This window comes from Streptomyces beigongshangae, assembly GCF_019710745.1.
GTDB classification, from domain to species: Bacteria; Actinomycetota; Actinomycetes; order Streptomycetales; family Streptomycetaceae; genus Streptomyces; species Streptomyces beigongshangae.
Window position 1 is genome coordinate 1 of sequence record NZ_JAHKJW010000035.1, and the last position, 57,233, is coordinate 57,233.

Here is a 57,233-nt window from a genome sequence, read left to right on the forward strand (position 1 = left end):
GCCGCGCTCAGCAGGACGTGGCCGGGCGCGTTCGCCGCCGGGCGCGCGCCCGCCGCGGCCGGGGGCTCCGCGGCCGGGGGCTCCGCGGAGGCACCCGGGGCGTGGAGGGCCAGGGCGTTCATGGCCAGGGCGACGGCGACGGCGGCCACCGTCCCGTGGATGCGCTTGCTCACCGTGCGTCCTCCCGGAGCTCCTGGGGCGCCCCCAGGAGAGCACGCGGGCACGGCCGGCGGGGGGCGGTCGGGCGGTATGTCGCCCGACCGGGTCACCCGGCCGCCCACAGCCCCCGTACGTGCCCGAGGTGGCGCGTCATGACGGCGCGCACCGCCTCCTCGTCGCGGGCGGCGAGCGCGTCCAGGATCTCCAGGTGCTCCTCCGCCGATGCCTCCAGGCGGCCCGCCTCGACGAGGGCGTGCAGACCGTAGAGCCGGGAGCGCTTGCGGAGGTCGCCGACGACCTCGACCAGGTGTTCGTTGCCCGCCAGTGCGAGCAGACCGAGGTGGAAGCGGACGTCCGCCTCCACGTACGCGATGAGGTCGCCGGCCGCGGCGGCCGTGACGATCTCCCGCGCGACGGGGCGCAGGGCCTCCAGGTCGCCGGGGTCGGCGGTACCGGCGAGGCCCGCGGTGGTGGGGATCTCGATGAGCGAGCGGATGTGCGTGTACTCGTCGAGCTGCTTCTCGGAGACCGCGGTGACCCGGAAGCCCTTGTTGGGCACGGTGTCGACCAGGCCCTCCTTGACGAGGTCCAGCAGGGCCTCGCGGACCGGGGTGGCGGAGACGCCGAAGCGGGTGGCGAGGGCCGGCGCGGAGTGGACCTCGCCGGGCCGCAGTTCCCCCGCGACGAGCGCGGCCCGCAGGGCGTCCGCGACACGCTCGCGGTAGCTGGGCCTCTTGCCGCCGAGCGTGGGCAGGGCGGGGGCGCTGGGGCGCTGGGCGGCCATCGGTCGGTCTCCTCGGGACGGGCGGTGGAGGTCGTGCGGTTTCGGGAGCGGTGCGGTTTCAGAGGACGAAGCCCGCCGGGAACGGGTCGTCGGGGTCGAGCAGGTACTGGGCGGTGCCGGTCACCCAGGCCCGCCCGGTGAAGCTGGGCAGGACGGCCGGCGTCCCGGCCACCTCGGTGGTGCCGAGGAGGCGGCCGGTGAAGTGGGTGCCGATGAAGGACTCGTTCACGAACTCCGTGTCCAGGGGGAGTTCGCCGCGCGCGTGCAACTGTGCCATGCGGGCGCTGGTGCCCGTGCCGCAGGGCGAGCGGTCGAACCACCCCGGGTGGATGGCCATCGCGTGCCGCGAGTGCCGTGCCGTCGAGCCGGGGGCGGTCAGCTGCACGTGGTGGCAGCCGCTGATGGAGGGGTCCTCCGGGTGGACGGGCTCCTCCTGCGCGTTGACGGCGTCCATCAGGGACAGGCCGGCGGCGAGGATGTCGTCCTTGCGGGCCCGGTCGAAGGGCAGCCCGAACTGTTCGAGCGGCAGGATCGCGTAGAAGTTGCCGCCGTACGCGAGGTCGTAGGTCACCGTCCGGCCGTCGGCGAGCCGGATCTCGCGGTCGAGGGCGACGGCGAAGGACGGCACGTTCCTGAGCGTGACCGACCGGGCCGCCCCGTCCCTGACCTCGACCTCCGCGACGACGGGTCCGGCCGGGGTGTCGAGCCGGATGGTCGTCACCGGCTCCACGACCTCGACCATGCCGGTCTCCACCAGGACGGTCGCGACCCCGATGGTCCCGTGCCCGCACATCGGGAGGTAGCCCGACACCTCGATGTAGAGGACGCCGTAGTCGCAGTCGGGGCGGGTGGCGGGCTGGAGGACCGCGCCGCTCATCGCCGCGTGGCCGCGCGGCTCGTTCATCAGCAACTGCTTGATGTCGTCGCGGTGTTCACGGAAGTACAGCCGCCGCTCGTTCATGGTCGCGCCGGGGATCGTGCCGATACCTCCGGTGACCACCCGGGTCGGCATGCCCTCGGTGTGCGAGTCGACGGCGTGCAGGACGAGTCTGCTGCGCATGGTGCTGTCCCCTTCGGACGAGTTCAGCCGAGCCCGGCGGCGAGGGCCTTCTCCGTGGCGGCCCGGACGGCGGCCTCCTGGTCGGCCCGCAGCGGCGTGCGGGGCGGGCGCACCGGGCCGCCGTACCGGCCGGCGATGTCCATCGACAGCTTGATCGCCTGGACGAACTCCACCTGGGAGTCCCAGCGCAGCAGTGCGTGCAGTTGACGGTAGAGGGGCAGCGCGGTGCCGAGGTCGCCCCGCACGGCGGCGCGGTACAGCTCGACCGACGCGGCGGGCAGCGCGTTCGGGTAGCCGGCGACCCAGCCCCTGGCGCCCGCGACCGCCAGCTCCAGCAGGACGTCGTCGGCGCCGACCAGCAGGTCCAGTTCCGGGGCGAGTTCGGCGATGCGGTAGGCGCGGCGCACATCGCCGGAGAACTCCTTGACGCCGTGGACGTACCCCTCGCCGTGCAGCCTCGCGAGCAGTTCGGGCACCAGGTCGACCTTGGTGTCGATCGGGTTGTTGTACGCCACGACCGGCAGGCCCGCCTTCGCGACCTCGGCGTAGTGGGCGAGGACCGAGCGCTCGTCGGCCCGGTAGGCGTTCGGGGGCAGCAGCATCACGGAGGCGCAGCCGGCGTCGCGCGCCTGCTCGGCCCAGCGGCGGGCCTCGGCCGAGCCGTAGGCGGCGACGCCGGGCATGACGCGCGAGCCGCCGACCGCCGCCACGGCCGTCTCCACGACCCTGGCGCGCTCCTCGGGCGTCAGCACCTGGTACTCGCCGAGCGAGCCGTTCGGGACGACACCGTCGCAGCCCTGCGCGACGAGCCAGGCGCAGTGGTCGGCGTAGGCGTCGTAATCGACGGAGAGGTCGGCCTTGAGCGGGAGCGCGGTGGCGACGAGGACGCCGTGCCAGGGGCGGTTGCCGGTCATGAGGGTTCCATCCGATCCATGGGGTCCGTAGGGCGTACGTGTCGGGCGCGTGCGTGCGTGTCCGTGTGTGCGTGTCCGTGTGTGCGGGGCGGGTCAGGGGGAGGCGTCGGGTTCGCGGGCCAGCACGCCCAGGGGCACGGGACGGGCGAACGGCCGTCGTGCGGGCGTCGGCGGGCAGCCCGTGAGCCCCGCCACCGCCGGGCCGCACATCCGGCCCTGGCACCAGCCCATCCCGGCGCGGGTCAGCAGTTTCACGGTGCGTACGTCGCCGGCGCCGAGTCCGTCGACGGCCTCCCGGACGGCGGCGGCGGACACCTCCTCGCAGCGGCACACCTGGGTGTCGTCCCCGACCCGCTCGGTCCAGCGGGCGGGCGGCGCGCAGACGCGGTCGACGACCGCGAAGAACTCCCGCAGCCCGGCGCGTGCCCCGGCGGCCTCCGCGTACGAACCCGGCTCGGGTGCCCGCGAGTCCAGCCGTGCCGCGACGGACAGTCCCGCGATCCGCCCCTCGGCGAGCGAGAGCGCCGCGCCGCCGATCCCGGTGGTCTCGCCGGCGGCCCAGACCCCCGGGACGTCGGTGCGCTGCTCGTCGTCCACGGCGACGCCCGTCCCGTCGAGGCGGCAGCCGAGCGTCTCGGCGAGGTCGGTGTGCGGGAGCATGCCGTGCCCGACGGCGAGGCTGTCGCAGGGGATGCGCCGCTCGCTGCCGTCCCTGACCCGCCCGTCGGCGTCGAGCGCGGCCACGGTCACGGCGTCGAGCCGGCCGGTGCCGTGCGCCGCGACGACGGTGTGGCGGACGTGCACGCCGACCCGGTGCCGGGCCAGCCGTGCGGCGTAGCGCGCCCCTTCGGCGAGCTTGTCCGGGTGGGCGGCGAGGACCCGGGCGTGGCGTACGAAGGCCCTGGGGTCGGCGGACTCCACCAGGGCGGCCACCTTCGCCCCGGCGTCGGCCAGCCCGACGGCCACGGGCAGCAGGAGCGGCCCCGTCCCGGCGACCACGGCGGTACGCCCCGGCAGCACGAGTCCGCCCTTGAGCATGGCCTGCGCCCCGCCCGCGGTGACGACCCCGGGGAGGGTCCAGCCGGGGAAGGGCAGCACCTTCTCGTACCCGCCGGTCGCGAGGAGCACGGCGTCGGCACGGACCGCGACGGACTCCTCCTGGCCGGGCCCGAGCAGGGCGTGCGCGGTGAACGCGCCCCGCGCCCCCTCCACGCACCACACGTGGTGGTCGGCCAGGTGGGTGACCCGTCCTGCCGCGATGTGCGCCGCGAGGCCGTCGCGCAGCCGTTCCCAGGTGCGCCATCCGTGGTGCAGGGCCCGGGTGCGGCGGGCGCCCAGGCCGGCACCGGGCTGCCGGTGGAACTGCCCGCCCGCCTCCGGGGCGGCGTCCACGAGGGTCACCCGCACGCCGCGCGCGGCGGCGGCGAGGGTGGCGGCGAGCCCGGCGGGGCCCGCGCCGATCACCACGAGGCCGGGTCGTTCAGTCATCGTGTCCGGTCCCTTCCTGGGTGCGGATGACGTCACCGGGTTCCGCGCGCACCAGGCAGGCGCGCTGGTTGGGCCGCCCGTTGACGGTCAGCAGACAGTCGAAGCACACGCCGATGCCGCAGAAGACACCGCGCGGTTCGCCCCTGTCCCGGGTCGTGCGCCAGGACACCACACCCGCCGACCACAGGGCGGCGGCGATCGTCCGGCCGGGCAGGACGGTGATCTCCCGCCCGTCGAAGGTGACCGTGAAGGAGGGCTCCGGCCGGGCCCGGACGAGTCTGGCGGGGGTGCGCGGCCTCATGGGCCCTCCTCGGGGGACGTGTCGGGAAAGGCCGCAGACGTGCCGGGAAAGGCCGGCGACGTGTCGGGGAAGCGGTCCGGGCGGAACGGCGTGAGGTCCAGGTCCGGTGCCCGGTCCGTGAGCACCTGGGCGATCAGATGGCCGGTCCCCGTGGCGAGTCCGATCCCCGCGCCCTCGTGCCCGCACGCGTGGAAGAGGCCGGGCACGCGCGCGTCGGGCCCGACGGCGGGCAGGTGGTCGGGCAGGTACGGCCGGAAGCCCTGGTAGGCGCGCAGGGCCCGCACCCGCTCCAGGAAGGGGAACAGCAGGGTCGCCTCCGCCGCGAGCCGCCGGGTGACGGGCAGTGAGAAGGAACGGTCGAAGCCGATCCGTTCCCGGCTGGCCCCGATCAGTACCGGTCCCGCCGCCGTGCCCTCGACCACCGGGGAGGTCTGGAGGGCCGCCGAGTCGCTGGCCACGTCGGCCACGTAGTCCGCCGCGTACACCTTGTGGCGCACCCTGGGCGGCAGTGGCTCGGTGACCAGGACGAAGCCGCGCCGGGGCAGCACCGGCAGGGACACCCCGGCCAGCGCGGCGACCTCCCCGCCCCAGGTCCCGGCGGCGTTGACGACCGCGGGCGCGTGGATGTCGCCGTGCGGGGTACGGACACCGCGCACCGCCCCCGAGGCCGTGCGCAGCACCTGCGTGACCGGCCGGCCGGTCCGCAGGCGGGCACCTGCCGTGCGGGCGAGCCGGAGGAGACGGGCGGCCGCGAGGGCCGGCATCACCTGGGCGTCCTGCGGGTAGAGCACACCGCCGGCGAGCCCCGGCGCCAGGTACGGTTCGAGGTCGTGGAGCCGGTCGGGCGCGACGGGCACGGCCTCCACCCCGGCGGCGCGCTGCGCGGCGGCGAGCCCTTCGAGCGCCGTCAGCCCTTCGGAGGCGGAGGCGACGACGAGGCCGCCCTTGGCCTCGTACTCGACGGACTCCCCCACACCGGGCTCGGCGGCCAGGCCGGCCCACAGCCGGCCGGAGAGCAGCGCGAGTTCGAGTTCGGGGCCGGGTTCCTTGTCGGAGACGAGCAGGTTGCCCTCCCCGGCCCCGGTGGTGCCGCCGCCGACGGGTCCGCGGTCCACCACCACGGCACGCAGCCCGGCCCGGGTGGCGTACAGAGCGCAGGCCGCCCCCACCATCCCGGCCCCGACAACAACGACATCGCAGGTCAGCGCCTTACTCACGCCAGTACTATGTCACATACCCCCTCCTGGGTACAGGGGCCGCGGTCCCCCTGGAGCCCCGAAGGGGCGCGGGGAACTGCGCACCCGGCCCTCACCGACCCGCGCCCGCCCCTTCGCCCCCACCGCCCCGCACCCACTCCCTTCGCACCCCCTCACCCCCGCCGCACCACGACCCACCGCGAAGGCAGTTCGATCGCGGAACCGTCCGCACGGCACTCCGTGGTGACGAGCGGCAGCCCTCCTTCCGCCAGCACCACGAGCCCCGCGGCCCGCAGGTACCCGGGGACGGCGGCGTCGGCCACCTCCCCCGGCGCGATCCCGTGCCGGAAGACGGGCGCGAGCTTCGCCGGCGGCCCCCCGCGCTCCCGCGCGAGCCCCCGCAGCAGCGCCCCCGCCGCCTCGGACGGCTCGACGACGAACGCCCGCCCCCGGTCACCCACCAGCGTGGCGATCCCGTCGACGAGCGACTGCCGGTCGCCCTCCTCGCACTGGTGCAGGACCCCCCGCACATAGACGTTCGCGTCGCCCAGTTCGGCATGCAGCATCTCCGCCTCGGCCCGCTCCACCGCGTCGAACAGCCGGTAGGACGCCTGCCCCGCCGGATCCGCCAGCCGGGCGTGGTCCAGGGCGGCGGCCGACAGGTCGGCGCCGACCACCCGCGGGTACCGGTCGGCGAGGAACCGCGTCTGTGTGCCGTTGCCGCAGCCGAGGTCCACGAGGGGCAGCCCGGGCGCGGTCAGGTGCGGCTCGAACAGCGCGAGGTGGACCCGCGCGGTGACCGCGGGCGCGGCGTCCCAGAAAACGGCCCCCTGCCCGGCGGGAGCCTCGCGCCAGAAGCCCTCCCACGCCTCTCTGTACCGACTGGTCACACTCATACCGGCTCCCCAGGGTGCGGCAGCGGACCGTCGGCGGACCGCCGGAAAGTGACGGGCAGTCCGGTCTACCGCGCCCGGCGCGAAGCGACAAGGACACGGCGCGCACCTTCGCGCACCTTCATGGCACCCACGACACCCGTACGCCGCTGTGCGCCCCCGGCGCGGTGCCGTGCGCGAGGGGGCGGGCCCTCAGACCCGGCGCCGCGGCACGGTCAGCTCGCACCACACCGTCTTGCCGGAGGCGGTCCGGCTGGTCCCCCACTCGCGCGCCAGCGTGCTGACCACGCGCATCCCCCGCCCGGCCTCGTCGAGCGCTCCGGCGCTGAGCAGTGTCGGCAGGGTGTGGTCGTCGTCGTCCACCTCGCAGAGCAGGGTGTCGCCCCTGACCAGCCTGAGGCCGACCGGCCGGCCGCGGGAGTGCCGTACGGCGTTGGTGACGAGCTCGCTCACCAGCAGCTCGGTCGTCCCGCCCAGCGAGGCGAGACCCCATACATGGAGCTGTTCGCGGACCGCGGCGCGCGCCCTGCCGACCTCCCGCGGGTCGTGCCCGATCCGCCACTCGGCGACGTCCTCGGGCTCGATGCCGTTGAGCCGCGCCATCAGGAGCGCCACGTCGTCCTTGCGCCCGCCGCGGCCCGCCGCCGAGAAGGTCGCGGCGAGGGCGCGGATGATGGTGTCGCAGGCGTCGTCCATGGACGCGGCCGGATGGGCCGCGGACGCGCAGAGCGCGGCGAGCCCGACAGCGATGTCCTCGCCGCGCACCTCGACCAGGCCGTCGGTGCACATCACGAGCCGGTCGCCGGGCGCCACCCGCACCCGGACCGACTCGAAGGGCACTCCGCCGACACCGACGGGCGCGCCGGTCGGCAGGTCGAGGAGATCGCTGCGACCGTCCTCGGCGCGGACCAGCACGGGCGGGACGTGTCCCGCGTTGGCGATCTCCAGCTCACCCGCGATGGGGTCGTAGATCGCGTACAGACAGGTCGCGAGGTAGTGCTCACCGAGCCGCTGCGCCAGGTCGTCGAGGCTGCGCAGCAGCTGCGCGGGCGGCAGGTCGAGGGCCGCCATGGTCTGCACGGCGGTGCGCAGCTGCCCCATCATCGCGGCCGAGTTGAGACCGTGTCCCATCACGTCGCCGACGACGAGCGCCGTCCGCGAGCCGGGCAGTTTGACCGAGTCGAACCAGTCGCCGCCGACCCGCCCGAGCAGCGTGCCCGGCAGGTAGCGGGTGGCGATGTCGCAGCCGGACATCCGCGGGGCGATGTGCGGCAGCATGCTGTCCTGGAGGGTCTCGGCGACGCTCTCCTGGTACGTGTACATGCGGGCGTTGTCGAGCACGAGCCCGGCGCGCGCGGCGAGTTCGGCGCCGGTGACGCGGTCCATGTCGTTGAACTCGACGCGCTCCGGGTGGCGCAGCAGGATCATGAAGCCGAGGACGACGTTGCGGGCCTTGAGCGGTACGACCAGCATGGAGCGGCCGGTGATCAGGGGCCGGATGTCGCGCTTCTCGAACTGCGCGGCGATCATGTGCCCCAGCTGCTCGCTGATGCGGGGGACGAGGACGGGCTCCCCGCTGGTCATGCACTGGAAGAACGGGGTGTGCGCCGGGAACGGCATGGCCTCGCCGACCGGCACGACGTCGTCCCAGCGGCCCGGCTCGTCCGTGTGCTCCACCGCGACCCGGTGCCACAGGGTGGTCGTGTCGGGCACGCCCTCGGGGAAGCCCTCACCGGCGACGACCTGCTCGCGCAGATAGGTCCCGGCCACGTCGGTGAAGCGCGGGACGACGGCCCGGCTGACCTCGGCGACGGTGCGGGACAGGTCGAGCGAGGTGCCGATGCGGCCGCTGACCTCGTTCAGGAACTCCAGCCGCTCCCGGACGGCCGCGTACTCCAGGTCCTGGCCCTCGTCCCCGGCGTCCTGCGGGAGGGGCTCGCCCGACGCGGCGGCCGCGGCCGCCCGCTCCCGGCGCGCCTTGCGTTCGGTACGCCGGGGCACGCCCCAGTCGGGGGTGACGGGAACGCGGTCGTTCTGACTGAACTCCAGGACCGGATAGCCCAGTTCGAGCACCTGGTCGACGATGCGGGCGCTCTCGCCGACGCTCATGCTCGGCAGGATCTCGGGCAGTCCGCGCGCCAGTTCCTCGGCGCCGGGGAAGTCGGTGTGCAGGGCGAACCCGGGCGCGACGCGCTCCACGACCGGCCCCGCGCCGCCGTCCCCGTGGCGCAGCGCGCCCGCGTCGGCGGCGAGGACCAGCAGCCGTTCCGGGCCCGGCCTCACCAGGGGATAGGCCCACCACAGGACGTCGATCCGGTCGCCGCCGGCCGCCGTCAGCCGGGCGCGGCCCGCGGCCGGGTAGAACAGCCGTCCGTCGAGGGAGGATTCGAGGTCGGGTCCGAGCCCGTCGTACGCGGCGTACGCCCCGTAGGGCGCGTCCTCCCCGTCCTCGGGCAGGGCGCCGGAGACGGGCAGCAGGTCGACGACGGGACGGCCGACGGCCTCCTCCCGCGCGGTACCGAAGAGGCGGCGGGCGCCCCGGCTCCAGTGCGAGACCAGTCCCGCACGGTCCACCACGACCACGGCCAGCGGAATCCGTCCCGCCGCGGCCCCGTCACCGGTCCCGGAGCCGGTCGCGGGACCGGCCGGGGAGCCGGTCGCAGGGCCGTTCACAGAGCCGGGAGGCACGCCCTTCTCGCTGCCACGGTCCATGGCCCATGCCTCTCTCCCACGGTCCGCAAGATCTGCACCGCCACGACAACCACGGTACGGCTACGCCCGGTGGCCATGTGTGCCAATCGGTGAAATGGCCCCGGCGCACACCGGCGCCCCGACACCCCGTCAGGAACCGGGCCCCGGCGCGTCCCGAAGGGCCCGGGGCCGGCGCGTCCCGAAGGGCCCGGGGCCGGCGCGTCCCAAGGGCCCGGGGCCGCCCTCAGTCCTGGTGCCCCAGCCGCAGATCCCGTTCGGTCCGCCCGCCCCCGGCCACCCGCAGCACGGTGGCCACCGGCGGGTACCCCGCGGCGATCACCGTGTACTCCCCCGGGGACAGGTCGGCGAACCGGAACGCCCCGTCGCCGCCGGTGGTCAGCGTCCCCACCGTCCTGCCCGTCGCGTCGAGCAGCGTCACCCGCGCGTCCTCGACGGGCCGCCCCCCGCCGGCCCGTACGGTCCCCCGCAGCAGCGCCCCGCCCGTGAGCTCGACGTCCTGGCGGGTCTCCCGGGCGGCCCGCACACCGACGGGCAGGGCGGCCGGCCGGAAGTCCGGAGCGCTCGCGGCCAGCGTGTACTCCCCCGCCGTCAGCTCCGTGATGCCGTAGCCGCCCTCCGGTCCGCTGCGCGTGGCGGCGACCACCTCGCCGTGCGCGTCGGTGAGCGTGACGGTCGCGTGCCGCACCGGCACGCCGTCCGCCGTGACCACCTTCCCGGCCAGCCGTCCCGCCACGCCGAGCACCACGTCCAGCTCCACGGGCCGCTCGCCGACGGTGACGCCGGCCGCCTGCGGCTGGTGCCCGCCGGCCGCCGCGATCAGCACGTACGAACCCGGTGCGGGCGCCGGCAGCGCGTACCGGCCGTCCTCGACGCTCGCGCCCCGCCCGATCTGCCGCCCGGCGACGTCGACGAGGGTGAGGGCGGCGCGGGGCACGGCGGTGCCGTCGGGGTGCCGCACGGTGCCGTGGACGGTGACCCCGGCGGCGTACGGCGAGCGGGCGCCGGGGATCGAGGGGGCCCGCGTGCCGGCCGGGGCGGTGGGCGGGACGGTCTCCGGGGCCGCGGCGGGGGCGTCGTGGGGCGCCGGGGGTTTCTCCTTGAGGAAGCAGGCGACGAGCAGGCCCAGGACGAGCACCGGCACCAGGTACAGGAAGAGCCGCGGCATCGCGTCGGTGTACGCCGCGGCGTAGCCCTCGCGCAGCTCCGCGGGCAGCGCGTGGATCAGGCGCGGGGTCGCGGACCCGGGATCGGGCAGCCCGGTCCCGGCGGGCGGGCGCCCGGCGGGGGACCGGGCGAGCCGTTCGGCGAGGAGCGTGCCGAGGACCGCCACCGCGACGGCGCCGCCGAGCTGCCGGAAGCAGGTGTGGGCGCCGGTCGCGGCGGACAGGTCGCGCGGGTGCGCGGAGTTCTGCGCGGCGAGGACCAGTACCGGCATGACCAGGCCGATCCCGGCGCCGAGCACGGCCGTCCACACCCCGAAGTGCAGCCAGGGCGTGTCGGCTTCGAGCCGCGAGAGCAGCCACATTCCGGTGCCGGACAGCGCGCAGCCGAGCACCGGGTAGATCCGGTGGCGGCCGCCGCGGCCGATGAGGTGGCCCGCGACGACCGAGGCGCCGACGATCCCGCCCGTCATCGGGAGCATCAGCAGACCGGACCGGGTGGCGGTGGCGCCGGCGGCCAGCTGCAGATACGTGGGCAGCAGACAGGCCGCGCCGAAGAGACCGGCCCCGACGGCCACGCCCACGACGGCGGTGACGCCGAAGACCCCGTCACGGAAGAGCCGCAGGGGGACGAGGGGTTCGGCGGCACGGTGCTCGGCGAGGAGGAAGAGCACGGCCGAGACGGCGGCGCCCGCGGCGAGGCCGAGGACGACGTGCGAGTCCCACGCGTACTGTCCGCCCGCCCGGCCCGCCAGCAGGACAAGGCAGGTCGAGGCGGCGGTGAGCAGCAGGGTGCCGAGGACGTCGGGACGCGGCGCCGCCGCGGGCCTCGGCAGCCTGAGGGCGACGGCCACGACGGCCAGCGCGAGCAGGCCGAAGGGCACGTTGACGTAGAAGCACCAGCGCCAGGAGAGGTGGTCGGTGAACCAACCGCCGAGCAGCGGGCCCGCGACCGAGGCGAGGGCGAACGCGGCGCCGGTCAGTCCCATGGCGCGGCCCCGCCGGCGGAGCGGCACGATGTCCGCGAGGATCGCCTGCACTCCGCTCATGAGACCGGCGGCGCCCGCGCCCTGGAGGGCGCGGAAGGCGATCAGCTCGTCCATGGTGCGCGACCGGCCGGCCAGCGCGGAGCCGGCCACGAAGACGAGGACCGCGAACTGGAAGACGCCCTTGCGGCCGTAGCGGTCGCCCAGCCTGCCGCAGACGGGCAGTCCGACGGCCGAGGCGAGCAGGTACGCGGTGATCACCCAGGACATCCGGTCCGGGCCGCGCAGCTCCCCCGCGATCGTGGGGAGCGCGGTGGCGACGATCAGCTGCTCCAGCGCGGCGAGCGACAGCGCGAGCAGGAGCGCCCAGAACACCAGGCGCGCGCGGCGCGGGCTCAGGGCCCCCGGCCGCGAGCGCCCCGGTGGCTCCCGGGGCGTGTCCGGGGCCGGAGCCGGGACGTCCCGTCCGCCCTCCGCCAGAACCGTGCCGCCCACGTGCTGCTCCCCTCGTCGCGCCTGCGCGGCCCATTTCTCGCATTACGCGACATCTGGGAGCAAGCGCGACGAGTCGCCCGGAGGGGGCCCCGACCGGCATATCCGCCGGTCGGGGCCCTGCGGCGGGCGAGGGGGCCGGAGCGGGAACCACCCGAAACGGTGAGCGTGCGGGTCCGGCGGACCCGGGAACCGCCGGGAACCGCCGGGAGCAACTGCTACGGCTACTGCTTCTGCATCTCGGCGTCGANGGAACCGCCGGGAACCGCCGGGAGCAACTGCTACGGCTACTGCTTCTGCATCTCGGCGTCGAGGTTCGCCAGCACTCCGTCGTAGATGCGAGCGAGGCCCTTGGGGGCGAAGGTCTTCTCGAAGAAGCCGCCGATGCCGCCGGCGCCGTTCCAGACGGCGGTCACGACGACCCGCGCCCTGCCCTCACCGGCCGGGGTCACCCGCCAGGTGGTCACCATCGAGGAGTTGCGGTCCTTCTCCACGAGTTCGCCGTCGGTGGGCTCGCTCACCTCCAGCAGGCAGTCACGGATCCGCTTGCTGGTGGCCTGGAGCTTCCAGTGGACGAGGGTCCCCTCGCCGTCGCCGCCCTCGCGCACCTCGTACTCGCTGAAGTGCTCGGTGAGGAGCTTCGAACGCGTCCCGGTGTAGTCGGCCAGCGCGTCGAACACGTCGTCGGGCTTGCCCGTGACGACTCGTTCCGTGGTGGCCTCGACCTGCGCCATTGCGTTCCTCCAGCACTCGGGATCTCGGACGTCGGGGCTCAGCCAACCATCACGGCGCCGAGCCGCTCAAATCGGGGTCCCCGAGGGGGACGGCGACGGCCCGCGCAGCGTCGCGGGAGCCCCGGTCACCGCCGCGATCGAAAAGGGGTTCGCACGATCAAGGGAACATCTGTTCTATTCTGTGTTCAGTGCTATCGAGGAGGCGTCATGCGGTGGGAGAACCTCGCAACGGAGTCCGACGGGAACCCGCCCGCGGATCCGGCCCTCTTCGGCGCGGACACGGTGACCACCCGTACGTTCGAAGGACCTGAGTTCCGCGGGATCACCTTCCACGAGATCCGGGCCCGGTCGATCGTCAACCGCGTGCCGGGGGCCTCGCGGATGCCCTTCGAGTGGACGGTCAACCCCTACCGGGGCTGCACGCACGCGTGCGTGTACTTCACTGCCTGACTCTATTGAGCCCGGGAGGGCCGATGCTCAGCACTCCGAACGCGGACAAGGCATGGAAAGGCATGACGAGGTCCTTCCCCGTCCCGGAGGCGCCAGGCCGGTACGCCGCCCCGAGCAAGGCGGAGAGGGCGGCTTACGCAGTGCTGCTGCATGGACCGGCCGCGCGCTCAAGCGGCGCCGACGCGAGTGATTGGCTGCTGCTGCGCGACCGCACAGCGAAGCGCCCGTGACCAACGCACCAGCAGCAGCCACACTTCAGGAACGCGTCGGTCACCCAGGACGCCGTCGAGGCAGTCCTGACGGAGCGGGTGAACGCGCTGGACTCTCTGCGGCTGCCCGGCTCAGCCAGTGGCATCACCACGGTGGGCGTGACGCAATACAACGTGGCGCCCATCGACAGCTTCCTGCAGCAACTCCCCTCTTTGAACGGCAGCGTCAGCATGTCGACCAGCCCTGCGCCGAACGCCGGGCCGATCCCTCCGACAGAGTTGAGCCAAGGCCCAGGTCTCTGACCTGGGCCTTCTTCGCAGAGATTATGCTGTCTCAGCCCGCTGCCTCCGAGAGACGTGTCATGGCCGAGCGCGCCCTGACCTTCGGAATGAGCAACCACTGGCCGGCTGCGGCGCCGAGGCACAGGAAGACACAGACAGCCCAGAGTCCGGTGGCCCGCCATTGCAGTAACCACGTCCCCATGAGGGGGGCGGCAAGCGAAGCCGTGGACCAGGTCATGCCGTACAGCCCGTAGTACCGCCCGCGCAGCGGAACGGGTGCGAGGGAGGCGATGACGGCCTGGTTCACCGAGCTGACAGCCACCTCTCCCAGAGTCCACACGGCCACGGTGGCAGCGTATCCGGCCGGAGTGGAGACCAGCGCCGTGGCACCGTACCCGACCCCAAGGATGATGATGCCGCCGATGAGTACATGACTGTGGTCCAGTCCGGAGAGCAGCGGGCTTGCCACCGGCTGGACCAGGATGATGACAACAGCGTTGGTGGCCATCACATATCCGAAGGTCGAAGGGGCGATGCCGTCGAGCTTCATGGCCAGGGGAAGCGTCGACAGCCCCTGGCAGAAGACGATCCCGTAGGCGAACCAGGATCCGAGATAGGCCAGCATCAGCCGGTCTCTCGCCACATCCGCATAACTACCGGACCCGGCATCCGGGTCGGCCGCCCGGCTGGGACCCGCCGGCTTGCCCATGACCCACACCAGTAGGCCAGCGGCTACACAGGCGACGGAGTTGACCCAGAAGAGCACAGTGAAGCCGTGTCGGACGAGCGAGCCTCCGAAAACCATGGAGAACGCGTAGCCGAGGTTCACAGCCCAGTAGAGCAGGCCGAAGGCCTTCGGCCTGTCGGCCGGGGCGTAGCGGGCGGCGATCAGGGAGGCCGAAGCGGGCCTGTGCATCTCCGCCGCCAGACCAACCAGAAAGGCGAAGACTGCGATCAGGGCTACCTGGTCCACTGCTCCCAGGAAAAACAGGAACACGCCCGTTCCGCTCATCCCTAACGTCATCGTGGCCCGATAGCCGATGCGGTCCACCAGCAGACCGCCGCACAGTTGCGAGATGATCCCGCCGAAACCGGACATGGCAAGCACCACACCGACGACGGAGAACGAGATGTTCTGGTCCTGTGTGAGGTAGTAGCTCAGATAAGGGATCACCATGGATCCCAGCTGATTTGTCAGGGTGGCACCCCAGACCACCCAGAACTGACCTGTCAGGCCGCTGGTCCACTTCTGCCACACACTGCGGTCCCGGACGGACTGCGCGGTGGTTCCCCGGCCGTCCGGCGTAAGCTTTTTCTGCGGATTCGTCATGCGTCACGCTTCCTGCCGGACATCCCCTTCCGGCCTGTACCCTCCCGAAAACCGCCCCACCGGTGACACGGTGAGCGCCCGCGTCGTCGGCGGAATCAGTCGGGAACGTAGGTGAATGCCTTGTCCGAGGCCAGGAAATCTGCCAGGTCAAGGAGCTGCTCCGGGGACTCGGATGTCGCGATGAGGCGGGCCAGTTTGCCGCCCGACGTTCCTCGCACCCAGTCCGGGCGATCTCCTGCCTGGTAGAACAGCTCGGCCTCGACGACCCCGTCAAAGGCCAGCAACTCACCGACGGTCGGCACCTGCGCGAGAGTGACGTCTCTCGCAGGCGACTGCGGAACGTACTGGGCAGAGCTGCGCAGCCGGGGGCCCATAGGTGCGGTGGGGCGACCGGTGGCGACATTGGCCATCGCAGTCACGATGTCGTAGTCGAAACTGAGCCGAAGCATCTCGATGACGCCTCCGCCCAGCCGGCTGTTCACCTCGATGATCCGCGGTCCGGCTGCCGTGAGCATGACCTCTGTATGCACCATCGAGTTCATGATCCCCATGGCGCAGATGGCCTGCGTCGCGCACTCCAAGATCGATTCGATCCGGTGTCCGGGGAGGTTCGAGGGAAACACGTTGCCGTTCTCGCGGAAGGGTTCCGACAGCGGGAACTTGTCGGTCACGGCGCAATGAGTCACGGAACCGTTCTGCACCAGCGACTCGACGCTGACATAGGGCGCGTAACGGGGGTCGTCGTGCCACCGCTCGCCGATCAGCATCTCCTCCAGCACGAAGTGCACCAAGCCGTTCCCGCGCGGATCCGCCGTGTAGCGGGAAGTCGCCATGTCCCACAACCGGGTCAGGTCGACGTCCTCAGTGACGTGGTAGGTGGCCATGCTGCCGACGCCGGCTGACGGCTTGAGGACCGCGGGCAGGCCCACTTCGGCCACTGCCTCAACCAGATCGGACAGCGAGAGCACGGAAGCGAACCCCGGCACCGGGACTCCGGCCCTCGCCAATGCGATGCGCTGCTCCTCCTTGCTTCGCAGCGCGCGCAGCGATTCCGGCAAGTTCGCCGGCAGCCCCAGTTCGAGGGCCGCCGCATGGGTCTCTGTCACGACCAGTTCGCTGAACCCGAGGATCCCCTCCGGGTGCCACTTGCGAGAGAATTCCAGAACGGCACGCAAGGAATTGTCGCCACCCAGCAGGGGTGAATTGTCACAGAACCTGCCGAGCTCTTGTGCACGTAACGCGTCCTTCGCGTCATCCCCTGTCGGAGACCAAAGGACGTGCACCTCGAAATTTTCAGTCAGTTTCGGCAGGTACCACTTCGCCGGGGGCGGACCCGGACCATCAAGGAAGACGAGTCTGGGTAGATTTTCCTGATTGGCCACGCGTCACTCCTCCAAGACAGACAGGCGGTGTGGCTACCGGCGAGGAATCTACATTCGTCTGCACATGCAGTCAACATCCAAGTCACTTTTGTGACTGACCCTTCCCTGCAGGGAGGTCCAAAAAATCGGTACAAAGCATGGCAAAAGCTGACCCATGAGGGAGGTGGGGGATGATTATCCGCCTAGGTTGTCAACTATGAGTCAAATAAATGAGAGATGCATTGACTCTCTGCGCCGAAGCTATCTAGCTTGAGGTACACGGCTCCTGAGGTATTCCTCGAAATCCATCGATCCCGAGGTGTTTCGTGTCCTTGCACATCACACTCCTTGTTGGCGGTCGGAGCACCGAACATGACGCATCACTTCACGGCTACCACCATGTACTGCACGAATTACTCGAAGCGCCGGATCGTGTCGTGGTCGACTCCGTCTTCTATATCGACCGCACGGGCACGGCTCATTTCTTCGGCCACGGACCGTGGCCCGAAGACGAGAGGGAGCTCGGCGCAGGAGAGGTCTTGCCTTTGGGTGCGGCCATCGAACAGCTCAGGTCGGGCAGCTCGTTTGTCTTCTCCCTGTTGCACGGGAACGAGGGTGAGGACGGCGGCTGGCAGGGCCTGGCGGAAGTCTGCGGGATCCGGGGAAACTTCGGCCCTCCCCTCGCCTCCGCCCTGGGCATGAACAAGTACCTCCAGGCCAGCCTGGCGACCGCTCTGCTGCCCGGACTGCGCACTCCGCGCTCCGTCCTGGTCCGTACGGAGTCGTTCGACGCGCGCCTAGTCCTGCAGGAGATCGGTCCCGGCCCTCTCGTGGTCAAGCCCAACCGCATGGGCGCTTCGCTGCTCACGACGTGCCTGCGTGAGCCGAGCGAACAAGCGCTGGCGAAGGCAGTCGCGGAAGCCGCGCCGTATGACAACCAGGTCCTGGTGCAGGAATTCGTCAGCGGTCGCGAGTACTCCTCCAGTGTGTACCGGGAGAACGGACGTTTCGTCGACCTTCCGGTGGCGGAGGTGGTCACCCAGGGCTTCTTCGGTCACGACGAGAAGCACGTCAAGGGACGCGCGCGTATCGACCTGTGTGTCGAGGACCCCACCACCAAAGCCATCCGCGACTACGCGCATTCGGTGTTCGAAGCCACCGAGGTGGCAACCTTTGCCCGCTGCGACTTCCTGGTCAGGGACGGCGAGACGTACTTCCTCGAGATCAACACCCTGCCCGGCCTGATGTCCGGCAGCATCTTCCCGCGGGCGCTGGCAGCGGTCGGCCGCACCATCACCGACCTGGTCGTCGCGGCGTCCGGCGACTACGACTGCCGTCCCGCACGCGACAAGGTCAGGGAATACGACATCAGTCACTGACCGAGCGATCAAGCACGAGCGCAAGCATTCGGTCACGACCCCGACGGGACGGCAATGTCTGTACAGCAGAAAGAACGACTCAAGCCGCTTCGCACCCGCCTCATCCGGCTCCAACCGCACGGCTGGCGGAGCGTCCTCGTCAAGGACGAGACTCGCCAGATATCCGGGGCGTTCAAGTACCGGGGCAACGCCCACAAGGTGGCGGGATTGTCGGCCGGCAGCACACTCGCCACGGCCTCCACCGGGAACCATGCGTCCGGTCTGGCGGAAGCGGCCTCGGCCCGCGGCCTCTCCCTTCGGGTGTTCGTTCCCCGGACGACCCCCCTGGCCAAGCGGCAGAGGATCACCGGAGCCGGCGCTGAGGTCGTCCTGGTGGACGGCGGCTACGACGACTGCGAGGTCCTCGCGCGCAAGTACGCAGACGACAACGGTGCCGTCTTTGTCCACAGCTTCGACGATCCCGACATCATCGAGGGCCATCGAAGCCTTTACCGCGAGGTACGGGAGGACGCCGAACTGCCCGACGCCGCGTTCGTGCCGGTGGGCGGGGGAGGCTTGGTGGCAGCGGGCATCGCCGAATGGGGCAGGGCGGCCACCAGAATCGTAGGCGTCGAGTACCAGGGCGCACCGGCGATGCAGATGTCGCTGCGGGCCGGACGCCGAATCACGCTGGACTCCGCTCGCGGTCTGCCAGAAGGATTGCTGGTCCGGCGGATCGGCGCCCGGTCCTTCCAGACCTGCCGGGACTACGGCCTGGAGATACGCACCGTCAACGACGGGGAACTGCATCGGGCGATGCGCATCCTGTGGGCCGAAGCCGGCATCAGGGCCGAGGGGGCGGGGGCGGCGGCGTTCGCGGCCGCCTTGCAGGATCCCGATCCCTGCAAGGCGGCACTCTGCGTGGTCTCCGGCGGCAACATCGACGACCAGACCTGGAGCGACTGCATCCTCGGTTGAGCTGGGCGCGGCCCGCTGCGACACGCCGGGCAGGCCCGAGACACTGTGGATCCGGTCGTGGAACGTATGGGCCCATACATCCGGATGCGACGGGAGAACGGCCCTGGTCCGATTTTTCAGCGAAATGCCGGGCCTAGGTCGAACAAGAACCGAATGCACTTCGACATCACCTCTCCCGATCCCACCGCCGGGCAGCAACGGATCAAGATGCTCGGCGGTCGCAGACTGGATCAGTACGCCGGCGGCGGCTTCCTCGTGATGGCGGACCCCGAAGGCAACGAGTTCTGCGTCATCCTTGAGGTCCCCTTCGAGCTCGACGACGAGGGGCGCGCGAACTACCTCGGCTGACGGTCGAACTCGATGGCACAGGACACTTGCCGGTCGGGACCAGTCTGCAAGAGGCTGCCGAGCCGGGCCTGGCAGAAACTCTTCACCGGAGCCGGAGCCGGAGCCGGAGCCGGAACCAGGGGCCACCGCTTGTACGACTGGGCCCCGGCCGACATCGCCGACGACCGACCCGGCCACCACCAGTTGCTCGTACGCCGCAACCGGCGTACCCCGCTCCTCGAGAACCTGGTGGCCGTGGGCTGCCTCGGCTGCAGGACGGGTCACGGCTTCCGCGGCTACGCCCACCGCTGAGTGCCCCGCCACCGGTTTGGAGGAACAGCTCTGGCTGAGGCGAGGGACATCACCGAAGTCCCATTGCCGCGTTCACCGGCAGGAAGCAGACGATCCACGCCAGCGCCGTGCGTGGGATTCGGTCCGGGCCAGGACAGACGGGCTGTGGGTGAGGAACGACGTGGTGCACCGGACCGAGCGACACGGCCCGCACCTGCGGCACGCTCTTTGGGCCCAGCCGCTTGAGCAGCGGCACCCTGCCGTCAAGGTCCTGCCTGCTCGCCACGGTCACCAGGACCGGATCAGGCCGCTGAAACAGTCCATCACCAGGTCGCTTGAGGCTTCCCACCGCCGGCGCGGCCGTCGGTCCGGCGAAGGGCCTTCCCTGTCTCGTAGCCGGTCGTGGAGCCCGGCGAACCGGTGACATTCCCATTCCGGTGACGGCGCGTCGGGTTCTGCGGACCCGAGCACGAAAGGCGCGGAAGGTTTCCGGAGAACTCAGCAATAGGGCGCCTGGTTGGTGAGAGCGGTGGCCACGCGCGTCCACACGCCGAACAGTCGGTAGAGGCCGGGCAGGTGACCGCCGGCTTGGACCGTGCGGCTGTCGACCAAGGTGACGCCCGGTATGCCGAGCAGTGCAGAGGCGACCGACGCCGATTGCCAGCGGACGGTGAGAGTGGACGGGCCGGAGTGGGCGGTGGGGGCCCCGGCGTGCTGGGTGGTGAGGCTGCCGGCGACCGCTGTCTCGATGGCTTGGCGAGCTTCGGTGAGCGGGGGGAGCTCAGCAGCGAATCGGTCGTTTGCGTGCTTGACGGCGACACAGGTGACGGTGGCATCCCAGTCGTTCATCTCCGCGCAGGCAGTGTCGTCTCCCGACAGCATCACGACTCGGACTCCGATGGCCGCGGCAGTGGCGTGCGCGAATCCGATTTCGCCGACCGGCCGGTCTTCGAGCCACATGTCCTCGATCTCGTGTCCCATGAAGGTATGGCTCATGACGCCCAGAGTGCCGGCGCGGGAGTGGTAGCCGACACAGAGCACCGCGTCAAAGGTGGCATCGAGTCCTTCGAGCATGATCATGTTCTTGGGCTTGCCCCGGACCAGCCGGGCGGCCGGGTGCAGTAACTCGGGGAGCAGATTACGCATGGGCCCGTGCGCGTCGTTGACCGTGACCGTGGTGGCGCCAGCGGCGAGGGCGCCACGGACCGCCGCATTGACGTCCTCGGTCATCATGACCCGCCCGCGTTCGTAGTCCCTGCCGCCAGGCTGTACGTCGTCGGCATCGACGAGCCCGGTAATGCCCTCCATGTCAGCGCTGATGTAGATCCGCACCTTGTACGCTCCTCAATAGTTGATCCCCTTCGGGGCCGCTGGCCGTCTGGCGGCGTACCGCCGCTTCTGCGAAGCACACGAGATGGCTGCTTTCCACCGTTGGACGCGGTAAGTCGGCGACAGTTTTCCCACCACGGACTCCCTTGTCCGACGGCGCCGATCGCAAGGATGGAGCAGAAACGCATTGACCGACGAGCGAGTTGTCATCGTGACCGGCGGAGGTACGGGGATTGGGGAGGCCACCGCTCGGTTGATATGCGGGCAAGGCCATCACGTGGTCGTGTCCGGCCGACGGCCCGAGCCGTTGCGGCGCGTCGAACGGGAGGCCGGGGCGCTGGCGTATCCGGCCGACATCGGTGACCCGGATGCGGCTGGCGGTCTCGTCGAGGCCGCCCTGGCCGCGTACGGACGTCTCGACGGGCTGGTGCTCAACGCGGGTATCGGACGCGGCGGAAGCGTCGGGGACCTGTCGCTGGAGGACTGGGACGAGGTGATGCGCACGAATGTCACCGGTCCGCTGCTGCTTCTGCGTGCGGCTATCCCTCACCTGCTGGAATCCAAAGGGTCGATCGTCGCAGTCGCTTCTGTGTCGGCGCTTCTGAACGGAACGGGTAATGCCCCGTACGCCACGTCCAAGGCGGCTCTGCTCCAGCTATGCCGTTCCGTCGCTGTCGACTACGGGCGTCGGGGGCTTCGCGCCAACATCGTGTGCCCGAGCTGGGTGCGCAGCGAGATGGCCGACAGGCGCATGGCCCGGTTTGCCGAGGAAGCGGGTCTGCAAGGCGGCGTCGAGGCCGCCTACGACGAGGTGACCGTGCCGCTGCCCATGGGCCGGCCGGGTGAGCCACGTGAGATCGCGGAGACGGTCAGCTGGCTGCTGTCCCCGGCGTCGTCTTACGTCAACGGCGCTGTGCTCGCCGTCGACGGCGGGGCGACAGCCCTTGATCTCGGAACACTCGCGTTCGGCTTTCATGTCGAGCCACGCCGTGCCGGGCGCTCTGACGACACGCGCTGATGGGCCGGTGCATGGCATGCGATCACGTCGGCCATGGAGGGCCACATCCGAGCAATTCCCAACAGTGTCACCGAGCTGCAATGGACCATGCCCGGCAGTAGGCAGGGGTCGGACGGGGCTGCACCACCGAGTACAGCTCGCCGGGCCTGGCCGAGGGCGCCGGCGAGTGCGGCTGCCGCAAGCAGGTCGTCACGCACCCCTGCCAGCCGGGCGTGCTGGTGTGCCCTCTGGTAGGCATCGGGCCGGACGTAACGCTGCAGTTCCAGGAGCGCGTCATACGTCTCGATGGTCTGTCTGTGTGCCTGCAGTGCCAGCGGGGACCGCGGTCGCAGTACCTCCTGCAGCCGCGTCCGTTGCGGTCCGGCGAGGGTCACCTGGGGCACCGCGGTCACCAGATCGCGCCACAGCGGCCACAACTGCCAGGTGGTCCGCAACACGGTTGTGGAGCGCACGAAGGCCCTCGTGATGGGAGCCATGAGGGAAGCCGCCCGTAACAGGCCGTGGACGCCCATGATTACGGAGAGGTAGGGCTGCGCACGGAATGCGGGTACGCAGAGTTCCCAGAGGTAACCACACCAGAAGACGATGGCGAGGGAGCTCCCCGCCGCGAACAGCCGCAGCGACATCACAAGATCGCGGTCCCGCGTTCGCAGGCTGTTCCGCCAGCAGACCGCGAGTGCCACGGTGTCACCGGCCAGATGGGCGAAGATAAGGATCAGCCAGTAAAAGAACCCCTGATCCGCAGGTCCGAGGTCGGACGCCGTCTGTATGCTCAAGTTATCGACCACTTGTAGCAGGTCCAGGGCCAGCAGCGAGCCAATGGCCGCTGTCAGGCCGACCACCACCGAGAGGTACGCACGGCGCGTTCGGCTTGGATCGATCATGAACAGCAGAACCATGCCTGCGCTGAGGACACCGATGAGATTGCGGGCCAGACTGGCCTGGTGAATGCCGATGCCAAGGGCTTGCAGCCCCTTGAGAACACTGGGCTGGAACAAGGTGATGGCGATGGTCACAGCCAGAACCGTGAGCCACAGTCCCCGCTGATGAGGCTGACGCAGCGCGGGCACGGCGCTCAGGACGAGGGCGCACCACAGGACGAACACGCTGCAGAGGCCGACCTGCGCCGCCAACTCAGTCACGGTCATCGGCTGTCACCCCCAGGTAGGCGCTGAGTCGTCCCAGGCGGCCAGCCGACCGGCGGGGCTTCCCGGCGCTCTGTATCAGACTGGCGATCATCTCGGCTTCCTGCTCTTCCATGGTCGTGTAGCTGGTGCGGGCCATCAGCCGCTTGACCAGACGGGGCTGCAGATCGCCGAGCAGAGGACTGGCCGGTAAGCCGCCTGAATCCGGGCTGCCTCCGTGGTCGCACAGCACATGGGCGAGCTCGTGGAGAATGATGTGCTGCTGATGAAGGGGAGCGGTCCGGGCCTCGTAGAAGACGTAGTCCGCGTCGTCGGTGCCCAGCCACAGTCCGCAGGCTCCGGCAGTCGCCATGGGTTCGGGCAACTCCTTGAGAATGAGCGGGCGCCCCCTGAACTCCTCCACCCGCTCGCGAACCGCGTCAAGGGTGAGTGATCGATGGATCCCGAGGTCACGCAAGATCACCTTGCAGCGGCGTTGCAACTCGCTGTACTCGGTTCTTTCCCTCACCCAACGGTCCCTTTGCTTGCATCGACTGCGAGCGCCACGGCGCCCTCAGCCGTCCTTGTCGGCAGAACCTTCGGCAGCCTCTCCCGTGCCGGATTCGCCGGACATCGCGTTCACCACGGCGAGCAGGGCGTCCAGCCCGGCCTCCGACAGCCCGTCAGCACGGAAGGCCAGCTTGCGCACCTTGCTGTTTCCCAGAGCCACGGCGAACTCCATCTGGCGCCTGACCTGTTCAGAGACCTCCTCATCGGTGAAGTAGTCCGGAGTGACTCCGAAGTGCTCCGCCAGCACCCGGAGATGGTCGCGAGTCACGTTGTGCTTTCGGCCGGTCGCAAGTTCCCAGAGGTAGGTGGCCGAAAAGGCGCGCCCCGTACTCTCGTGTATCTCCGCGGCGATTTTGCTGTATGAAGGACGGTTACCTCGGTAGTAAGCGCTGATGATGTCCTCGAGCCGTCGAGCCAAGGACGACGGGCCAGTGCTGCCATTACCGGCACTGCTGCTCCGGGTCAAGTCTTCAACTCCAGGCGGGGATCCCTCGGGCGGATAGGGGCGTGATCCAACTTAGACTGCCGCCCGCTACCGCGACCATCCGTGTTCGACTGCACAGCTGTATTTGACTGAAAATCTCCACTGCTTTGACCAGGTTGTCCTCATATAGCAGACTTTTGGGCTACAAGGGTCGCGCCGGAGGCTCCAGCGGATCAGTTGACACCCTGTTATCCGCTGAGTACCGTCCGAGTGCTCGCTTGAAAGATCGACGATGGGTCGGCGCGGTAATCTCAGATGTTCCGCAATCGAGCGAAACGCGACAGGGGCACCGATCGAGGACATCCATTCTTCGTCGGCGTTTTTAAGGAGGAATTCTCTTGAGTCGGGCAACTGGTCACGGTTTTCGACCCCCGAGAATTGACAGAGGTCTCGACGAGAGAAAATTGGATGAGGTAGCTCAAATGGCAGGGGGCAGATTTTTCGATGTTGCCACTGTCCTCCATGCCTCTGCTGCAAGGTCCAAGTATCCGGAGCCATCAGCTTCTTCTGCGACGCTCTGCGCCAATAGAAGCCCCTGCTCGATCTGACCCATCCTTATCGTGACCTCGGCGCGCAGGAGTCGTGTACGCAGCCTGTCGTGGAAGGCCAGAAGCCCGGTGTCCTCTGCGGCCGCAGCCTTGGCCAGGGCCTCCGGCAACTTGCCCTCGGTCAAATCAACGCGTGCCGCCACGGCATTGAGCTCGGCATGGTGTATCGGCTGGCCTACGTAATGGAACGCGTCAGCCGCCTCCTTGAGCCATGTCCGAATGCTGGGGGAGACAAGTTCCGGGACACGCAGATGGAGGGAAACCGCAGCCACTCGCAATCGCGCCCAGTCGAGAAGGTCGTCTCGGCTTTCCATGGCGGCGAGAGCCCTGTCGATCAGTTCTTTTCCCTCCTGGAACATGCCCTGACGGATCCTGACGCTTGAACATGTCCAATAGGCGTGGGCCTGTAGCGAGGATGCGGCGGTTTCGGCCGCACGAAGTACATCGGGAATCCTTGCACTCGCCTGCGGCAGAAGGCCGGCTTCAGTCTCCGTGGTTACGAGAGCCAGCCAGGACTTCAGCATTAGAACGTCCGACCGAGAGTGGAGTCCAATGGCAACGGAATGCGCCTCCCTCGCAGCACCGAGAGCTCCACCGATGTTTCCGAGCGTGCGCTCCGTCTTCGACATTTCGATAAGCAGTCGCGAAAGCAGTGAAGGGCTTTCCCATTTTCTGGCCAGCGCCACCATCTGCTGCAGGTCCGCGCTTTGGGCAGCGTAGTCGTTCGTTCCTGAATGAGCGTGGAACCTGGCCCAAAGGGCTTGCCATGCCCACCCCTCGGGGAGTCGCTCCAGGAGGTTGGGGCCGTACGATTGCAGAAGGTCGATGACGGTTGGAAAGTCATGGTCTGCCAGTGCGGTGGAGACTTCCGCCATGGTCGCGTCGGTGTTGTCGGTGGAGAGCAGTTCCTCAAGGCTGACGCCGAGTTTACTAGCTACATGACGCACGGCTTCTTCCGAAGGTACCCGACTGCCACTTTCGATGCGTGAAATGTAGCTGGTAGAGATAGGCCCACCTGCCAGATCGGCTTGAGCCAGCCGGTTCCTGAGGCGAATATTTCTCAGCCTCTTCCCGAAGACAGGCTGCTTGATCTCCATAAAACGTCCTTCAATTCAGAGGAGAACCACGTGCTCCGCAGTGTTGACCGGCCGACCGCTCCATACATCGTCACCAAGACGCTGATTCTCGGTGACAGCACTTCTATTGAGGCAGGAAAGTTACATTCCACGCCAACGGAGATCGAGTGGCCGTAGCGTGATCCGCACATGCCGGTGATCTGTCCCATGCTCCCGGCAAGGCCGGGCGTGTCAAGAAGAAGGATCGTACGAGACAAGCGGGCGTCAAGTCCATGACGGAAGCAATATGACGCTCTGGTTTTACACGGTGATACTAGATGATTGTAGACTTATAATGATATACAGGATAAAAAGATGACGAATGCAGGGTGAGTAGGTCGCCGCTGCGTCGACCTGGATGGCGGACCGTGCTGTGACAGCGGGCTGCGGCTCGGACGCGAAGCGGTGGCGGGCCTTCGTCACGGGAGCGGTTGTCACGCTCTTGTCCCATGTGGTCAGCTCTGTGTGCGTGGCCCCCGGAACACTCTTTGCGCCTACGCATGGGTCTTTGATCCACACTGTCGGCATGCCTGAAAGGCTGCCGGGTGACACATGGAAAAGGAATATGGGGAACATTTCGATCAGGCATGAGGTGCCGTACCACTCCCAATGGGAATCGGCAGAGCTCGTCCCGGATCTGTTGGCCGGTCGCGTGAAGGCCGAGGACGACCCTTTTTGGTATCGTTCGGGAGCGTGCAGCGCCGAAGAATATGCTTTCTGGTCCTGGCGTATATGCGGGATGGCTTGCCTGAGCATGGCGCTGGAGTACTGGGGTCTGAAGGTGGCCGGCCTCGTGACGGTGGCCAAAGAGTTTCTGGATGCAGGCGCCTACGTGCGCCGTGCCGACGGAGTGGACGGCCTCATCTACGCCCCGTTCGCCAAGTACGCTGCCGAGCGTTATGGAGTCGAGGCCGAAGTCCGGACCGAGTTGGCCGCAGAGGACATTCCGAGCCTGCTGCGGGACGGGGCACTGGTCATGCTCTCCGTACATCCTTCGATCCGGGATCTGCCCACCACCTCCCCCGGTCGCGGCGGACACCTGGTACTCGCGATCGGCTGTTCGCCCGACCACCTCCAGGTCCACAACCCGTCGGGACTGCCCAGATCCTCTCAGCGCTTTGCCGAGGTGCCGTGGTCTGTGCTGCCAGAATTCTTTGCGCAACGGGGTGTCGTACTCAGACCCGGAGGCAGGTAGAGACTGTCCGCGCCGTCCTGGAAAAAGTGGCTCGTGAGCTTCCCGTGGGATGCGGAGTGTGTTGGCAGAGGGTCAGATGGGACTCATAAGAGGAACATCGACCATGGCTGCCGCGGTGTCCCAGATCGACCGGCTCCCCCACCGCCGCCACCTCACAGCCCAGCCATCTCTGGAGAGAATCCGGGGAGTATGGACGACACTGGGGAGCGTGTGGGGAGAACGGGCTGCATAGGGCGGGACGAACCTGAAAGGCGCTGAAACAGACATCGGCGCAGGCCAGAAGTACGAATAGCTACACAAGCACAGGTCAGCGCCCCGGAATAGACAACTTCAAGTACATCTCCCGCACCCGGCCACCCGCAAACAGGACTTTGAAACGGCCCTGCCTCATGCCTCCCGCCTCGGGCACGAGAAGATACCGAGGGACAAGCAGTACCTGCGTCTGCTGCTTCGCGCGCAGGAGCCACAGCTTTCTGGACCTCGACACCGGTCTCGGCTTCGACAGTCAGATCATGGTGAAGGTGAACGCCCCCGAACTGCGGCGGCAGCTCGGCTCGCGGCGCTGGTCCGGTGAGCACATCGCAATGGGTACAAACGTGGACTGCTACCAGCGCGCCGAGGGCCGCTACCGGCTGATGCCCGGTGTCGTCGCGGCGCCGCGCGACCACGCGAACCCCTTCTCGATCCTCACGAAGGGCACGCTCGTCCTGCGCGACCTGGACCTCCTGAAGCAGGCGGCGGCCGTCACCGAGGTCGGGATCTCCGTCTCCGTCGGCTTCACCGACCACGAGCTGTGGCGGACCGTGGAGCCGGGTACCCCCCACCGGTCGCGCCGCAACCCGCCCGGCCCACCCGGCTCACCCTCCTGTGACCGGAACTCCCGGCGCCCGGGGCGCTGTCGGTGCGGTGGTGCAGGATGGGGCCATGACCGGACCGATCCGTATTCCCGCCCCCGACGGGGTCGCCCCCGCCGCCGCGTACGCGCACGTGGTCACCGGCACGGGCCGCTTCGTGGCGGTCTCGGGCCAGCTGGCGCTCGACGAGGACGGCGGGCTCGTCGGCGAGGGGGACCCGGCCGCGCAGGCCCGTCAGGTCTTCGAGAACCTGCGGCGCTGCCTGGCGGCGGCCGGCGCCGGTTTCGACGACGTGATCAAGCTGACCTACTTCGTCACGGACATGGCCCACCTGCCGGCGATCCGCGCGGCGCGCGCCGGGCACATCCCCCAGGACCGCCTCCCCGCCGCCTCCGCCGTACAGGTCGCCGCCCTCGTCCGCCCGGAGTTCCTGATGGAGATAGAGGCGTTCGCGGTGGTGCCCGTGTGATCCGGAGCCCCACCGCGACGGCCCCGGCCGGGGCCGTCGCGGCGCGGTGGGTGCGGTCGACGAGGCGTTGCGGGAGGCGCCCCGTCGGCCGCTGGTACGGCAACGGTGCTTGTGCTGATTGCCGGGCAGTTCTCAGGGACCGTGTCGGCGCCGTTCGCAGTGGCTGCTGCGGGCCTGTTTCCGGCGTCGTCGGCGCCGAAGGTCCGCTCCGCGGACAGCCCACTTCCCCGTGCCGCGCCATCGGTTCAGTCCTTGTTCACCGCGCAACCATCAGCCGCTGCCATGTGTCTGACAGGTGAATTCACCCGGACTTCAACGATGACGCCTACCAGGATCTCGCCGTGGCGGCTGTCGATGCCACGGCGGGCTGTCACGCCCGGCCGGCCGCATCGCGGTCGTCTACGGGGTTCCAGAAATCTTGCACCGATCACTTGCATCAGGGAGAAGTCATGACTCACCGCACTCGTCTGACCGTCGCCGGCGCTCTTGCCACGGCACTGCTCTCGGCCACGCCCGCCGTCGCGGCCACGCCCGGCGCCGGGATGCCGTACACCTGGACCGTGGAGAAGGGGCATGCGCTCGCCTGCACGGGAGAGAGAGAAGGGGTGCGCGTGAGCATCGATCTTTACGAGAACTCCGCCTTCGGGACCCACGCCCAGGTGTTCGTCGAGACGGCGGAGACCGAGTACGTGCACGGCGGCGAGACGGCCGGCGGCCTGTTCGACGACGGCCGGATACGGCGTCGGCTGCTCGTCGCACCGCAGGAGCAGACGGAACAGGAACAGACGGCGAAGTCCTCACGGACGGTGCTCGTCAGCGGCTCCTACACCACCAGCGGGCCGCGCCGGTGGGTGCACGAGGTGTACGACGAGCCGTCGGGACAGGTCGTCTCGAAGGGATGGAACACGCCCCTGGCGGCCACCGTCACCGTGAATGCGCTCGGTCGGCGGGTTGCTCTGACGTGCGAGACCGCCTTCGCCTACGACCTGAGGGTCGGCCGCCCCGCCGACAGCGGGAACTGACCCCCCGGCAGGACCTCGCTCCCTGCTGGCGCGTACTCGGTCGCCGCCTGCCGAAATCAGACGCCTGATCACCCGGCTCACCGACCGCCGTCCCACCCCGGTCGACCACATCCCGCACTGGTCGACATGGCGCCGACGACGCCGGAAACAAGCCCGCATCAGCCACTGCGAACGACGCCGACACCGTCCCTGAGAACTGCCCGGCAATCAGCACAGGCACCGTTGCCGTACTAGCCCCGGCCCCGTGGCGTGCGCTGGGCCGGCAGCCGTTTCAGCGCGTCGGCGGCCGCGCGGGCCAGCTCCGGGTGGACCAGGGCCTCGTTCAGGACGGGCCGGGCCTTCTCGTCGCCCAGCGCTCCGAGCCCTTCCACGCAGGCCAGGGCGACCCGGCGGTACGGGTCGTGCGGGCGGAAGCGGCGGGCCAGTGTGGTGATCAGGGCCGGGACGGACTCCGGCGCGCGCAGTTCGACCAGCAGCCGCACCGGGTGGAGGGCGTAGGCGACGCGCAGTTCATTGGTGGCGAGGGCGGCCGCCGCCCGGGCGGTGCGCGGGTCGCCGAGCCGGGCGAGGGCGTACGCGGCGGACGCGCACCGCTGCGGGTCCCGGTGGTTGAGCAGCAGGACGAGCGCTTCGAAGGCCCGCCGGTCACCGGCGAGACCGAGCCGGAAGGCGGCCAGCTCCCGCGCCCAGAGCGGCTGCCGGGGAGCGACGAGCACGGCGGCCAGCTCGTCGAGGTCCCTGGTCGCGGCCAGCCGTTCGTACGGGAAGGAGGCGGCGGCGCCGGCCTCCTGCCGTAAGCGCCGGGTGAGCGTTCGCAACTCTTCGTCCATGACACAGAGACTATCGGTGACCTACGCCACAGGTACCGGTCCGGAACGCGGGCTGGTGCGCTCGTTACCCACCGGTTAAGCTCATTCGAGCGAGTTACCCACTCGTGGATTCGCCCGGGGCGGCCTGGTGACGCAGCCGCCGCGGGAACACCCTCGGGCCCCAGGGCCGTGAGGGAGCTGGTCGGTTCGGTACGTCAGGTACCGCAGTAGTACGACCCGGCTCCGGGACAGGGCCGGTCGGATTCCCCACCGCCTCGCGGGCCCGCGCTCCACGCCCGCGAACGGCACCGGGCACCCGCGCTCCGCGGCCCGGCCCGGTCCCTGCGCATCCTCGCGTCCGGCTTCCGCACCCCGTGCGCCCGTCGGCGCCTCCCGGTGCGTACCCCAGTCGTCACTCATCCCTGGAGTCCCGCGATGGCCACTCCCCCGTCCGACCCTTCCGTGTCCCCCTCCGCGTCCTCGTCCTCGTCCCCCTCCGCGTCCTCGGGGACACCCCTCAGGACCGTCGCCGTCGTCGGCCTCGGCACGATGGGCACCGGTATCGCCGAGATCCTCGTCCGGGCCGGCCGTGAGGTCGTCGGCATCGACATCAGCGCGGCCGCCGCGGCCCGCGCCACCGCCGCGCTCGGGTCCGCGACCGCCCGGGCCGTGCGGCGCGGGCGCCTCACGGGGCAGGAGCGCGACGACGCCCTCGCCCGCTTCCGCACGTTCACCGACCTGCGGGCGGCGGCCGACGCCGACCTGGTGATCGAGGTGGCTCCGGAGTCGTACGAGACCAAGCGCCGGATCTTCCGGGAGCTGGACGGCGTCGTGCGTCCGGAGACGATCCTGGCGACCGGCACGAACGCGCTGTCGGTCACCCGGCTGGCCGCCGACTCGGCACGCCCCGAACGCGTCCTCGGAATGCACTTCTTCAACCCGGCGCCCGCGATGCGGCTCGTCGAGGTGGTCTCGTCCGTGCTGACCGCCCCGGAGGCCGTCGCCGCCGTCACCGGCCTCGCCCTCGAACTCGGCAAGGAGCCCGTCGCGGTCGGCGACCGCCCCGGTTTCGTCGCCGACGGCCTGCTCTTCGGCTACCTCAACCAGGCCGCCGCGATGTACGAGGCGAAGTACGCCGGCCGTGAGGACATCGACGCGGCGATGAGGCTGGGCTGCGGTCTGCCGATGGGCCCACTGGCCCTGCTCGACCTGATCGGCGTCGACACCGCGCGTACGGTCCTGGAGGCGATGTACGCGGAGTCGCACGACCGCCTGCACGCGCCCGCGCCCGTCCTGAAGCAGCTCAGCGAGGCGGGGCTGACCGGCCGCAAGGCGGGCCGCGGCTTCTACACGTACGACGCGCCGGGCGGCGCGACCGTCGTCCCGGACGCGCTCACCCCGCCCGCGGCGGACTCCGGGGCGGCGGTCCGGCCCGTCCGCTCGGTGGGCGTCGCCGGGTCCGGGACGATGGCCTCCGGCATCGCCGAGGTCTTCGCGAAGGCCGGGTACGACGTCGTCCTCGCCGCACGCAGCGAGGAGAAGGCGCAGCGCGCCAGGGACCGGATCGGCAGGTCGCTGGCGCGCTCCGTGGACAAGGGGCGGACGACCGCCGAGGCGGCGGCCGCGGCACTGGAGCGGATCGTCCCGGCGGGGTCGTACGAGGCGTTCGCCGAGGTCGACCTGGCCCTGGAGGCAGTCGCCGAGGACCTGGAGATCAAGCGGCAGCTGTTCGCGGTGTTCGACAAGGTCTGCCGGCCGGGGGCGATCCTGGCCACCACGACCTCCTCGCTGCCGGTCGTGGCCTGCGCACGCGCCACCTCGCGGCCGCAGGACGTGATCGGGATGCACTTCTTCAACCCGGCCCCGGCGATGAAGCTCGTCGAGGTGGTGCGTACGGTCCTGACGGCGGACGACGTGCACGCCACGGTCCGCGGGCTGTGCGCGAAGATCCGCAAGCACCCGGTGGACTGCGGGGACCGGGCCGGGTTCATCGTGAACGCACTGTTGTTCCCGTACCTGAACAACGCGGTCAAGATGGTGGAGCAGCACTACGCGACGCCCGACGACATCGACACCGCGATGAAGCTCGGCGGCGGGTATCCCATGGGCCCGTTCGAGCTGCTCGACACGGTCGGCCTGGATGTCTCGCTGGCCATCGAGAGGGTGCTGCACCGTGAGTTCCGCGACCCGGGGCTCGCCCCGGCGCCCCTCCTGGAGCACCTGGTGGCCGCGGGCTGCCTCGGCCGCAAGACGGGCCGCGGTTTCCGTGAACACGCCCGCCGCTGAGCCGCACGGGACCGGGCGCGGTGCCGGAGGACGCCCCGCGGGCCGGCTGGGGCGGACTGCTCGAACCGGGATCCGGGTCCCGTCCGGGACGGAAAAGACCCGGTCATGAGCGCTCTGCCGCGTACATGCAGTACGTTCGGGGCATGTCCCGGTCCGCCAAGCCCTCCCGTACCCCAGCCGCCTCCTCCGACGCGCCGGAGAGCGCCCCGGGCGGCCGCGCGGCCGCCCAACGGCTCAAGATGCGCCGGGAACTGGCGGCCGCCGCGATGGAACTCTTCGCGACGAAGGGGTACGAGGCGACGACGGTCGACGAGATCGCGGCCGCCGCCGGGGTCGCCCGGCGCACCTTCTTCCGGCACTTCCGCTCCAAGGAAGAGGCGATCTTCCCGGACCACGACGACACCCTGATCCGCGCGGAGGCGGTGCTCGACGCCGCGCCGGCGCACGAGCACCCGCTGGACACGGTGTGCCGCGGGATCAAGGAAGTCATGAAGATGTACGCGGCCCGGCCGGAGATCTCGGTCTCGCGCTACAAGCTCACGCGCGAGGTGCCGACGCTGCGGGAGGCGGAGATCGCCTCCGTGGCCCGGTACGAGCGGCTGTTCACCCGCTATCTGCTGGGCCACTTCGACGAGCACGCCCATGACGACGACGCCAACGACGACCCGCTGCTCGCCGAGGTCGCCGCATCGGCCGTGGTCACCGCCCACAACCACGTACTGCGCAGATGGCTGCGGGCGGGCGGTCAGGGGGACGTCGAGTCGCAGCTGGACCACGCCTTCTCGATCGTCCGGAAGACGTTCGGCACCGGGATGGGCGCCGGGCGGGACACCCCACCGCACACGGCGCCCGTCCCGGCCGTCTCGGTGGACGGCGAGGTCCTCGTGACCGTCGCGCGGGTCGACGCCCCGCTGCACCAGGTGATGCGGACCATCGAGCAGGCACTGAAGGAACGGCACTGAAGGAACGGCACTGAGGGATCGCAGAAGGGGCACGCCCTGACGGGCGTGCCCCTTCTGCGATCCCGGGGTGGTCCCTTTTGCGGCCCCTTTCGATCGATCATCGCTCATCTGTCGTCGCCAGATGACAAGTGAGAGAAATTGTTGGCACTCGGTGCCTTGCTGGATGGCACCGCGTGTCATACGTTGAAGAGGTCCGGGCGGCCGGCGCACGGAGATCCTCCGTACGCCGGCTGTCCCCGCACACCACGGTCTGCGCGCCCGGACGCCTGCGTCACAGGCACCCCTCCGCGCCACAAAGCGCTGCCGAGCACCACCCCGCCGAACCGACGGCACCCCCTGTCAGCAGCCAGCAGCTACCCACCCCGACGTAACCCTCAGCGTCCCCGCGGACGCTCGTCGCCGGAGGCAACACCGTGAAGGACATCCTGGACGCGATCCAGTCGCAGACCGCCACGTCCGCCGACTTCGCCGCCCTGCCGCTCCCCGAGTCCTACCGCGCGATCACCGTGCACAAGGACGAGACGGAGATGTTCGCGGGGCTCCCCACCCGCGACAAGGACCCCCGCAAGTCGATCCACCTGGACGACGTGCCGGTGCCGGAACTAGGCCCCGGTGAGGCCCTGGTGGCCGTGATGGCCTCCTCGGTCAACTACAACTCGGTGTGGACCTCGATCTTCGAGCCCTTGTCCACCTTCGGGTTCCTGGAGCGCTACGGCAGGCTCAGCGAGCTGACCAGGCGCCACGACCTGCCGTACCACGTCATCGGTTCGGACCTCGCGGGCGTCGTGCTGCGCACCGGTCCGGGCGTGAACGCCTGGCACCCCGGCGACGAGGTCGTCGCGCACTGCCTGTCGGTCGAGCTGGAGTCGTCCGACGGCCACAACGACACGATGCTCGACCCCGAGCAGCGCATCTGGGGCTTCGAGACCAACTTCGGCGGGCTGGCGGAGATCGCGCTCGTCAAGTCCAACCAGCTGATGCCCAAACCCGGCCACCTGTCGTGGGAGGAGGCCGCCGCGCCCGGTCTGGTCAACTCCACCGCGTACCGGCAACTGGTCTCGCGCAACGGCGCCGGCATGAAACAGGGCGACAACGTCCTCGTCTGGGGCGCGAGCGGCGGACTCGGCTCGTACGCCACGCAGTTCGCGCTCGCCGGCGGCGCCCACCCCGTCTGTGTGGTGAGCAGCCCGCAGAAGGCGGACATCTGCCGGGCGATGGGCGCCGAGGCGATCATCGACCGCACCGCGGAGGACTACCGGTTCTGGAAGGACGAGCACACGCAGGACCCCAAGGAGTGGAAGCGCTTCGGCAAGCGCATCCGTGAACTCACCGGTGGCGAGGACGTCGACATCGTCTTCGAGCACCCGGGCCGCGAGACCTTCGGCGCCTCCGTCTACGTCACCCGCAAGGGCGGCACGATCGTCACCTGCGCCTCCACCTCGGGGTACCACCACGAGTACGACAACCGCTATCTGTGGATGTCCCTGAAGCGGATCATCGGCTCGCACTTCGCCAACTACCGGGAGGCGTGGGAGGCCAACCGGCTGATCGCGAAGGGGAAGATCCATCCGACGCTGTCCAAGGTGTACCCGCTGGAGGAGACCGGGCAGGCCGCCTTCGACGTGCACCGCAACCTCCACCAGGGCAAGGTCGGCGTCCTGGCGCTGGCCCCCGCCGAGGGTCTCGGCGTGCGCGACGAGGAGAAGCGCGCCCTGCACATCGACGCCATCAACCGCTTCCGGAACATCTGAGGTCCGAAGATGACAGAGAGCCAGACGCCGCAGGGGCGAACCGAACGGGACCGGCCGTGGCTCATGCGGACCTATGCCGGCCACTCCACCGCGGAGGCGTCCAACGAGCTGTACCGGCGCAACCTCGCCAAGGGGCAGACGGGTCTGTCGGTCGCGTTCGACCTGCCGACCCAGACCGGGTACGACCCCGACCACGTCCTCGCCCGCGGCGAGGTCGGCCGGGTCGGCGTGCCGGTGTCGCACATCGGTGACATGCGCCGGCTGTTCCGGGACATCCCCCTGGAGCGGATGAACACCTCGATGACCATCAACGCCACCGCCATGTGGCTGCTGGCGCTCTACCAGGTCGTCGCCGAGGAGCAGGGCGCCGACATCACCCGGCTCCAGGGCACGACGCAGAACGACATCGTGAAGGAGTACCTGTCGCGGGGCACGCACGTCTTCCCGCCGGTGCCCTCCCTGCGTCTGACGACGGACATGATCTGCTACACGGTCAACCACCTCCCCAGGTGGAACCCGATCAACATCTGCAGCTACCACCTCCAGGAGGCGGGGGCCACCCCGGTCCAGGAGATCGCGTACGCGATGTCCACCGCGGTCGCCGTGCTGGACGCGGTGTTCGCGTCCGGGCAGATCGCCGAGGAGCGCAGGGGGGACGTGGTCGCACGCATCTCCTTCTTCGTGAACGCGGGCGTCCGCTTCGTCGAGGAGATGTGCAAGATGCGCGCCTTCGGCCGCATCTGGGACCGGATCACCCGCGAGCGGTACGGGATCGAGGACCCCCGGCACCGCCGCTTCCGGTACGGGGTGCAGGTCAACTCCCTGGGCCTGACCGAGGCCCAGCCGGAGAACAACGTCCAGCGGATCGTCCTGGAGATGCTGGCCGTGACCCTCTCCAGGGACGCCCGCGCGCGGGCCGTCCAGCTCCCCGCCTGGAACGAGGCGCTGGGGCTGCCCCGGCCCTGGGACCAGCAGTGGTCGCTGCGGATGCAGCAGGTCCTCGCCTACGAGAGCGACCTGCTGGAGTACGCGGACATCTTCGAGGGCTCGCACGTCGTGGAGGCGAAGGTCTCCCGGCTGGTCGAGGACGCGTCCGCCGAGATCGAGCGGATCGAGGAGATGGGCGGTGTGCTGGCGGCCGTCGAGTCGGGCTACCTGAAGTCGCGGCTCGTCGCGTCGCACGCCGAGCGCAGGGCCCGTATCGAGTCCGGCGAGGAGAAGATCGTCGGCGTCAACGTCTTCGAGTCGACCGAGCCGAACCCGCTGACGGCCGACCTGGACGCCGCGATCCAGACGGTCGACCCCGAGGTCGAGGCCCGGGTGGTCGCCGCCCTCCAGGAGTGGCGCGACACCCGCTACCAGCCGCCCTTCAACCACCCGCGCCCCTGCAAGGCGCTGGAGCGGCTGAAGGAGGCGGCGAAGGGCACCGGCAACCTCATGGAGACCACCCTGGAGTGCGCCCGCGCCGGGGTGACGACCGGCGAGTGGGCGGACGCCCTGCGCGAGGTGTTCGGCGAGTTCCGCGCCCCCACCGGGGTGTCCTCCGCGCCGGTCGCGGTGACCGCCGAGGAGGGCACGCCGATGGCGCTGGTCCGCCGGAAGGCGGAGCTGACCGCGAAGGAGCTCGGGGTCGGCAAGCTCCGCTTCCTGGTGGGCAAGCCGGGCCTGGACGGTCACTCCAACGGCGCGGAGCAGATCGCCGTACGGGCCCGTGACGCCGGGTTCGAGGTCGTCTACCAGGGCATCCGGCTGACGCCCCGGGAGATCGTGGCCGCGGCCGTCGCCGAGGACGTGCACGGTGTCGGCCTGTCCGTGCTGTCGGGTTCGCACGCCCGGCTGGTGCCCGACGTGCTGGACCTGCTGCGCGAGGCCGGCGCCGCCGACGTCCCGGTGATCGCCGGGGGGATCATCCCGAACGCCGACGCCGAGCGGCTGCGGGCCGCGGGAGTGGCCGCGGTCTTCACCCCGAAGGACTTCGACATCACGGGGATCATCGGCCGTATCGTCGACGAGATCCGCACAGCGAACAAGCTCGACCCTCTGGAGGTCTCCGCATGACCAGCCCCGCCCCCCAGGTCGACCGCCTGCGTCCGCGGCGCTCCTGCCTGGCCGTGCCCGGCTCGAACCCCCGCTTCCTGGAGAAGGCCCAGGGCCTGCCCGCCGACCAGGTCTTCCTGGACCTGGAGGACGCCTGCGCGCCGCTCGCCAAGCCCGAGGCGCGGCACACCGTCGTCAAGTTCCTCAACGAGGGCGACTGGACGGGCAAGACACGGGTCGTACGGGTGAACGACTGGACGACCGAGTGGACGTACCGCGACGTCGTGACGGTCGTCGAGGGCGCGGGGCCGAACCTCGACTGCGTCATGCTGCCGAAGGTCCAGGACGCCCGGCAGGTGGTGGCCCTCGACCTGCTCCTGACGCAGATCGAGAAGACGATGGGCTTCGAGGTCGGCCGGATCGGCATCGAGGCGCAGATCGAGAACGCGCGCGGCCTGAACAACGTCGACGAGATCGCGGCGGCCTCCCCGCGCATCGAGACGATCATCTTCGGCCCGGCCGACTTCATGGCCTCCATCAACATGAAGTCGCTGGTGGTGGGCGAGCAGCCGCCCGGCTACCCGGCGGACGCCTACCACTACATCCTGATGAGGATCCTGATGGCCGCCCGCGCCCACGACCTCCAGGCGATCGACGGCCCCTATCTGCAGATCCGCAACGTCGACGGCTACCGCGAGGTCGCCGGACGGGCCGCCGCCCTCGGCTTCGACGGCAAGTGGGTGCTGCACCCGGGCCAGATCGAGGCGTCCAACGAGATCTTCTCGCCGTCCCAGGAGGACTTCGACCACGCCGAGCTGATCCTGGACGCCTACGAGTACCACACGTCCGAGGCGGGCGGGAGGAAGGGCTCGGCGATGCTCGGCGACGAGATGATCGACGAGGCCAGCCGCAAGATGGCACTCGTCGTCTCGGGCAAGGGCCGGGCCGCCGGCCTGCGGCGCACCTCGAAGTTCGAAGCCCCGGAGGCCTGATCCCATGCGGTTCGGACGCACCTACGAGGAGTTCGAGGTCGGGGCGGTCTACAAGCACTGGCCCGGCAAGACCGTCACCGAGTACGACGACCACCTCTTCTGTCTCCTCACCATGAACCACCATCCGCTCCACCTGGACGCCAACTACGCCGGGCGCACGACGGACTTCGGCAGGAACGTGGTGGTCGGGAACTACGTCTACTCCCTGCTGCTGGGCATGTCCGTCCCCGACGTGTCGGGCAAGGCGATCGCCAACCTGGAGGTCGAGTCGCTGAAGCACGTCGCGCCGACCTTCCACGGCGACACGGTCTACGGCGAGACGACAGTCCTCGGCAAGACGCCCTCCCGGTCGAAGGGCGACCGCGGGATCGTGCACGTGGAGACCAGGGGTTACAAGCAGGACGGCACGCTGGTCTGCGTGTTCCGCCGCAAGGTCATGGTGCCCACGGAGACGTACGTCGAGGAGCGCGGCGGCGAGCAGCCGGGCCGCCCGGAGCCCGCGGCCCTCGCGGAGAAGAAGGCCCCCGCGGAGAAGAAGGCTCCCTCGGAGAAGAAGACGGAGAAGTAGCCATGGCGCGACTCGCCCGGACCGCCGGTCTCACCGACGTCCAGCAGGAGATCCTGTCGACCGTACGGGGCTTCGTGGACAAGGAGATCATCCCGGTCGCCACCGAACTGGAGCACCGCGACGAGTACCCGCAGGCGATCGTCGACGGCCTCCGGGAACTGGGCCTCTTCGGCCTGATGATCCCCGAGGAGTACGGGGGCCTGGGTGAGTCGCTCCTCACCTACGCGCTCTGCGTGGAGGAGATCGCACGCGGCTGGATGTCGGTGTCCGGCATCATCAACACCCACTTCATCGTGGCCTACATGATCAAGCAGCACGGCACCCCGGAGCAGAAGGAGTACTTCCTGCCCCGGATGGCGGCGGGCGAGGTGCGCGGGGCGTTCTCCATGTCGGAGCCGGCGCTCGGCTCCGACGTGTCGGCCATCACGTCGAAAGCGGTGCGGGCCGGTGACGGCGACGGCGACTATGTGCTGGACGGCCAGAAGATGTGGCTCACGAACGGCGGCTCCTCGACGCTGGTGGCCGTCCTGGTGAAAAGTGACGAAGGACACCCGGAGGGAACCGCGCCGCACAAGTCGATGACCACGTTCCTCGTGGAGAAGGAGCCCGGTTTCGGTGAGGTGCGTCCCGGTCTGACCATCCCCGGGAAGATCGACAAAATGGGCTACAAGGGCGTCGACACCACCGAGATGATCATGGACGGGCTGCGCGTTCCGGCCGACCGGGTGCTCGGCGGCGTCACCGGCCGGGGTTTCTACCAGATGATGGACGGCGTCGAGGTGGGCCGGGTCAACGTGGCGGCGCGCGGCTGCGGCGTCGCCCAGCGCGCCTTCGAGCTGGGCGTCTCCTACGCCCAGCAGCGCCACACCTTCGGGAAGCCCATCGCCCAGCACCAGGCGATCCAGTTCAAGCTGGCCGAGATGGCCACCAAGGTCGAGGCCGCCCATGCGATGATGGTGAACGCGGCACGCAAGAAGGACTCCGGGGAGCGCAACGACCTCGAGGCGGGGATGGCGAAGTACCTCGCCTCCGAGTACTGCAAGGAGGTCGTGGAGGACGCCTTCCGGATCCACGGCGGCTACGGATTCTCGAAGGAGTACGAGATCGAGCGCCTCTACCGGGAGGCCCCGATGCTGCTGATCGGCGAGGGTACCGCCGAGATCCAGAAAATGATCATCGGGCGCAGGCTGCTCGAAGAGTACCGGGTGCAGGGATAGACACACCGGTTCGGGGTACCTGCACCGAGAAGAAGATCACACCTCATCAACGCTGTTCGGACACCGACTCGACTTCCTGGCTTGCCCAGTTGTCGTCCGCGCCCGGTACGATTCGGGAAAGCCGCCGTCCCCAGTCACCGTGCGGCATCATCCGCTACGAAGGTCATCCATGCCCCACAGCCAAACCTCTGCACCACGCGACAGCCTGGCCGGCGTACGTCTTGCGCGCGGAGCATCGCCGTGGCTCCTCCCGACCGTCGCCACCGCAGCCCTCAGCCTGGTCCGCGCGCGCAAGTCCGGCGCCGCCAGGGCCGCGGCCGTGCCCGTCACCGCCCTGGCGGCGGGCATGCTGTGGTTCTTCCGCGACCCCGAGCGCGAGATCGCCCAGGGCCGGGTCATCTCGCCGGCCGACGGTGTGGTGCAGAGCATCATGCCGTGGAAGGACGGACGCACCCGCGTCGCGATCTTCATGAGCCCGCTGAACGTCCACGTCAACCGTGCGCCGCTCGCCGGCACCGTGACGTCGGTCGAGCACGTCCCCGGCGGGTTCGTTCCGGCGTTCAACAAGGAGAGCGAGGACAACGAGCGCGTCGTCTGGCACTTCGACACCGAGCTCGGTGACATCGAGATGATCCAGATCGCCGGTGCGGTGGCGCGGCGGATCGTGCCGTACATCCCGCGGGGGACGAAGGTCGAGCAGGGCGAGCGGATCGGCCTGATCCGCTTCGGTTCACGTGTCGACATCTACCTCCCCGAGGGTGTGGAGGTCGACGTGGAGGTCGGTCAGAAGACCGTGGCTGGGGTGACTCGCATTGACCGTGGTTGATCCTGAGACACAGGCCGGCTGGGTGCCGGAGGCCGACGACCTGGACGACGAGGAGGAGATGCCCCTCTCTCTGCGCCTGTCGATAGCGGACACGCTCACGCTCGGCAATGCCACGTGCGGCTTCATGGCGGTGTACTTCACCACCACCGGCATCCTGATCCCGCACCTCACGGGCAGCCAGGAGACGGGCATGGCGCGGCACAGTGCCGCCACGGCCGTGATCCTGATCCTGTGCGCGGCGGTGTTCGACCTGTTCGACGGATTGGTGGCCCGCAAGCTGCGGTCCTCCCCCATGGGCGCGGAGCTGGACAACCTCTCCGACCTGATCAGCTTCGGTCTGGCGCCCGCGTACTTCGTGCTCGTGTACGGCATGGTCGCCGACGACGCACACCAGCGGGTGGCGGCGGTGGGGGCGATCGTGGTCCTGCTGGCCGTCGTGCTGCGGCTCGCCAGATTCTCGTGCGTCACCGTCAAGGACGGCACGTTCCAGGGCATGCCGTCGCCGTTCGGCGCGCTGACGGTCGTCTCGATCGTGCTCCTTGAGCTGCCGTTCGTCGCCACGCTCATGGCGATCATCGGTACGGCGTGGCTCATGGTGAGCCGGGTCGAGTACCCCAAGCCGCGGGGACGGCTCGCGGGGGCGATGCTCTCCTGGATCGTGCTCAGCATGGCGCTGCTGGCCGCCTGGGCCTTCGACGCGCCCGGTGGGCAGCTGCTGCTGCAGACCGGCTGTGCGCTCCAGCTGGTGATGGGGGCGGTCATTCCCCTCTTCGCCACGGCCCGGAGGGTCAACAATTTCCGTGACAACCGGCGCGAGGCGCGGGCCGCGCAGCTGCCGTAGCGGTTCTTCGTGGGAAGGGCCCCGAACCTGGTGTGGTTCGGGGCCCTTCCCCTGTGCGTGTCGGAGTGCGGGTGCGTGGGGGCCGCTCGCGCAGTTCCCCGCACCCCTGAGGGGCACTCCTCAGGGGCCCCCTCAGGGAGCGGTCGGGGTGTACGCCTCCGCCGCCGTCGAGGCCGCCGCCTCCTGGACCACCTTCATACCGCCCGTGACCGACTTGTCGGGCTGCAGGATGACGCTCTCCTTCGAGGAGGACGCCTCGGGGTCGGTGAAGTCCTGCGCGACGCCGAAGCCCGTGTCCAGGGCGTCGATGGTGAGCAGGGCCTTGCCCACGCCCTCGCGGGTCAGGTCCTTGCTCTTGCACGCCTTCTTCAGGGCCTCGCCGAACGCGGAGGCGGCCGTCCAGCCGGCGACCACGCCGTTGTCGAGGGTGGCCTTCGGATACGCCTTCCGGTAGTCGGCCACCAGCTTCTCGGCCGCCGGGGTGTCCGCGCCGATGGGCAGCGAGGGCGAGGCCACGTAGTAGTTCTTCATCAGCGCAGGACCCGCCTGGGTGGCGAGCAGCTGCGGCGCGAAGGCCGAGTTGTTGCCGATGACCGGCACGTCGAAGCCGCCGGCGGCGGCGACACCGACCAGGGAGGCCGCCTGGCGCGGGCCCGCGCTGATCACGACCGCCTTGACGCCGGCCTTCTTCAGGGCGGCGACCTGCGCGGTCATGTCGTTGTCGGTCGGTTTGATCTTCTGCTCGACGACGGTCAGCCCGGCTTGCCTCGCGATGTGCTTCGAGCCCAGCAGCGCGCTCTCGCCGTAGTCGCCCTCGAAGTACACGTGCCCGATCCGGTCGCCCTTCCCGATCCCCTTCTCCTTCATCAGGAAGTCGACGGCGTTGATCGTCTCGATGTCGTACGTGGACCCGATGACCCGGATGTACGGACTGCCGAGCAGCTCGGAGGACCACCCCTGCGGCAGGACCAGGGCCTTGTCCTGCCCGTCGATGCGCGGTTTGGCCGCGGCGACGAAGGGCGAGCCGATGAACTGGGAGAACCCGAGCACCTTCGGCGCCAGCTCCGTGTACCCGGAGAGGGCCTTCTGCGGGTCGTAGCCGTGGTCGCGGACGGTGAGCTCGACCTTGTGGCCGCACACGCCCCCGTCGGCGTTGAGCTGCTTCACATAGAGCTGCTGGGCCTGGGTGACGCTCTTGCCGAGCGTCGCGTAGACCCCCGTCATGTCGGTGAGGGCGCCCAGCGCGATGGTCCTGCCGGAGATCCCCTGGCCGGTCTTCACCTCTCCCGCGGCGGCGTCGCCCTTCTCGCCGTCCCCGTCGTCCTTGGCCTTGGAGCTGCAGCCGGACAGCAGCAGCAGCGCCGCCAGCGCCCCGGCGGCCACCCTGGCCGCGCCCCTTTTACCCGTAGTGCCCGTCGTGCTCATCGTTTCTCCCCTGGATCGGTCCTGAAGCGTCGCCCGGCGGCCACCCTGACCAGGCCGCCGGGCAGGAAGAGCACCACCGCGACCACGGCGGCGCCATAGAGGTACCGGGATGCCTCGCCCGGTGCGACCCCGCCCGTGCCGGGGGCGGAGACCAGGGGCAGCGCGTCGCTGTAGCGGGTCAGCAGCTGCGGCAGCACGGAGACGAAGACCGCTCCGATCACCGCCCCCGAGACGGAGCCGAGCCCGCCGATGACGATCATGGCGAGGTATTCGAGCGACAGCGTGATGCCGAAGTAGTCCGGCACCGTCCGCTGGAAGACCAGGGCGAGCAGGACGCCCGCGAGGCCCGCGTACATCGAGGACAGGACGAAGACGGCGGCCCGGTAGCGGGCCACGGGGACCCCGATGACGCCGGCCGCGATGCGGTGGTCGCGGATCGCGTTCATGGCGCGTCCGGGGCGCCCGCGCAGCACCCCCCGGGCGAAGAGCCCGCAGCCCAGGAGCAGGACGAGTCCCGCGTACCAGAGCTTCTCCGCGGAGCCGAAGGGGACGTTCGCGACGAGGAGCTCCCGGTCGTCGAAGGTCAGCCCGAACAGGCTCAGGGGCGGTACGTCGCGACCGTTGAAGCCGCCGGTGAGGTCGCGGGCGTTGAACAGCACGTGCTGGCCGATGAAGATCAGTGCGAGCGTGGCGATGCCCAGGTAGGCGCCGCGCAGGCGTCCGGCGATGGGGCTGAAGAGACCACCCGCCAGACCCGAGAGCAGGACGGCGAGGACGGCCGCGAGCCAGGTCGGCAGGCCGAGGCCGGTCAGCCCGTCACCGCCCTCGGCGGCGAACACGCAGTAGCCGTACGCGCCGATCGCGAGGAAGAAGGCGTGCCCCATGGAGAGCTGGCCCGTGGAGCCGGTGAGGAGGTTGATCCCGATCGCGCCGATCGCCGCGGCCATCGCGAACAGGCCGGCCTGGAGCCAGAACCGGTCCAGGTAGAAGGGCAGGACCAGCAGCAGGAGGCCGCCGCCGGCCCAGAGGTACGTACGCGTGCGGGGAGCGAGCCGTGGCGGGCGGACGGGGGCCTCGGACAGGGGTGCCCGCGAGACGGGGGCCTCGGACACGGGTGCTTCAGACACGGGCGAGCTCCTTCGTGCCGAACAGCCCGGCGGGCCGGATGAGCAGGATCACGGTCATCACGAGGTAGGGGGCCAGGTCGCCCAGCCCCCGGCCGAGGAAGGTGAGTTCGCTCTGGTAGCCGGTCGCGAGGGACTCCGTGACGCCGACGAGCAGGCCGCCGACGAGCGCTCCGGTCGTGGAGTCGAGACCGCCGAGGATCGCGGCGGGGAACGCCTTCAGGGCGGCGAGCGAGGTGGCCCGCTCCAGGCCCGGGGTGGGGAAGACCGTCAGGAACAGGGCGGCGACGGCGGCGAGTCCGCCCGCCACGGCCCAGGCTCCCAGCGACACCCGCCCGAGCCGTACGCCCATCAGCGCGGCCGTCTCCGCGCTCTCGGCGGCGGCCCGCATGGCGACGCCCCAGGAGGTGTACCGGAACGCGAGCAGGAAGACCGTGATGAGCAGGCCGGCGGCGACGAAGGCGGCGATGCGCGTGTGCGCCAGCGAGATGGGGCCGAGGGTGAGCACCGCGTCACCCCACGGGTCGCCGAGCGCCAGGACGTCGGTGCCGATCCGGCGGGTCAGCTCCGTGGTGAGCAGGATGTCCACGCCGATCGTGACGATGGCGAGGACGCTGTGGTCCGAGCCCCGGTAGCGGCGCATCACCAGGAGGTCGACGGCCGCCCCGACCACCGCGGCCCCGGCGATCCCGACCAGCAGGGCGGGCCAGAAGCCGATGTCCTCGTGGAGGGTGGCGGTGACGTAGCCGCCCGCGAGGAGCAGCGAGGCGTGGGCGAAGTTGACGACCTCGGTGGCCCGGAAGATGACCACGAAGCCGAGGGCGATGAGGGCGTAGACCGACCCCATCGAGATCCCGTTGAGGAGGAGCTCGGCGAAGGTGCTCACGAGGCGGCCTCCTCGTCGGGGCGCTCCCCGAGGTAGGCGCGTACGACCGCCGGGTCGTTCTGCACGTCGGCGGGGGCGCCGTCGGCGATCCGGCGCCCGAAGTCGAGCACGGTCACCGCGTCGGCGAGCCGCATCACCACCCCCATGTCGTGTTCCACCAGGACGATCGAGATGCCGAGGCTGTCGCGCACGCCCGCGATCACGGCGGACGTCCGGATCCGCTCGTCGGCGGTCATGCCGGCCACCGGTTCGTCCAGGAGCAGCAGGCGGGGCTCCATGCACAGGGCGCGGGCGAGTTCGGCGAGTTTCTGCTGCCCGTACGGGAGGGAGCCCGCCGGGCGGTCGAGACAGGAGGCGATGCCGACGAACTCGGCGATCTCACGGACGCGTTCACGGTGACGGCGCTCCTCACGGGCCGCTGCCGGGAGCCGCAGGCCGGCGGCGAGGAAGCCCGTGCGGGTCAGCCGGTGGCGGCCCAGCAGGAGGCTGTCCTCGACCGTGGCGAGCGGTGGCAGGGCGAGGTTCTGGAAGATGCGGGCGACGCCCAGGCCGGCGATGCGGTGCGCGGGCATGCCGGTCAGTTCGTGCTCGCCGAAGCGGACGCTGCCTGCGGTGGCGCGGTAGACGCCGGACAGGACGTTGAAGCAGGTGGACTTCCCGGCGCCGTTGGGGCCGATGAGGGCGTGGACGGTGCCGGGGCGCACGGTGAAGTCCACCGCGTCGAGAGCGGTCAGGCCGGCGAAGCGCACGGTCAGGTCCCGTACGTGCAGCGGCGGTACGCCGCTGCCGGAACCGGACCGGGAATCGGTGCCGGAACCGGATGCGGAATCGGTGCCGGAACCGGGCGCGGGCGGAGCGGACTGCGACGGCGTGTCCGTGTCCGTCTCCGTGTCCTTCTTCGTCATGGCGGTGGTCACCCCTTCCATCGGGTCAGCACCGGGTGCGCGGCGCCGGCCCGCTCGGCGTCGGCCGCCGCGTCCTCGTCGACCACGCCCAGGTAGCGGCGGCGCACCTCGTCGGAGGCGGCCAGTTCGTCCGCGGGCCCCGACAGGGTGACCTCGCCGACCTCCAGGACGTAGGCGCGCGAGGCGAGCCGCAGCGCCAGGGCGGCGTTCTGCTCGACGAGCAGGATCGAGGTGCCCTGGGCGTTGATCTCCCGGACCGTCTCGGCGATCCGCTGCGCCATCAGCGGGGCCAGTCCCAGCGACGGTTCGTCCAGGAGCAGCATCCTCGGGGCGGCCATCAGGGCGCGGCCGACGGCGAGCATCTGCTGTTCCCCGCCGGAGAGCAGGCCGGCGCGCTGCTGGGCGCGGTCGGCCAGGACGGGGAACAGTTCGTGGACGCGGCGCAGGGCGGCGGCCCGGTCCGCGCGTCCACCGGTGGCGCCGAGTGCTCCGGCGCGCAGGTTGTCGGCGACGGTCATCCGGGAGAACACCCGGCGCCCTTCCGGGATCTGGGAGATCCCGGCGGCCACCACCCGGTCCGGCGCGAGGGTGTCGACCCGGCGGCCGTCGAGGCTCACCGTGCCGCCGGTGACCGCTCCGCCGTGGAAGGACAGGGTCCGGCAGACGGCGCGCAGCAGGGTCGACTTGCCCGCGCCGTTGCCGCCGAGGACCGTGACCACGGCCCCCTCCGGCACCTCCAGCGACACCCGGCGCAGTGCGCGTACGGGACCGTATCCGACCGACAGGTCCCGTACGGCCAGCCCTGAACCACCCATGGCATTCCCCCTGTCGTCGCGCTGCCATCGCGCTGTCGTCGCGCTCCCGACCCCGGCGTGCGCCGAAGGTGCGGGCACGGCCGGCGTGTGGACGGCCGGGTGTGGCGCTCACGACAGCACCGGCGGGAGCGTCCGTCCACGGGGCGCGGGCGAATCGCTGCGGGTGACCAGCGGGTGCGGTCGCGCGTTGTGCGCGCGCACAACACCGCGTGTCAGGGGCCTGCGCGGGGCGTCACCCCCGTGGCATCCTCCGGCCATGGGAGCCCGCGGAAGGCGTACCGGTCATGACTGGAAGCTGCTCGCCGAGTCCTGCACGGCGCTGCTCGAACGGCTGCCGGAGCTCGTCGACGAGCACATGCGGCAGCTGGCCGGGCACTCTCCCGTCTACGGGGAGTTCCTGCCGTACGACCAGCAGTGGCGGGAGGCGGAGGAGGCGATGCGGATCGGGATCGGGACGATCTCCGCGCCCCGGGACTCGCCCCGCCGCGACCTGGAGTACGCGGAGGAGGCGGGGCGGCGCCGGGCCCAGCAGGGTCTGCCGCTCGAACTGCTGGTGCACGCGTACCGCACCGCCGGCTATCTGGTGTGGGACGCCCTGATGGAGGAGGCGGCCGGACGGGGGCCGGAGCGGCTGACGGTGCTGATGCGGTCGGCGACCATGGTGTGGTCCGCCGTGGACGCGCAGGCCGCGGCGGCGAGCGAGTCCTACCGGGCGACCGAGGCGGAGCTGCGGCGGCGTACCGACGAGCGGTTGCAGGCGCTGCTCGACGCGCTCCTGGAGGGGCAGGAGGCGCCCGGTCTGGCGGCACGGGCCGCCGCGGGCCTCGACCTGCCCGAACGGGGTCCGTACGCCGTGGTCGTGCTGCGCGCCGAACGGCGGGAGCCCGTCCGGCGGCCCGTGGAGGGCGAGGGGCTGCGGTTCGTCTGGCGGATGCGGGCGGACTGCGAGGTCGGAGTGGTGGCCCTGTCCTCCGGACAGGGTCTCGACGGGGTCGCGCGGGCGCTCGACGGGCGCTGTTCGGGGCCCGGCGGGATCAGTCCCGTCGTCGCCGGGCTCGCCGAGCTCGGACGGGCCCGGCGACTGGCCGAGCTGGCGCTGCGCACGTGTCCGCCCGACGCGAGTGCCGTCGTGCGGCTCGACCGGCGGATGCCGACGGCGCTCGTCGTGAGCCAGCCGGAGCTGGCCGGGCGGCTGGTGTCGGACGTCCTCGGTCCGCTGCTGGAACTGGAGCCGGGTGACCGGGCGGTGCTGCTGGAGACGCTGGACGCGTGGCTGTGCTGCGAGGGTTCCGCGGGGCGGGCGGCCGGTCGGCTCTACTGCCACCGGAACACGGTCTTCAACCGCCTGCGCCGCCTGGAGCAGCTCACCGCGCGGTCGCTGGCGCGCCCACGGGACCTGATCGAGATGACGCTGGCGCTGGACGCGTACCGGCTGGGCTGAGTTCTTCGGCCCGTCCGGCGTTCGAGGACGACGGGGGTCCGGGGGCGGAGCCCCCGGGGTCGGGACGGGCAGGGGCGGCGGGGGCGGGGGCGGGATCCTCGGATCAGCGGAGGAAGTCCGCCGCGATCCGTGCCGCGACGGTCTCCAGGAGCGGCCCCGCCCCGGCGATGCAGCGCCCCACATCCGGCTCGACGTCCGTGAGCGGGTACGCCCGCCGGATCCCGGCCCGCCCGAGCTCCTCGGGCCCGAGCGCCAGCCGCCCGCACACGGCGACCACCTCCAGACCGGCCGCCCGCGCGGCCGCGGCCACCCCCGCGGGGGCCTTCCCGTGGAGGGTCTGCCCGTCCAGCGACCCCTCCCCGGTGATCACCAGCGTCGCCCGCTCCAGCGCGTCCGCGAACCCCAGCACGTCGAGCATGACCTCGATGCCGGGGCGGAACCGCGCGCCGAGCCCCACCAGGGCCCCGTACCCGATGCCCCCGGCGGCCCCCGCGCCGGGCGCGGCGGCGCACCCCGCGGCCCGGCTCCCGACCGTCTCCTCCAGCACCGCGGCGAAGTGCGCGAGCCCCGCGTCGAGCACCGCCACGTCGTCCGGGGTGGCGCCCTTCTGCGGTCCGTACACCGCCGGCGCGCCCTTCGGCCCGGTCAGCGGATTGTCGACGTCACCGGCGAGGACGACGTCGACGGAGCCGAGCCGGGGGTCGAGTCCGGTGAGGTCCGCCGTGGCGAGCTTCCCGAGGGAACCGCCGCCGGGCGGCACGGGCTCGCCGTCCGCGTCCAGGAACCGGGCGCCCAGCGCGGCCAGCATCCCGGCCCCGCCGTCGGTGGTCGCACTGCCGCCGACGCCGAGGACGATCGTGCGGGCCCCGGCGTCGAGCGCGGCCCGCAGCAGTTCCCCGGACCCGTACGTGGAGGAGGTGAGCGGCGCGAAGAGCCCGGCGGGCAGTCGCCGCAGGCCGCTGGCCTCGGCCATCTCCACGACCGCGGTCCCCGCGCGCAGTGCGAACGCGGCGCTCACCCCGTCCCCGAGCGGCCCGGCGACCCGTACCTCGCGCCGCTCGAAGCCGGCGGCGACCGCCGCGTCGACGGTGCCGTCGCCGCCGTCGGCCACCGGGAGGGACTCGACCCCGACGTCCGGCGCCACCCGGCGCAGTCCCGCCGTCACCCGCTCGGCCACCTGCACGGCCGTGAGCGAGCCCTTGAACTTGTCCGCGGCGACGAGCACCCGCCGGGTCCGGCTGCCGGTCCGATCCACTGCGGCGTCCGCCACCTTGCGTCCCCCCGCTCTCCGGGCCCCGCGCGTCGGGGCGGTCTCGTCGCTGCGACCCTAACCGCGGGAGGGTGCCGCTGCCCAGGGCGGGCCGCGGGTCAGCCGGCGTCGGCCCCGCGCGAGTCGTAGAGCTGGTGCGTCAGCGTGCCCTCGTGCCCGAACGGCATGCTGATGTGCTCCAGCACGTCCTCCAGGAGGTCGAGGTCCCCGGTCCGCACATCGACGTCCCCGGTGCTGACCAGGGGATCGGCGGGGGCGGGCGGGGCAGGGGCGGGGGCGGCCTGGGCGGCGGCCGCACCGGTGACGGACAGGACGGCGGCGACCACGGCGGCACCGGCCGCGAGGGCCCTCGTACGACTCGACGACGACATCATGGATCTCCAGACACGCAGGGCGGATAAAACCTGACGACCTTCTCATGTGGTGCGGTGCCGGATGTACGTAAAGCGGGCCGGACCGGCGGTAATTCGGCACTCCGGGTGTACGGCGTCCGGGTGTTGACGCCCGCGCGGACCACCCCTCCGCTCTCGTTAGGCTGGCCCGATGACGATTCCTGACTACGCCACGTACATCGCGGGCCTCCCCCGCGTGCTCGCCGGCGCCGCCGCGCTCTTCCGCGACACCGGGGGCCGTGTGCTGCTCGTCGAGCCCAACTACCGCGAGGGCTGGGCGCTGCCGGGCGGAACCGTCGAGTCGGACGCCGGCGAGACCCCGCGGCAGGGGGCCCGCCGGGAGACCCTGGAGGAGATCGGCCTGGACCTGGAGATCGGCCGTCTGCTCGCGGTGGACTGGGTGCCCGGCACCGCGCGGCCGCCGGTGGTGGCGTACCTGTACGACGGCGGGGTCCTGGCGGAGGAGACGTTCGCGTCGATCCGCCTCCAGGAGTCGGAGCTCCTCTCCTGGCGGCTGGTCCCGCGCGAGGAACTCCCCCGGTATCTTCCGGGCGCCCTGGGCCGCCGTGTGACGGTCGCGCTCGACGTGCTCGCGGAGGGCACGGGGGCGGCGGAGCTGGAGAACGGCCGCCGGGCCGGCACGGGAGCGCCCCGCGCGGAGGACTCCTCCGCGCTCGGGGCGTGAGCGGACCCCTGGCCGCCGGCGCCGGGCCCGTGACGGGCGCGGCGGGCGTGGCGGGCCCATGACGGACGCGGCGGACGCGGCGGACGCGGCGGGCGCGGCGGGTCAGAACAGGGCCGCCTCCCCCGCTCCCCGCTCGAAGTCCAGCAGCCGCTGCTTGCGCTCCAGTCCGCCGCCGTACCCCGTCAGACCGCCGTTCGCGCCCACCACGCGGTGGCAGGGCACGATGATGCCCAGCGGGTTCCTGCCGTTGGCCAGGCCCACCGCCCGGGACGCCTTCGGGTTGCCGAGGGCGTCCGCGAGTTCCCCGTACGTCCGGGTCTCGCCGTACGGGATCTTCCGGAGCTGGTCCCAGACGGAGCGCTGGAACGGGGTGCCGTGCAGGTGGAGCCGGACGGAGAAGTCCTTCAGCTCGCCCGCGAAGTAGGCCCGCAGTTCCTCGGTCGCTTCGGCGAAGGGGGTGTCGTCCGGCGCTCCGAAGGTCTCCTCCGGCGGGCGGTGGCGCTGGTCGGTCATGTAGAGCCCGCTGAGGACGCCGTCGGTGGCGACGAGCGTGAGCGGGCCGTACGGGCTGTCGATGACGGTGTGCTGTTTCACCTGGTGGACGTCCTTCGGTAGGCGGTCGGCCGGACGGGGCCCGGCCGGGCTATGCGGGGAGGTGGTTGACCGGGTGGCTGCCCGTCGCCCACAGGTACTGGACGGCGTACGCGCGCCAGGGCCGCCAGTCCTCGGCACGCGCGGTCAGCGCGGCGGGGGTGACCGGCAGGCCCAGGTCCCGTGCGGCGTGCCGGACTCCGAGGTCGGTGGCGGGGAAGGCGTCGGGGTCGCCGAGGGCCCGCATGGCGATGACCTCCACGCTCCAGGGGCCCAGCCCGGGCAGGGCCAGCAGCCGGGCCCTGGTCTCGGCCCAGTCGCTCTCGACCCCCAGGGTGAGGGATCCGTCGGCCAGCCGGGCCACGAGGGTGGTGAGGGTGGTCCGCCGGGCGGCCGGCATGGCGAGGGCTCCGGGGTCCAGCGCCGCCAGCGACCCGGCCGACGGGAACAGGTGGGTGAGACCGCCCTCGGGGTCGTCGACCGCTTCGCCGTGGGCCGTGACCAGGCGGGCCGCGTGCGTACGGGCGGCGGCCGTGGACACCTGCTGGCCCAGCACGGCCCGTACGGCGAACTCCTCCTCGTCGACCGTGCGGGGCACCCGGCGGCCCGGGGCCTTGTCCACGAGGGGCGCCAGCACCGGATCCGCCCGCAACTGGCCGTCGACCGCGACCGGGTCCGCGTCCAGGTCGAGCATGCGGCGGCAGCGGCTGATGGCGACGGTCAGGTCCCGCAGGTCGCCGAGGGTCAGCCGGCAGCCGATGTGCTCGGGCCCCGGGGTGAGCGCGACGGTCCCGCGGCCGTACGGCAGCCGCAGGGTGCGCCGGTACGCGCCGTCGCGCCACTCCTCCACACCGGGCACGCCGGTGGCGACGAGGTGGCCGAAGAGGTTGTCGGGGTTGAGCGGGGCCCGGAAGGGGAGGCGCAGCGTCAGCACTCCCGGTGTGCCGGTGGGGTCGGTGCGGTTCTTGGGGGCCCTGGCGCGCAGTTCGCCCGGGGTGAGGGCGAAGACCTCACGGACCGTGTCGTTGAAGGTGCGGATCGAGGAGAAGCCCGCCGCGAAGGCGACCTCGGCCATCGGGAGCGGGGTCGTCTCGATGAGCAGCCGCGCCGTCTGGGCACGCTGGGCGCGGGCCAGGGCGAGCGGTCCCGCGCCCAGTTCGGCGAGGAGCTGGCGTTCGATCTGCCGGGTGCTGTAGCCGAGGCGGGTGGCGAGCCCCGGTACGCCCTCGCGGTCCACGACCCCGTCGCCGATGAGCCGCATCGCGCGGGCCACCAGGTCGGCGCGCTCGTTCCACTCGGGCGAGCCGGGGCTGGTGTCGGGGCGGCAGCGCTTGCACGCCCGGAAGCCGGCCTGCTGGCAGGCGGCGGCGCTCGGGTAGAACACCATGTTCTCCCGCTTGGGCGGCACGACGGGGCAGCTGGGCCGGCAGTAGATCCCCGTGGTCAGGACCGCCGTGAAGAACCAGCCGTCGAACCGGGCGTCCTTCGACTGGACGGCGCGCACGCAGCGCTCGGTCTCGGTGTGCATCCCGTTCTGCATGCCCACCAGCATCGCCCTTGCTCAGGGCGATGGCTGGCGGGAATCCGACATCTGCCTCGGCGCTCCCGGCCACCTCCCGGCGGTTCCGGTCATTCCTCGGCCGTGGGCCGCCGGGAGGCCGCCGTCGCCCCGCCGACGTCGGTCAGGGGGCGCAGCCGGTAGGTGTAGGAGTAGTCCCGGTCGGCGGGGAGCTTGTACTCGTCGTGCGTGTGAGCGCCCCAGCTGTCGTCGCCGCCCACACCCATCTGCCGGTGGTTCACGCGCAGGACGACCTCGTCCCGCGGGGTCAGCTGGTAGTCGTGGCGCGTACCGGCCGACAGGTCCTCGGGGGTGAAGTGCGAGGCGTTGACCTCGACGAGCGGTTCGCCGCAGACGAGCAGCCCGGCGCCGTCGCGGCCGGTCAGGGCGGCCCACCGGACATCGGTCCTGTTGCCGTTCTCCTGCGGGCGGATGTAGGGCGTCCACTGCCCGGCGACGGTCCCGGAGTACAGCCCCACGTCGGTGCCGTCGTTGCGGTCCCAGTGGTTCTCCTCGGGGCCGCGGCCGTAGTAGTGCAGGCGTTCCAGGCGTCCCGGCAGCAGGAGCAGGGTGCCGACCTCCGGGAGGTAGGGCAGGCTCGCGGCGCCGGGGTGCAGGGTGTTGCCGACCTTGATCTCGCCGTTGCCGAAGACCGTGTACGTGGTGGTGTACGCCGACTCGACGGTGGTGGGCAGGGTCCCGGTGACCTCGATCCGGACGGCCCGGTCGCGCAGGGCGCGCACGCTCACGTCCGTCACCTTCCGCCGGGTGCCGGCGTCGCGCCAGGTCTGGTTGCGGATGTGCTGGCCGTTGCCCCGGTCGTTGTCGGTCGGTGCGCGCCAGAAGTTCGGCACGGGTCCGGCGGTGATCAGCCGGGTGCCGCGGGCCTCGTACGAGGTGATGGTCCCGGTGCCCTTGTCGACGGTGACGGAGAAGCCGTCCCCCCGCACCGTGACGGAGCGCTCGCCGTCCCGGTGGCGCAGCGCTGGGACGCGTCCCAGCGGCACGGGCCGTACGGGCGGGCTGCCGGCGTCGACCGGGAGCTGCTGTGCGGCCACCTCGAAGCCGGCCTCCGCCCACTTCGTGCGCTCCCTGGTCGTGAAGGACAGCCGCAGGAAGTACTCCGTGCCGGGCGCCGGGCGGGCCGGTGTTCCGAAGGGCACGGTGATGTCCTTGCCGCTGAGCGGTGGTACGTCCAGCTGGGCGCGGCTCAGCTTTCCGTGCCGTACGGTCCTCCCGTCCGCGACGAGTTCCCACCTGCCGTCGAAGTCACGGAGGTCGGTGAACAGGTACTCGTTGGTGAGGGTGACCGCCGCGCCGGGCGTGAGGGTGTCGCCGGAGGCCGGCGCGGCGCCGACGGCCTGGTAGATCCGCTTGACCTCGGCGGCCTTGCCGGTGTGCCCGCGGTCGGCGGTGACGATGCCGTCCGCGACGAAGGCTCCGTCGTTCGGGTGGTCGCCCCAGTCGCCGCCGTAGGCGAAGTACGTGCGCTCCCCGGGCCGTTCCCTCGTCACCCCGACGGTGGCCGCGTCGAACCAGAACCGCACTCCCTCGTCACCGGGTCCGCGTCCGTCCGAGGCCAGTTCGGCCCCCGACAGGGCGCGGGCGTATACGCGTGCCCGCCGGATCGTGCCGCTGAACTCGCGGGTGGGGTTGTCGACGTCCGTGGCGAGCGAGAGGGGCGCGGTGTTGGCCGCGGGCCGCCGGGTGGTGGTCCGGGTGGCCCTGGCCGTGCCGTCGACGTACAGGGTCAGTGTGCCCGCCGCCGCGTCGAAGACGCCGGCGACGTGGTGCTCCCGGCCGGTCCAGCCGTCCGGGAGCGCCCAGTTCGCGGCCACCCACTGGCCGTCGCCGTGGATGAAGAACTCCAGGGTCCGGTCCGTCTGCTTCAGGGCGTACTGGGTGTCGCCCTTGGCGACGATCGGCTGGTGGTAGCCGGTGACGTGCGGGGTGATCCAGGCTTCCAGGGTCAGGGAGCCGGTGAGGTCGAGGCCGGGGTCGCGGGCGAAGACCGTGCTGCCGGACAGGCCCTTCTCCCGGTCGAAGGCCGCGCCGCCGGCCTGGATCTCCCCGCGCAGGGCGCCGGGTCCCTCCTCGGTGAACAGGGTGCGCCGCGGGGTCGGCGTGGTCAGGGACTGGTCGGCGAAGTCCCAGATCCAGCCGCCCTGCAGCACGTCGTGGCGCCGGACGACGTCCCAGTACTTCTTGAAGTTGCCGGTCGAGTTCCCCATCGAGTGGGAGTACTCGATCATGACGTACGGGCGGGTGTCCGAGGTGTCCTTCGCGCGGGCCTCGACACGGGCGGGGCTCTCGTACATCTTCGAGCGGATGTCGCTGATGTGCGGCCGGTCGTCGCCCTCGTACTGGATGACGCGGGTGGGGTCGTACGAGCGGATCCAGTCGCGCATGGCGACGAAGGTGCTGCCGCCGCCGGCCTCGTTGCCGAGCGACCAGATGACGACCGAGGCGTGGTTCTTGTCGCGGTGGACCATGTTCCGGGCGCGGGCCACGCAGGCCCTGCTCCAGTCCGCGTGGTCGCCCGGGTACTCGTCGCGGATGCCGTGGGTCTCCAGGTTGGTCTCGTCCACGAGGTACAGGCCGTACTCGTCGGCGAGTTCGTACCAGAGCGTGTTGTTCGGGTAGTGCGAGGTGCGGACGGAGTTGATGTTCGTCCGCTTGATGGTCTGGATGTCCCGCACCATGTCCGCGCGGGTGAGGGCGGTGCCGCGGTCGGGGTGCATCTCGTGCCGGTTGGTGCCGCGCAGGGAGACGGGCTGCCCGTTGACGCGCATCAGCCCGTCCTTCAGGGCGAACTCGCGCAGGCCGACGCGGTGGGAGAGCGTCTCGACGACCTCGCCCGCCGGGTCGCGCAGCCGCAGCACGGCCGTGTAGAGGTACGGGTGCTCGGCCGACCACAGCTGCGGCGCGGGGACCGCCCTGGTGGCCCGCACGGTCACGTCCTGGCCGGCCGGGACGGAGTCCAGGTCGACGGTCTGCTGCAGCGGGCGGGACCAGACGGCGTGCCCGCGGGCGTCGTGGAGCTGGGTCTCGACGGAGTACGTGCCCCCGGTGCCGGTACCGGTGCCCTCCCGGCCGGCGTAGTCGCGCACGCTCGCGGTGACCGACAGCTCGGCGGCCTTGCAGCCGTCGCTCAGCGGGGTGTCCAGCTTGAAGTCGCGCAGGTGCACGGCCGGGGTGGAGTAGAGGTGGACCGAGCGGAAGATGCCGCTCAGCCGGATCATGTCCTGGTCCTCCAGCCAGTCGCCGTCGGAGTAGCGGTACACCTCCACCGCGATCTGGTTGGTACCGGGCTTGAGGTGCTCGGTGATGTCGTACTCGGCGGGGGTGTACGAGTCCTCGCGGTAGCCCACCAGCTCGCCGTTGATCCACACGTAGTGGGCCGACTTGACGCCTTCGAAGTGCAGGAACGTCCGCCGGCCCGACCACCCCCGCGGGACGGTGAAGGTGCGTCTGTACTGGCCCACGGGGTTGTAGCGGGTCGGGGCGGCCGGGGGCCGCGGCTCCTCGCCCAGGCCGTTGGGTCCCCAGTAGGGGTAGGTGATGTTGATGTAGATCGGGAAGTCGTAGCCGTGCAGCTGCCAGGCGGAGGGGACGGGAACGGTGTCCCAGGAGCTGTCGTCGACGTCGGTGCGGTGGAAGTCGGTGTCCCGGTCGTCCGGGCGGTCGGCGTAGGCGAACTTCCACCTCCCGTCGAGGCTCATCCGGTACGGCGAGCGCGTGCGGTCGCCCGCCAGGGCCTGCGCGACGTCCGCGTAGGGCGTGAGCGTGGTGTGCGGTGGCTCGCTGCCGACCTGGAAGACGTCGATGGCGCCGTTCCACTCCGGCGGGCCGTCCGCGGCGGGCGGGTCCGCGGCGTGCGGGTCCGCGGCGGCGCGGGCGGCGGGGGACGACACGGCGGGCAGGGCGAGTGCGCCCAGGACGGCGGCCCCTCCCTCGACGAGCCGGCGGCGGCTGACGGGGAACGGGCGCGGGTGAGGACGCGGGTGCGGCTGCGGGTGAGGCTGCGGCATGGCTGTGGCCTTCCTCGGTACGACAGCGGGGCGCACGAACTGAGGGAGCGTCAGGGCTGGTCGGGTTCGGTCGATGCGGTCGGCGTACGGGAGGTGGTGCCGGGCCGGAAGGCGACCGGTGAGGACGAAGGCACCCGGTGAGCCACGGAAAACCCTAGGACCCGAACACAAGACGAGCAATGACCCTGTCGGACTTTGTGTGAACCTGAGGGCGGCGGACGCGGCCGACGGTCGTGACCGGCGGGCCGCTCCCCCGCTCCGATGCTCCCCGGTACGGTCCGCGGCACAACGCGGCGGGCGGCGCAACGGTCAGTTCAGCGGCGGGCGGCGCAGCGGTCAGGGCTGCGGTCGGCGCACCTGCGCGGCGAACGCCTCGTACGCCCGCTCGTCGAAGAGGACGAACCTGACGTCGTCGACCGCCGTCTGCGCGCCCCGCACCGTCGCGACGGCGATGCGGGCGGCGTCCTCCAGCGGCCATCCGTAGACGCCGGCGGAGACGGCCGGGAACGCGACGCTCCGCGCCCCCAGCCCGTCCGCGACCCGCAGCGACTCCCGGTAGCAGGAGGCCAGCAGTCCGGACCGGTCCTCGCTCCGGCTGAAGACGGGTCCGACGGTGTGGATCACCCAC

48 protein-coding genes and 3 pseudogenes (1 of these 51 running past the window's edge) are annotated in these 57,233 nt (G+C 70.9%); 22 read left to right on the forward strand and 29 right to left on the reverse strand.

The window, feature by feature from the left end:
* Positions 1-265: 265 nt before the first annotated feature.
* The 10 genes from KM933_RS25060 to KM933_RS25105 form a co-directional block, all read right to left on the reverse strand.
* A complete protein-coding gene (locus tag KM933_RS25060) occupies positions 266-943 on the reverse strand; it encodes a GntR family transcriptional regulator (protein WP_221355922.1) in 678 nt (225 codons plus the stop codon).
* A 58-nt stretch (positions 944-1,001) separates the two neighbouring features.
* Positions 1,002-2,003 (reverse strand): proline racemase family protein, encoded by a 1,002-nt coding sequence (locus tag KM933_RS25065; RefSeq protein WP_221355924.1) that lies wholly within the window; start codon positions 2,001-2,003, stop codon positions 1,002-1,004.
* Between the two features lie 23 nt (positions 2,004-2,026).
* The gene (locus KM933_RS25070) at positions 2,027-2,917 is read right to left on the reverse strand and encodes a dihydrodipicolinate synthase family protein (RefSeq protein ID WP_221355926.1); all 891 of its coding nucleotides are present in this window, start codon (positions 2,915-2,917) and stop codon (positions 2,027-2,029) included.
* 93 nt (positions 2,918-3,010) lie between these two features.
* Complete coding sequence (locus KM933_RS25075; protein ID WP_221355928.1) at positions 3,011-4,405, reverse strand: NAD(P)/FAD-dependent oxidoreductase; 1,395 nt, start codon at positions 4,403-4,405, stop codon at positions 3,011-3,013.
* Positions 4,398-4,706, reverse strand: a complete 309-nt coding sequence (locus tag KM933_RS25080; RefSeq protein WP_221355930.1) for a (2Fe-2S)-binding protein — start codon at positions 4,704-4,706, stop codon at positions 4,398-4,400. Before KM933_RS25080 ends, KM933_RS25075 begins: the two co-directional genes overlap by 8 nt.
* Positions 4,703-5,923: an NAD(P)/FAD-dependent oxidoreductase gene (locus KM933_RS25085; RefSeq protein ID WP_221355931.1), complete on the reverse strand. Its 1,221-nt coding sequence runs from the start codon at positions 5,921-5,923 to the stop codon at positions 4,703-4,705. Before KM933_RS25085 ends, KM933_RS25080 begins: the two co-directional genes overlap by 4 nt.
* Positions 5,924-6,075: 152 nt before the next feature.
* Positions 6,076-6,798 (reverse strand): class I SAM-dependent methyltransferase, encoded by a 723-nt coding sequence (locus tag KM933_RS25090; protein ID WP_221355934.1) that lies wholly within the window; start codon positions 6,796-6,798, stop codon positions 6,076-6,078.
* Between the two features lie 189 nt (positions 6,799-6,987).
* Positions 6,988-9,507, reverse strand: coding sequence for an ATP-binding SpoIIE family protein phosphatase (locus KM933_RS25095; protein WP_221355936.1), 2,520 nt, complete (start codon positions 9,505-9,507; stop codon positions 6,988-6,990).
* Between the two features lie 223 nt (positions 9,508-9,730).
* A complete protein-coding gene (locus KM933_RS25100) occupies positions 9,731-12,148 on the reverse strand; it encodes an MFS transporter (protein WP_221355938.1) in 2,418 nt (805 codons plus the stop codon).
* 284 nt (positions 12,149-12,432) lie between these two features.
* Positions 12,433-12,879, reverse strand: a complete 447-nt coding sequence (locus KM933_RS25105) for an SRPBCC family protein (RefSeq protein WP_221355940.1) — start codon at positions 12,877-12,879, stop codon at positions 12,433-12,435.
* A gap of 207 nt (positions 12,880-13,086) precedes the next feature.
* On the opposite strand from KM933_RS25105, the pseudogene KM933_RS25110 reads away from it, so the two are divergent.
* Positions 13,087-13,317, forward strand: a pseudogene (locus tag KM933_RS25110) (Rv2578c family radical SAM protein); the annotation flags it as partial.
* Positions 13,318-13,637: 320 nt separating this feature from the next.
* Entirely contained in the window at positions 13,638-13,841 is a 204-nt protein-coding gene (locus tag KM933_RS25115; RefSeq protein WP_221355942.1) for a hypothetical protein, read from the forward strand.
* A gap of 31 nt (positions 13,842-13,872) precedes the next feature.
* On the opposite strand, the gene KM933_RS25120 is transcribed toward KM933_RS25115, so the two are convergent.
* A complete protein-coding gene (locus tag KM933_RS25120) occupies positions 13,873-15,150 on the reverse strand; it encodes an MDR family MFS transporter (protein ID WP_221355944.1) in 1,278 nt (425 codons plus the stop codon).
* Between the two features lie 95 nt (positions 15,151-15,245).
* Positions 15,246-16,532 (reverse strand): ATP-grasp domain-containing protein, encoded by a 1,287-nt coding sequence (locus KM933_RS25125; RefSeq protein WP_221355946.1) that lies wholly within the window; start codon positions 16,530-16,532, stop codon positions 15,246-15,248.
* Positions 16,533-16,837: 305 nt separating this feature from the next.
* On the opposite strand from KM933_RS25125, the gene KM933_RS25130 reads away from it, so the two are divergent.
* From KM933_RS25130 to KM933_RS40690, 4 genes and pseudogenes are all read left to right on the forward strand, one after another.
* Entirely contained in the window at positions 16,838-17,890 is a 1,053-nt protein-coding gene (locus KM933_RS25130) for a D-alanine--D-alanine ligase family protein (RefSeq protein WP_221355948.1), read from the forward strand.
* A gap of 54 nt (positions 17,891-17,944) precedes the next feature.
* Entirely contained in the window at positions 17,945-18,847 is a 903-nt protein-coding gene (locus tag KM933_RS25135; RefSeq protein WP_221355950.1) for a threonine ammonia-lyase, read from the forward strand.
* 84 nt (positions 18,848-18,931) lie between these two features.
* Positions 18,932-19,195 carry a VOC family protein gene (locus KM933_RS25140; protein WP_308013545.1) on the forward strand — a complete coding sequence of 88 codons (264 nt, stop codon included), beginning with the start codon at positions 18,932-18,934 and terminating at the stop codon, positions 19,193-19,195.
* Between the two features lie 30 nt (positions 19,196-19,225).
* Positions 19,226-19,405: pseudogene (locus KM933_RS40690) on the forward strand (IS701 family transposase); the annotation flags it as partial.
* Between the two features lie 558 nt (positions 19,406-19,963).
* On the opposite strand, the gene KM933_RS25150 reads toward KM933_RS40690, so the two are convergent.
* On the reverse strand, positions 19,964-20,797 hold the full coding sequence (locus KM933_RS25150; protein WP_221355954.1) for a M55 family metallopeptidase: 834 nt from the start codon (positions 20,795-20,797) through the stop codon (positions 19,964-19,966).
* A 184-nt stretch (positions 20,798-20,981) separates the two neighbouring features.
* Here KM933_RS25150 and KM933_RS25155 point away from each other — a divergent pair, with 184 nt between their 5' ends.
* Positions 20,982-21,812, forward strand: coding sequence for an SDR family NAD(P)-dependent oxidoreductase (locus KM933_RS25155; protein ID WP_221355956.1), 831 nt, complete (start codon positions 20,982-20,984; stop codon positions 21,810-21,812).
* Here the strand turns inward: KM933_RS25155 and KM933_RS25160 are convergent.
* From KM933_RS25160 to KM933_RS25175, 4 genes are all read right to left on the reverse strand, one after another.
* The gene (locus tag KM933_RS25160) at positions 21,767-22,960 is read right to left on the reverse strand and encodes an MAB_1171c family putative transporter (RefSeq protein WP_260334129.1); all 1,194 of its coding nucleotides are present in this window, start codon (positions 22,958-22,960) and stop codon (positions 21,767-21,769) included. The two genes, KM933_RS25155 and KM933_RS25160, sit on opposite strands and share 46 nt — an antisense overlap.
* Positions 22,947-23,465 (reverse strand): regulator component, encoded by a 519-nt coding sequence (locus tag KM933_RS25165; RefSeq protein ID WP_221355958.1) that lies wholly within the window; start codon positions 23,463-23,465, stop codon positions 22,947-22,949. Before KM933_RS25165 ends, KM933_RS25160 begins: the two co-directional genes overlap by 14 nt.
* A 45-nt stretch (positions 23,466-23,510) precedes the next feature.
* Positions 23,511-23,972 (reverse strand): hypothetical protein, encoded by a 462-nt coding sequence (locus KM933_RS25170; protein WP_221355960.1) that lies wholly within the window; start codon positions 23,970-23,972, stop codon positions 23,511-23,513.
* A 436-nt stretch (positions 23,973-24,408) separates the two neighbouring features.
* Positions 24,409-25,635 (reverse strand): helix-turn-helix domain-containing protein, encoded by a 1,227-nt coding sequence (locus KM933_RS25175; RefSeq protein WP_221355962.1) that lies wholly within the window; start codon positions 25,633-25,635, stop codon positions 24,409-24,411.
* A 544-nt stretch (positions 25,636-26,179) separates the two neighbouring features.
* Between KM933_RS25175 and KM933_RS25180 the strand changes: the two genes are divergently transcribed.
* The 4 genes and pseudogenes from KM933_RS25180 to KM933_RS25190 all read left to right on the forward strand — a co-directional run bounded on the left by KM933_RS25180 (position 26,180) and on the right by KM933_RS25190 (position 29,193).
* Positions 26,180-26,848, forward strand: coding sequence for a C39 family peptidase (locus KM933_RS25180; protein ID WP_260334130.1), 669 nt, complete (start codon positions 26,180-26,182; stop codon positions 26,846-26,848).
* Positions 26,849-27,264: 416 nt separating this feature from the next.
* Positions 27,265-27,684: pseudogene (locus KM933_RS39650) on the forward strand (radical SAM family protein); the annotation flags it as partial.
* Between the two features lie 88 nt (positions 27,685-27,772).
* Positions 27,773-28,171, forward strand: a complete 399-nt coding sequence (locus tag KM933_RS25185; RefSeq protein ID WP_221355964.1) for a RidA family protein — start codon at positions 27,773-27,775, stop codon at positions 28,169-28,171.
* A 449-nt stretch (positions 28,172-28,620) separates the two neighbouring features.
* A complete protein-coding gene (locus KM933_RS25190) occupies positions 28,621-29,193 on the forward strand; it encodes a hypothetical protein (RefSeq protein ID WP_221355966.1) in 573 nt (190 codons plus the stop codon).
* A 230-nt stretch (positions 29,194-29,423) separates the two neighbouring features.
* Here KM933_RS25190 and KM933_RS25195 read toward each other — a convergent pair whose 3' ends face one another.
* On the reverse strand, positions 29,424-30,023 hold the full coding sequence (locus KM933_RS25195) for an adenylosuccinate lyase (RefSeq protein ID WP_221355967.1): 600 nt from the start codon (positions 30,021-30,023) through the stop codon (positions 29,424-29,426).
* A 414-nt stretch (positions 30,024-30,437) separates the two neighbouring features.
* Here KM933_RS25195 and KM933_RS25200 point away from each other — a divergent pair, with 414 nt between their 5' ends.
* From KM933_RS25200 to pssA, 9 genes are all read left to right on the forward strand, one after another.
* Positions 30,438-32,288 carry a 3-hydroxyacyl-CoA dehydrogenase family protein gene (locus KM933_RS25200; RefSeq protein WP_221355969.1) on the forward strand — a complete coding sequence of 617 codons (1,851 nt, stop codon included), beginning with the start codon at positions 30,438-30,440 and terminating at the stop codon, positions 32,286-32,288.
* Positions 32,289-32,413: 125 nt separating this feature from the next.
* On the forward strand, positions 32,414-33,250 hold the full coding sequence (locus KM933_RS25205) for a TetR family transcriptional regulator (protein ID WP_221355971.1): 837 nt from the start codon (positions 32,414-32,416) through the stop codon (positions 33,248-33,250).
* Between the two features lie 413 nt (positions 33,251-33,663).
* Positions 33,664-35,001, forward strand: coding sequence for a crotonyl-CoA carboxylase/reductase (gene ccrA, locus KM933_RS25210; RefSeq protein ID WP_221355973.1), 1,338 nt, complete (start codon positions 33,664-33,666; stop codon positions 34,999-35,001).
* A 9-nt stretch (positions 35,002-35,010) separates the two neighbouring features.
* Complete coding sequence (locus KM933_RS25215; protein WP_221355975.1) at positions 35,011-37,059, forward strand: protein meaA; 2,049 nt, start codon at positions 35,011-35,013, stop codon at positions 37,057-37,059.
* Entirely contained in the window at positions 37,056-38,030 is a 975-nt protein-coding gene (locus KM933_RS25220; protein WP_221355977.1) for an HpcH/HpaI aldolase/citrate lyase family protein, read from the forward strand. Before KM933_RS25215 ends, KM933_RS25220 begins: the two co-directional genes overlap by 4 nt.
* A 4-nt stretch (positions 38,031-38,034) precedes the next feature.
* Entirely contained in the window at positions 38,035-38,598 is a 564-nt protein-coding gene (locus tag KM933_RS25225; RefSeq protein ID WP_221355979.1) for a MaoC family dehydratase, read from the forward strand.
* Between the two features lie 2 nt (positions 38,599-38,600).
* On the forward strand, positions 38,601-39,815 hold the full coding sequence (locus tag KM933_RS25230) for an acyl-CoA dehydrogenase family protein (RefSeq protein WP_221355981.1): 1,215 nt from the start codon (positions 38,601-38,603) through the stop codon (positions 39,813-39,815).
* Between the two features lie 169 nt (positions 39,816-39,984).
* Positions 39,985-40,641, forward strand: a complete 657-nt coding sequence (locus tag KM933_RS25235) for a phosphatidylserine decarboxylase (RefSeq protein WP_221355983.1) — start codon at positions 39,985-39,987, stop codon at positions 40,639-40,641.
* A 22-nt stretch (positions 40,642-40,663) separates the two neighbouring features.
* A complete protein-coding gene (pssA, locus tag KM933_RS25240) occupies positions 40,664-41,482 on the forward strand; it encodes a CDP-diacylglycerol--serine O-phosphatidyltransferase (protein ID WP_221356048.1) in 819 nt (272 codons plus the stop codon).
* A 132-nt stretch (positions 41,483-41,614) separates the two neighbouring features.
* Here pssA and KM933_RS25245 read toward each other — a convergent pair whose 3' ends face one another.
* The 5 genes from KM933_RS25245 to KM933_RS25265 are packed head-to-tail and all read right to left on the reverse strand — an operon-like array spanning position 41,615 to position 46,637.
* Positions 41,615-42,907 (reverse strand): ABC transporter substrate-binding protein, encoded by a 1,293-nt coding sequence (locus tag KM933_RS25245; protein WP_221355985.1) that lies wholly within the window; start codon positions 42,905-42,907, stop codon positions 41,615-41,617.
* A complete protein-coding gene (locus KM933_RS25250; protein ID WP_221356050.1) occupies positions 42,904-43,989 on the reverse strand; it encodes a branched-chain amino acid ABC transporter permease in 1,086 nt (361 codons plus the stop codon). The genes KM933_RS25245 and KM933_RS25250 overlap by 4 nt, the downstream gene beginning before the upstream one ends.
* A 37-nt stretch (positions 43,990-44,026) precedes the next feature.
* Positions 44,027-44,917, reverse strand: a complete 891-nt coding sequence (locus tag KM933_RS25255; protein ID WP_221355987.1) for a branched-chain amino acid ABC transporter permease — start codon at positions 44,915-44,917, stop codon at positions 44,027-44,029.
* Entirely contained in the window at positions 44,914-45,822 is a 909-nt protein-coding gene (locus tag KM933_RS25260) for an ABC transporter ATP-binding protein (RefSeq protein WP_260334131.1), read from the reverse strand. The genes KM933_RS25255 and KM933_RS25260 overlap by 4 nt, the downstream gene beginning before the upstream one ends.
* Positions 45,823-45,830: 8 nt before the next feature.
* Positions 45,831-46,637 carry an ABC transporter ATP-binding protein gene (locus tag KM933_RS25265; RefSeq protein WP_221355989.1) on the reverse strand — a complete coding sequence of 269 codons (807 nt, stop codon included), beginning with the start codon at positions 46,635-46,637 and terminating at the stop codon, positions 45,831-45,833.
* A 256-nt stretch (positions 46,638-46,893) separates the two neighbouring features.
* Between KM933_RS25265 and KM933_RS25270 the strand changes: the two genes are divergently transcribed.
* Positions 46,894-48,078 (forward strand): PucR family transcriptional regulator, encoded by a 1,185-nt coding sequence (locus KM933_RS25270; RefSeq protein ID WP_221355991.1) that lies wholly within the window; start codon positions 46,894-46,896, stop codon positions 48,076-48,078.
* A gap of 103 nt (positions 48,079-48,181) precedes the next feature.
* Here the strand turns inward: KM933_RS25270 and KM933_RS25275 are convergent, their stop codons facing one another.
* Positions 48,182-49,348, reverse strand: a complete 1,167-nt coding sequence (locus KM933_RS25275) for a glycerate kinase (protein ID WP_221355994.1) — start codon at positions 49,346-49,348, stop codon at positions 48,182-48,184.
* A 98-nt stretch (positions 49,349-49,446) separates the two neighbouring features.
* On the reverse strand, positions 49,447-49,719 hold the full coding sequence (locus tag KM933_RS25280) for a hypothetical protein (protein WP_221355996.1): 273 nt from the start codon (positions 49,717-49,719) through the stop codon (positions 49,447-49,449).
* A gap of 172 nt (positions 49,720-49,891) precedes the next feature.
* On the opposite strand from KM933_RS25280, the gene KM933_RS25285 reads away from it, so the two are divergent.
* Positions 49,892-50,425: an NUDIX domain-containing protein gene (locus tag KM933_RS25285; protein ID WP_221355998.1), complete on the forward strand. Its 534-nt coding sequence runs from the start codon at positions 49,892-49,894 to the stop codon at positions 50,423-50,425.
* A 102-nt stretch (positions 50,426-50,527) separates the two neighbouring features.
* On the opposite strand, the gene KM933_RS25290 is transcribed toward KM933_RS25285, so the two are convergent.
* From KM933_RS25290 to KM933_RS25305, 4 genes are all read right to left on the reverse strand, one after another.
* Positions 50,528-51,019: a methylated-DNA--[protein]-cysteine S-methyltransferase gene (locus KM933_RS25290; protein ID WP_221356000.1), complete on the reverse strand. Its 492-nt coding sequence runs from the start codon at positions 51,017-51,019 to the stop codon at positions 50,528-50,530.
* 49 nt (positions 51,020-51,068) lie between these two features.
* A complete protein-coding gene (locus tag KM933_RS25295; RefSeq protein ID WP_308013541.1) occupies positions 51,069-52,556 on the reverse strand; it encodes an AlkA N-terminal domain-containing protein in 1,488 nt (495 codons plus the stop codon).
* Between the two features lie 89 nt (positions 52,557-52,645).
* Positions 52,646-56,605, reverse strand: coding sequence for a glycoside hydrolase family 2 TIM barrel-domain containing protein (locus tag KM933_RS25300; RefSeq protein WP_221356002.1), 3,960 nt, complete (start codon positions 56,603-56,605; stop codon positions 52,646-52,648).
* Positions 56,606-56,941: 336 nt separating this feature from the next.
* A protein-coding gene (locus KM933_RS25305; protein WP_221356004.1) for an O-acetyl-ADP-ribose deacetylase crosses the window boundary here: on the reverse strand, positions 56,942-57,233 show its 3' portion. Its footprint extends 230 nt past the window's final position; 292 of the gene's 522 nt are visible here — the last part of the coding sequence; its start codon lies off the right edge, out of view — the gene reads right to left on this strand; the stop codon is at positions 56,942-56,944.

Excerpts from the sequence above, each read along its gene's own strand:
- KM933_RS25060 (WP_221355922.1), bottom strand. The coding sequence starts at position 943 with ATGGCCGCCCAGCGCCCCAGCGCCCCCGCCCTGCCCACGCTCGGCGGC.
- KM933_RS25065 (WP_221355924.1), bottom strand. The coding sequence starts at position 2,003 with ATGCGCAGCAGACTCGTCCTGCACGCCGTCGACTCGCACACCGAGGGC.
- KM933_RS25070 (WP_221355926.1), bottom strand. The coding sequence starts at position 2,917 with ATGACCGGCAACCGCCCCTGGCACGGCGTCCTCGTCGCCACCGCGCTC.
- KM933_RS25075 (WP_221355928.1), bottom strand. The coding sequence starts at position 4,405 with ATGACTGAACGACCCGGCCTCGTGGTGATCGGCGCGGGCCCCGCCGGG.
- KM933_RS25080 (WP_221355930.1), bottom strand. The coding sequence starts at position 4,706 with ATGAGGCCGCGCACCCCCGCCAGACTCGTCCGGGCCCGGCCGGAGCCC.
- KM933_RS25090 (WP_221355934.1), bottom strand. The coding sequence starts at position 6,798 with ATGAGTGTGACCAGTCGGTACAGAGAGGCGTGGGAGGGCTTCTGGCGC.
- KM933_RS25095 (WP_221355936.1), bottom strand. The coding sequence starts at position 9,507 with ATGGACCGTGGCAGCGAGAAGGGCGTGCCTCCCGGCTCTGTGAACGGC.
- KM933_RS25105 (WP_221355940.1), bottom strand. The coding sequence starts at position 12,879 with ATGGCGCAGGTCGAGGCCACCACGGAACGAGTCGTCACGGGCAAGCCC.
- KM933_RS25120 (WP_221355944.1), bottom strand. The coding sequence starts at position 15,150 with ATGACGAATCCGCAGAAAAAGCTTACGCCGGACGGCCGGGGAACCACC.
- KM933_RS25135 (WP_221355950.1), top strand. The coding sequence starts at position 17,945 with ATGTCTGTACAGCAGAAAGAACGACTCAAGCCGCTTCGCACCCGCCTC.
- KM933_RS25140 (WP_308013545.1), top strand. The coding sequence starts at position 18,932 with ATGCGACGGGAGAACGGCCCTGGTCCGATTTTTCAGCGAAATGCCGGG.
- KM933_RS25160 (WP_260334129.1), bottom strand. The coding sequence starts at position 22,960 with ATGACCGTGACTGAGTTGGCGGCGCAGGTCGGCCTCTGCAGCGTGTTC.
- KM933_RS25175 (WP_221355962.1), bottom strand. The coding sequence starts at position 25,635 with ATGGAGATCAAGCAGCCTGTCTTCGGGAAGAGGCTGAGAAATATTCGC.
- KM933_RS25180 (WP_260334130.1), top strand. The coding sequence starts at position 26,180 with ATGCCTGAAAGGCTGCCGGGTGACACATGGAAAAGGAATATGGGGAAC.
- KM933_RS25185 (WP_221355964.1), top strand. The coding sequence starts at position 27,773 with ATGACCGGACCGATCCGTATTCCCGCCCCCGACGGGGTCGCCCCCGCC.
- KM933_RS25190 (WP_221355966.1), top strand. The coding sequence starts at position 28,621 with ATGACTCACCGCACTCGTCTGACCGTCGCCGGCGCTCTTGCCACGGCA.
- KM933_RS25195 (WP_221355967.1), bottom strand. The coding sequence starts at position 30,023 with ATGGACGAAGAGTTGCGAACGCTCACCCGGCGCTTACGGCAGGAGGCC.
- KM933_RS25200 (WP_221355969.1), top strand. The coding sequence starts at position 30,438 with ATGGCCACTCCCCCGTCCGACCCTTCCGTGTCCCCCTCCGCGTCCTCG.
- KM933_RS25205 (WP_221355971.1), top strand. The coding sequence starts at position 32,414 with ATGCAGTACGTTCGGGGCATGTCCCGGTCCGCCAAGCCCTCCCGTACC.
- KM933_RS25215 (WP_221355975.1), top strand. The coding sequence starts at position 35,011 with ATGACAGAGAGCCAGACGCCGCAGGGGCGAACCGAACGGGACCGGCCG.
- KM933_RS25220 (WP_221355977.1), top strand. The coding sequence starts at position 37,056 with ATGACCAGCCCCGCCCCCCAGGTCGACCGCCTGCGTCCGCGGCGCTCC.
- KM933_RS25225 (WP_221355979.1), top strand. The coding sequence starts at position 38,035 with ATGCGGTTCGGACGCACCTACGAGGAGTTCGAGGTCGGGGCGGTCTAC.
- KM933_RS25230 (WP_221355981.1), top strand. The coding sequence starts at position 38,601 with ATGGCGCGACTCGCCCGGACCGCCGGTCTCACCGACGTCCAGCAGGAG.
- KM933_RS25235 (WP_221355983.1), top strand. The coding sequence starts at position 39,985 with ATGCCCCACAGCCAAACCTCTGCACCACGCGACAGCCTGGCCGGCGTA.
- KM933_RS25245 (WP_221355985.1), bottom strand. The coding sequence starts at position 42,907 with ATGAGCACGACGGGCACTACGGGTAAAAGGGGCGCGGCCAGGGTGGCC.
- KM933_RS25260 (WP_260334131.1), bottom strand. The coding sequence starts at position 45,822 with ATGACGAAGAAGGACACGGAGACGGACACGGACACGCCGTCGCAGTCC.
- KM933_RS25265 (WP_221355989.1), bottom strand. The coding sequence starts at position 46,637 with ATGGGTGGTTCAGGGCTGGCCGTACGGGACCTGTCGGTCGGATACGGT.
- KM933_RS25270 (WP_221355991.1), top strand. The coding sequence starts at position 46,894 with ATGGGAGCCCGCGGAAGGCGTACCGGTCATGACTGGAAGCTGCTCGCC.
- KM933_RS25280 (WP_221355996.1), bottom strand. The coding sequence starts at position 49,719 with ATGTCGTCGTCGAGTCGTACGAGGGCCCTCGCGGCCGGTGCCGCCGTG.
- KM933_RS25285 (WP_221355998.1), top strand. The coding sequence starts at position 49,892 with ATGACGATTCCTGACTACGCCACGTACATCGCGGGCCTCCCCCGCGTG.
- KM933_RS25295 (WP_308013541.1), bottom strand. The coding sequence starts at position 52,556 with ATGCAGAACGGGATGCACACCGAGACCGAGCGCTGCGTGCGCGCCGTC.
- KM933_RS25300 (WP_221356002.1), bottom strand. The coding sequence starts at position 56,605 with ATGCCGCAGCCTCACCCGCAGCCGCACCCGCGTCCTCACCCGCGCCCG.